This is a genomic window from Gimesia fumaroli, assembly GCF_007754425.1.
GTDB lineage: Bacteria > Planctomycetota > Planctomycetia > Planctomycetales > Planctomycetaceae > Gimesia > Gimesia fumaroli.
Genome location: NZ_CP037452.1, coordinates 4,127,635 through 4,185,305, shown reverse-complemented (window position 1 = coordinate 4,185,305; position 57,671 = coordinate 4,127,635). Strand labels below are relative to the sequence as shown.

Genomic DNA, 57,671 nt, shown 5'->3' with positions numbered 1-57,671 from the left:
TGTTTATCCCCAGTCCAGAGGTATCTGTTTCAGCCGAGAGACCGCTAATGGTTCCCGCCAGATCGTTGATGATACCAGACTGATTCTGAGTGAAGGCGGTTCCAAATTCGATTGTCGTCGCTGATGTATATTCTGTGGCGTATTCCAAATCGAAAGCCGCAGTGTAGACTCCCTGACCAGTGGGACTGTTGGCGTTGACCCAGATTTCGACCCAGTATGAAGCCCACTCACTGACCCAGGCCTGATGTTCCGGTAGAGATGTTGCTTCTCCGTTGGGATCAGTATATGTGGGAGTGTTGACGACACGCATATTGATCTCTGCAGAGGCACTGACATCGTCAATTATTGTGACTTGAGCTTGATTGTCCTCTATTGCGACGTTTAAGCCGTTGGATTGAAGATTGAAAAGATTGACCAGAAATGATTCATCCCGTTCCAGTGGTATGGAGTCGATGATGTCTATCGTTATCGTTTTCGATAGCTCTTCAGGATCGAATGTGATTGTGCCTGAATTTGCCAGGTAGTCAACGAGGTCGAGAGCGGTCTGGTCTGAAGTTGAAAAGTCGACACTGACGGTAGTGTCAACTGGATGGTCGAGTGAAACGGTGATCGAAACTGTGCCAGCGTCTTCATTGACTGATGTGTCATCGATCGAAATCAGGGCCAAGTCATCATCAATGATGGTAATAGTGGCCTGATCATCTGTAAGAGCTACGTCAGAACCATTTGTCTGCAGATTAGTCAGATTAATGAGGAACGTTTCATCTGCTTCGACCAGATCTGTATCTACAAGGGGCACCGTGATCGTTTGAAATTGTTCACCTGGATTAAATGTCAGGGTACCGGATGCTGCCAGAAAGTCGTTGACATCAAGGGCGGTTTGATCGACTGTTGCATAATCGACTGTGACAATGGTTTCGACCGGCTGGTTGAGTGAGACGGTAATGTCAGCGGTGCCAGTTGATTCATTCACTACAATGTCATTGATTGTTAAACTGGCTTGATCATAATCGAAGATTGTGATTTCTGCCTGTGCGTCAGCAAACGTGACATCAAGGCCATCGGCTTGAAGGTTGCTCAAGTTTACCAGCAGGGTCTCAGTGAGTTCGACGGCGTTGGAATCAATTATCGGAATTGTTATGAAAGCCAGTTGCTCGCCATCATCAATGATGAGAGTCCCCGATTGGGAGAGATAGTCGGTTGGGGCCGTTGCGGAATCATCTGAGGTAAAGTAATCGATAGTGACGGTCGAATGAACTGGAAATTCAAACATTACAGTCAGGGTGGCGGTTCCTGCATCTTCATCTACAGAAATGTCGTTGATTGAAACTGTTGAATAATCGTCATCAATGATGGTAATCGTGGCCTGGTTATCTGTCAGAGTTACATTGGCGGCGCTGATTGTTTGAAGATTGCTCAAGCTGACTAGAAGTGTTTCAGTGAATTCGACGATAGGATTATCGAGAATCGTGAGGGAAATCGTTTTTGTCATCTCTCCTGGATTAAAAGTCAAACTACCGGATTGATAGAGATAATCGACTGAATTTACCGCTGTTTGATCGTGAGTTCGATAATCAACAGAGATTGTCGTATAGACTGGATTTTCCAGAGAAACAGTAACCTCTGCCGTTCCACTCGTTTCATCGATAGTCAGGTCACTAATGATTAAGTTGGCGTGATCATTATCCAGAATTGTGATGACTCCCTGAGAATCAGCAAAATTGAGGCCAGCGGTACCAGACTGGATATTCGACAGATTCACGAAAAAAGTTTCTACACCTTCCACCTCGTTCGATTCGACGATGGGGATCGTGATGGTTTTTGATTGCTGGCCTGGATCAAAAGTGAGAGTGCCTGAACGGGATGTATAATCGTCGGGCTCAAGGGCGGAATTGTCGGCCGTGGTGTAGTCTACGCTGACGCTGATTTCGACAGGTTGATCTAACGTAACGGTTAGGGTTGCTGTCATAGCATCTTCATTGACAGTCATGTCGTTGATGGAAAAACTGCCTTGGTCATCATCCAGAATGGTGACTTCCCCCTGGTTATCTGCAAAAGTGATATTGGCGCCGTTCGCAAAAATGTTGGACAGGTTGACGAAAAACGACTCATTACCTTCGATCAGACTGTCGTCAATGATAGGAATCATGATGGTTTGAGTTTCCACACCAGGCGCAAAGGCCAGCGTGTCAGTTTTCGCGGTGTAGTCATCCGGATCAAGGGCGGTATTATCGACGGTCGTATAATCGACGGTAACGGTGGTGGCGACCGGTTGACTTAACGAGACAGTGAGGACAGCCATGCCACTGGGGTCATTTTCATCAATGGTGATATCGTCAATCGAGATGGTCGCAGTCTCGTCGTCGATAATGGTGACTTCCCCCTGGCTGTCATCGAAGGTGATGTTGGCACCGTTCGCCAGGATGTTACTCAGGTCGACAAAGAATGATTCATCGCCTTCGACGATATCCAGGTCGTCAATGATAGGAAGCATGATGGTTTGAGTTTCCACACCAGGCGCAAAGGCCAGCGTGTCGGTTTTCGCGGTGTAGTCATCCGGATCAAGGGCGGTATTATCGACGGTCGTATAATCGACGGTGACGGTGGTGGCGACCGGTTGACTTAACGAGACGGTGAGGACAGCCATGCCACTGGGGGCATTTTCATCAATGGTGATATCGTCAATCGAGATGGTCGCAGTCTCATCGTCGATAATGGTGACTTCCCCCTGGCTGTCATCGAAGGTGATGTTGGCACCGTTCGCCAGGATGTTACTCAGGTCGACAAAGAATGATTCATCGCCTTCGACGATATCCAGGTCGTCAATGATAGGAAGCATGATGGTTTGAGTTTCCACACCAGGCGCAAAGGCCAGCGTGTCGGTTTTCGCGGTGTAGTCATCCGGATCAAGGGCGGTATTATCGACGGTCGTATAATCGACGGTAACGGTGGTGGCGACCGGTTGACTTAACGAGACAGTGAGGACAGCCATGCCACTGGGGTCATTTTCATCAATGGTGATATCGTCAATCGAGATGGTCGCAGTCTCATCGTCGATAATGGTGACTTCCCCCTGGCTGTCATCGAAGGTGATGTTGGCACCGTTCGCCAGGATGTTACTCAGGTCGACAAAGAATGATTCATCGCCTTCGACGATATCCAGGTCGTCAATGATAGGAACCATGATGGTTTGAGTTTCCACACCAGGCGCAAAGGCCAGCGTGTCGGTTTTCGCGGTGTAGTCATCCGGATCAAGGGCGGTATTATCGACGGTCGTATAATCGACGGTAACGGTGGTGGCGACCGGTTGACTTAACGAGACAGTGAGGACAGCCATGCCACTGGGGTCATTTTCATCAATGGTGATATCGTCAATCGAGATGGTCGCAGTCTCATCGTCGATAATGGTGACTTCTCCCTGGCTGTCATCGAAGGTGATGTTGGCACCGTTCGCCAGGATGTTACTCAGGTCGACAAAGAATGATTCATCGCCTTCGACGATATCCAGGTCGTCAATGATAGGAAGCATGATGGTTTGAGTTTCCACACCAGGCGCAAAGGTCAGCGTGTCGGTTTTCGCGGTGTAGTCATCCGGATCAAGGGCGGTATTATCGACGGTCGTATAATCGACGGTGACGGTGGTGGCGACCGGTTGACTTAACGAGACAGTGAGGACAGCCATGCCACTGGGGGCATTTTCATCAATGGTGATATCGTCAATCGAGATGGTTGCAGTCTCGTCATCGATAATGGTGACTGTTGCCTGGTCATCGCCAATCGTGACAGCGGCTCCATTGGGGACAAGATTGATCAGATTGATCAAGAATGTTTCATCACCTTCTACGATGTCGATATCATTGGTGAGAGGTATCGTTATCGTTTTTAACTGATCGTTTGGGTTGAAGGTTAAGGTGCCTGATTGTGAAGTGAAATCATCCGGATCGAGTGCAGAACCCGGTGTTGTGAAGTAGTCTACGCTAATCGTTGTGTCGATCGGATTATCTAAAGTGACGTCGACGGAAACGGTTCCTTCCATTTCATTCACGGTCATGTCTTGGATTGTGAGGCTGGCTTCATCATTATCTTCGATCAGAATGAACCCCTGGCCTTTAGCGATTGTGACATTTGTTCCATCTTGAATGTTACTCAGGCTGACGAGCAATGATTCATCATCTTCGACAAGATTATCATCTATGATATCTATGGTAATTTCTTGCATCAGATCACCCGATTCAAAGAGCAAGGTACCTGAGTTCATTGTATAGTCATCGGGACTTCCTGCAGTCAGGCTGATCGTGGTGAAATCTATACTGATGTCTGTCTGGACTACCAGATTGAGGGAAACCGTCAGAATCACGGTTCCTGCACTTTCATCTCTTACGATGTCGTCAATCGAAAAACTGGCTGATTCATCATCTACGATAGTGACTTCGGCCTGACCATCATCTTCAAACGTAATGTTGGCACCATTGGTCTGGGTTATAGACAAATTCACGAGAAACGTTTCGTCCCCCTCAACAATCATATTGTCAACGATGGGGACCATGATGGTTTTTGTGTCTTCACCAGACGCAAAAGTCAGGGTGTCGAATGACATTCCATAATCTAGTACATCGAATGCCGTACCATCTGCAGTGATATAGTCTACGGTCACGGTAGTTTCGACTACTTGGCTTAAAGAGACGGTGAGTAGTGCCATACCACTGGGGTCATTTTCGTCGACTGAGATATCATCAATTGAGATGGTGGCTGTATCATCGTCATGGATTGTCACCGTTGCCGAATTGTTTCCCATCGAGACATCTGCGCCATTCGCATTAAAACCAGTCAGGTTGACGAGAAATGTTTCATATGCTTCTACGAGCATGTCATCAACCAGGGGGATTTCAATGGTTCCGGACATTTCTCCCGCGAGGATGGTTATGGTTCCGCCGCCCACAGGGGGAGTGTAATCGCCTGGATCACTGGCAGACTGATCGACGGTTTCGTAGTTGATGGATATGTCGTTATCCACTGCCTGTGTTAAAGTTACCGTTAGTTCGGCTATCCCACTGATTTCGTTTTCGTTGACAGTCAGGTCGCCAATATCGATGGTTGATGCATCATTGTCGATGATTGTGACTTCACCTTGGTTATCTGCGAAAGTGACATTCGCACCATTTGCTTCGATACTAATCAGGTCTACCAGAAACGTTTCGGGACCTTCTACCAGGGTATCATTGGAAATCGGAACCATGATAGTTGCTGTGTCAACGCCGGCAGCAAAAGAGAGGGTACCAGATTCTACTGTGTAATCCGATCCTGCGAGTGCTGTCTGATCATTGGTGGTGTAGAGGACGCTGACAGCCGTCTCAACTGGTTGGTCTAAAGTGACTGTGATTGTTGCCATTCCACTGGCATCACCTTCATCAACAGAAATATCATTGATTGAGATTGTGGTTGCTTCATTGTCTTCAATTGTGACTTCTGCTTCTGCATCAGCAAAAGTGATATTCGCGCCATTGGCCTGAATGTTGGAAAGATTTACGAGGAATATTTCATCGCCTTCAACCACATCCAGGTCGTTAATGAGCGTGACAGAAATGGTCTTTGATGTCTCGCCGATTGCAAAAGCGAGGCTGCCGGAATTTAGTGTGTAATCAGAACCCTCAAGTGCTGACTGATCGATGGGGGCATAGTCATTGGTGGTGAAGTCTAGAGTGAATGCTGACGTGGCAGCCTTATCCAATGTGACAGTAAGAGTCGCCGTTCCATCGTTTTCATTTACGAGGACATCATCAATGGAGATCATGGCTTGTTCGTCATCTTCGATTGTGACGACTGCCTGATCTACTCCAAGCGTTACATCAGCGCCGTTATCTTCCATGATCGTCAAGTTAACTAAAAACGTTTCATCGCTCTCAAGTAGATTATCATTGATAATCGGGATCATGATCTGTTGTGATTGTCCTGCTGGACCTGGTGCGAAAGTCAGTGTGTCTGTTGTAGGCGTATAGTCATCGGGGCTGCCAGTGGTTTGATTCTGCGTGGTGTATTCGATCACTATGCTTCTGTCTACAGGTTTATCCAGTGCGACTGTCAGGATTGCCATAGCGCCATCTGTTTCGACTACAGTAACATCGCTGATCGAGAAAACGCCCTGGTCATCATTCAAAATGGTAACTGTATCCTGAGTCTCACCTAGCGTTAGATCAGCACCGTTTGTTACGAGGTTTTCCAGATTCATAAAGAATGTTTCATCGTCTTCAACGAGGTCTTCAATATTGATTGGAACATCAATCGTTTTTGACAGTTCACCTGCACCAAACATCAATGTGCCTGAGAGCCCAGAATAGTCATCTGGGTCGGTCGCCGAACTATTGCTGAGGAAGTAGTCTACGCTGATTTCTCTATCAACCGGATTATTCAAGGAGACGGTTACTGTGATTGTTCCCGCATCTTCATTCGTGGGAACTGAGTTGATTGAGATGATAGACGCATCGTTATCCAGGATTGTTATCTCAGCCTGGGTATCTGTGAACGTGATATTCGCTCCATTCGCATCAATATTGGTCAAGTCCACAAGAAATGATTCGGAGTCTTCGACGAGGTCATCATTAATGATGGGAATCATAATGGTCGCGGTATCTTCACCTGCGTTGAAGGTCACGCTATCGGGTATTGCGGTGAAGTCGAACGTGTTTAAGGCCGTCTGATCTTGCGTGGTGAAACTAACTGTGACATCTGTTTCTACAACTTGATCCAGTTTCAAGGTGACCGATGCCATTCCCACATCTTCCAGAATCTCGACATCTTCTAATATTGAGATCGTGGCTGCATCATCATCCTCAATCATGACCTCACCCTGCGTTTTAGTGATTACAACCATCGCTCCATTCGCCTCAAGACTGTCCAGGTCCACGACAAATGATTCATCACCTTCGATAAGATTATCGTCGACGAGGGGAATCATAATTGTTTTTGACTGTTGACCTGCAGTGAAAGTCAAGGTATCAGACATTAAGCTATAGTCGGTTCCATTGAGTGCAGAGCCGTTGTTAGTGGTATAGACTACGCTGACGTCTGTGTCGACGGGCCTGTCTAATGAGACCGTCAGAATGGCCATTCCGCCCGCTTCGTCTTCGGTCACGGTAATGTCGTCGATCGTCATGTTTGCCTGCTGATCATCCTGAATGGTAACTGTTGCCTGGGTATTGGCAAAAGAAACTGAGCGACCATTGGCCTGAATGTTAGCCAGATTGACCAGAAATGATTCATCGAGCTCAACCAGTTCGCTGTCAATAATGGTAATAGGGATCTCAATCGAAGTCATTCCCGCGGAAATCACCAGGGTATCAGGAATGTAATCATAGTCAGTACTACTAAGGGCTGTGTTGTCTACAGTGTTCACATCAAAACTGATATCCGTGTCAATGGATTGATCCAGCGTGACGGTCAATATTGCCGGGCCCATGTCTTCCTGGACGGTAATATCACCGATCGAGATCAGTGCATGATCATCATTTTGAATTGTAACTGCTGCCTGATCGTCTCCGATGATGACATCAGCATCATTTGCCTGAAGATTCATCAGGTTAATGAGAAATGTTTCATCCAGCTCAACGATATTGTCAACACCGAGTGTCACAGGGATTGTGAGAGATTGCACGTTCTTCTCAAAAGTCAGAGTCCCTGAAGCCGGGCTGTAATCACTGTCTGAACTGAGAGCGGTCTGGTCAGCAGTGGTGTAGTCGATGCTGATGGCCCGGTCGACCGGCTTGTCCAGGAAGACTGTAACCATGCCAGCTCCGAGGTCTTCATCAATGAAAACGTCGTCGATCGTGAGACTGGCCTGGTCGTCGTCCAGGATTCTGACCTTGGCCAGAGTATCAGAAACAATCAGGCTGGAACTAGTTGTCTGAATATTGGAAAGCAGTACGAGAAATGTTTCCGTACTTTCCACCTGATCTGAATCAACAAGAGGAATTTCGATAACGATTGACTGATCACCTGGATCAAAAGTCCGAGTACCGAAGAGACTTGAATAGTCTGTCGTATTATTGGCGGTTTCATCAAATACCGAAAAGTCAAAGCTAACGGCGGTATCGAGGGGGTGGTCTAACGAAACGAGTACGGATGCCATCAAATCTGATTCATTGACTGTGATGTCATCAATAGTGAGGGCCGTCTGGTCATCGTTGAGAATTGTAATCGTTGCCGTATCATCGCCCAGCATGGTGTTGGCACTGTTGCCGCTCAACAGAATGTCAAAAGTTTCATCTTCCTCTGTGGTTAGGTCACTATTGACTTGAATTGTGAATGTCTGTGTTTGTGTTAACGCAGTTGCTTCTGCAGAAAAACTGATTCCATCTGATTTGGCGACATAATCTGAATCTGCGGTTGTAGCTGTACCATCAAGTGTGTTGAAACTTACATTAGCTTCACTGTTCAGATCACCTGCGACTGCTCCCGTTCGTGTGACAGTAACCATGACTTCTGAAGCTCCGTCATCACCTTCAGCGATAGAAACATCATCAATACTCAATATTGAAGTCAGCATTGTACGGTCTTCGAGCTGTTCGGCTGAATTTGTATAATGGCTTCGAATCGACTGATACTGATTCAAAGTGTGGAAAGTTCGGGAGCGAAGAGTTCGAGGGCGCGATGGTCGGCACTGAGAGGCAATCGACCTTAACCAGTTCGTCAACAACATGAGGGCAGATTCTTTCTGATGTATCTAAAACTTTAGAAAACTAAAGATGGTAGATCGTTGTTAAAGTGAGCGGGTTGCTTGGCTTGGGGGTGATACAGGCCTTTTAGGATATTCGGCATATACGGAATAATTATAAATATATACAACGGTACCAATGGACTTCAGCTCAATCCAGCAAAAAAGTTCATAATTGTTTATGTATTCACAGAATTGCACATTCCTAACAAAAGGGTATGAAAGGGGATGCCGATCTTGAATTAAGCCAAATATTGATGCGCTATTGGGTGAGTGAGAGCTAGAGAACGTGTAGGAATTCAGTCGATGAATCAGTCGATAGATACTTAAACTAAAGACGTTACAGCGGATTTCCGTCTTGATGCTGGATCAGGTTTCGTAGTGTTTGCGCAGGGAGATCCGACGTGATCTTGCGAATTGAGCCATCTGCTGCAACAGATAAAAATGAGCCATTGGGAGACTGTCCCAAAACACTGGACGGGTTGCCAGAATTAAACGGCAGATCAACTGGTTGGGTCCAGGGAACTGCTTTATCTGGACCTGCTATCACGCAGAGAATAGTATTTGAAGAGCCATCACGAATATCTCGTAAGCGTACACCGCGTCCACCTGAGAAGGGGGTCCCTTCACCTGAAAAGGTCATGATCGATGTGTAGCCAGGCTGGTTGACTCCCGTGCATTGAAATACATCAGGCATTTTTTCCAGAAGAGCGCTATTCTGTGGACTGTCCCAGGGGGCCTGCAAATTGAATTGTTTATAAAGTTCTGCCTGGCCAAGAAAGGGAAGCAGGTGGACACGCCAACTCAAGAGGGGTTTCCCATCGACGAGATGAGCATCCGCAGGAGGGAAACGCGTGAAGGAATCATGATAGTCATGAAAGGCGCGGCCGATTTTCTTCATGTTGTCAAGTTCAGAAACCTTGACTTTCTGAGATCCGGAGCCACCTTCAGAGTTAATGATATCGTCCGCTTTATCAGTAATTGATTTGACGAGATTTCTTCCTGGTCTTCCGGCGAAAAAGAAATACCCGCCTCCACCAAGTGCCAGTAATACTATGATTCCGCCGATGATCAGGAGGTTCTGGTTTGAACCAGCACTCGACTTTTTCTTATGATTTTGTTTCGGCTTACTTTTCTTTGAAGCACTTCGAGGGCGACGTCGCGGAGCCGGGGCATATTCGGCTTCTTCCTCTTCCCAGTTGTCAGAGAAGTCGTCCACATCAGCTTCAGGGATACGAACGGGTGCGGTACACTGACGGCACTTGAATTTCTTGCCGGCTTTCTCATCGCTGACTTTGTAGCTCTTACCACACTTTTTGCATTGGAAGCTGATGGTCATTTTAATTCCAGAAGGGTCGTTTATTGAATGAAGATCTTTTTTTGAGATCTGTGACGATTCGCCATCTGCTAGTCAACAAAGGACTTTCACATATCACAGCTGAGTATTGATGATATTACCATCGTTGTGCTGAATCAAATTATTCAGCGTCTTTACGGAAATCTTTGTGGGAATAAAATGAATGGATTTGTCTATTCCACGGCTTTGCCAGAACCCGCTTCGACAACAGGAATCATGTCGGAAGATTCGTCTAATGTAGTCTGGGATCTTTGTTAGAATCTACGGTAGAAAGACAGTAATCATGGATTATTTTTCTTTTTCAGCTCACTTCCCTTCAAAAACACGGAAGCGAGACAGGCCTGGGTTGACAGGGGAATCAGGTGGAAGAAAGATCTCTGGCAAGTTCTTCGCAGTGGTGTAGCGTGTGGACCGTCCCTGGTCTCACTGAGAATGAATTGTTCAGATAAGGGCTCTCGTTCTTCATTAAATAAAGAAAAAAATGATAGGGGACCTGACAGGAAATCAATTGATGAAGGAATAGACTGCTTTCTGGAGAAAATTGGTCCAAACTGTTATTTTGTTCGTGCATTTGTATACAAAGGGGATTACTATACAGCAGGCTATATGTAGAGTGTGTTACAATGCACAGGCACTGGTGCAAAGAATAAGAATCCTTTTGTGAAAGATTTGTTTCTTTGATGATCCAGCATAATAAAAATCGCCGTAGTGGTTTTACGCTAATAGAGCTATTGGTCGTGATTAGTATCATTGCGATTTTAGTCGCTCTGATACTGCCGGCTGTGCAGCAGGCTCGTGAGGCGGCTCGTAAAACTCAGTGCCGTAATCATCTCAAGCAGCTGGCATTAGCGTTACACAACTATCATGACTCACATCAGGTCTTTCCGCCTGGTGGGGTCGCCATTGACCCTGCAAATCATGTTGTGATTTGCGCATCGGGGATCGGTTTTGGTGCCATTGATGTCTGGTCAGAAGCATCCGGAGGCGCAGGCAAGCAGGGAACCAGTTGGATGCTGCATATCCTGCCGTATATAGATCAGGCCAATCGCTACAATCAGTGGAATTTTACGAAGAGCGTCTCTGATAATGTCGCTGTGGCGGAACGTAATATTCCGATTTTCTATTGTCCTTCCCGACGGAACGGAATCAGGAGTTCGGATACCGCCATCATGTTTCAAAACTGGAGTGCCGGCGGCAATGACTACGGTGGCTGTGTTGGCGGATGCAACGGCTGGCATGACTGTGGCGCTCATGAGAGCTGGATTGTTCCTGATGGCAACCGTCCGGCCGGACCATGTAAAGGCATCTTTCAGGTCAACTCAAATACTCGGATGGCTCATATTACCGATGGAACCAGCAATACATTTATGTTGGGAGAGCTACAGCGTCTGAATGAGGGAACGGACAATACAACGAGCCGCGATGGTTGGGCGGTAGGCGCTGTTTCTGTCATGTTTTCCAGCTGCAGTAACGGGACCGAATGTGATGGACCGAATGGGGCTCACTTTGAAGATATGGGGAGCGAGCACGTTGGTGGTGCCTTCGTTGCGCTGGCTGATGGGTCCGTTCATTTCATTAGCAATTCCATTAACCAGACAATCCTAAGATATCTTGGCAGTATTGCCGGCGATGGCCCCTCTGGCTTTACTCAATAAACAACGTATTTCAATCGTTTGGGGTATCGAACAATTAAGGTGTGCAGAGATTAACCGGAGGAAAAAAGATGAAATCAAGCGTTTCTATTTCATTGATATTCTTCTTAGTATCGTCGATTCCTTGCGTTGGTGCAGCGCCTTCAAAAAAAGAAAAGCAGCCTAAGAAAACGCAGCGTGAGCTTGTCTTTGAAAGAATGGACACAGATCACGATGGCCTGATGGACATTTCCGAGTATCTGGCAGGCAGTATCGGAAAAGTTGCTGATGCCAAGGACAAAGAATTTACGAAATGGGATCTCGACAAAGATCGCAGACTTACTTTTGAGGAATTTCGCAAGCGTGGTTTTGTTCCTTCCAAGAATCATAAGCCAAATCACAAACTTGAATTCAAGCGGCGTGATCGGAATCGGGACCAGAAACTGAGTCTACAGGAGTTTATGCTCAAGGTTCCTCCTGACGCGCTAAAATGGCGACGTATGGCGTTCTTTCGCGCTGATCTGAATGAAGATCTCTCATTAACCTTTGAGGAATATGTTGATCGCGGGACAGGTCGGTTACTCAGTCCGCAATATCTGTTCTTTCAACGGGATTTCAATGATGATGAGGCACTTTCTGAGGAGGAGTTTCTAGCTGGAATCAAAAAGAAAGAACAAATTCAGAGAGCGCAGTCGTTGTTTGCTTTGCATGATTATAACAGTGATGGAACGCTCACTTTTAAAGAATATCGTGTGACGCCTTATGCACGGCCTGACTTGCAGGCCCATTTCGTGGGGCGTGATCAGGATGAAAATAATATGCTCGATGTGCGTGAGCTAACATTGTTTTATCCTCCCCGTGCTTCGAACTGGATGTCAAAAAGTTTTCGTCAATTTGATACAAACAATGATCAGTTTTTAGATTGGGAAGAATACCAGGCGCGTGACATTGAACTAAAACGTAGACGCAAACTGGCAAACTCCTGGTCAATGGAAGAGTGGTTAACAGCAAGTATTTTACTTGTTGACGGATTGCTTGTGCTCGTCTTTGTGTTCTGGTTGGGGAAACGCCAGCCAAAAACTTCTACTAAAGAGTCAAAAACATTCGTTGCTCACAGTTAATCAGGAGTAACGAAGGCCTGATTTAATCTTAACGAAAAACGATTTGAATTTGTGTTTGAAGATTGTTTTCGTGGTCTAGTGTTAATTATGAAGAGAAAACGCTGGTTGAGATTCAGGTTATCTCAGGGATATACGAAATCTGCTAAGGGACTTTCTCAGCTTATTTCGATCTTTGGAAAACTTCACTTCGGAAATCATTGATAGTACATGGATTTAGAACATGAATTTACAGCAATATCCTTGTTTCACTGTTCGGTTGGTCGTCGTTACGGGCATTATTTTAAGTTTTTCTAGGCATAGCACTGCGCAAGTAGAGTTTCCTCTCATTGCACTCAAACCTGGACAGCCAGTTTCTGAAGCTCTGTTCCTCAGTGTTGATACAAATGAAGATGGCAGAATATCTCTTAAAGAATATCAGGGAAATTCTGACCAAAATGAAAATCTGCGACGAAGTGGGCAATTTAATCAGCATGATTCAAACAATGACAAGTATCTTTCCCGAAATGAATTTAAGTATGCTCCTCTTGCTCATCCCGGCAGACGACTTCGTTTTGAATGGAAAGATCAAAATCGTGACCAGAAGCTCGTGTTGAGTGAAATACTCCGCGGAGAATCTGGTCGTCGCGCTGCGTTAGCGAAACACGTTTTGAAACGATACGATTCAAATCAAGATGAGATGCTTTCCTTCAAAGAATGGGAACAATCGCCTGATTGCAATCGAGAACTTGGAAGTCAGTTATTGAAGACCAATGATTTAGACGGAGATGATCGCGTCAGTTATCAAGATGTTCTGGAAAACGCAAACCAGAAATATATGAAAGAGTTGGCTGAGCACATCAAGAAATTCGATCTTAATCAGGACCAGTTTCTCAGTCGTGATGAATTTCCCGTAAAGACGAATTTGTTTGATGGTTCGACAACGCTTTGGGGGGGGGACTATCGCGTTATCTTTAAGCGACTTGATACTGATGCGAATAATGTCCTTGATCAGAAGGAATTCAAGAAATATGAATTTCCTGAATATGTGAAGAAAAATGAGTATACGCGCGCCCGTTATCATCAGTTTCAAACGAATGTAGAAAAAATATTCGATCGATTTGACCAAGACCAGAATCATCAACTGAGTCTGGATGAGTTCCGTCCTCCTGTCGATTTATTTTTTACGAGACTCGATCAAGATCAAAGCAATGGTCTCAATCTAGATGAGTATCGAGTCTGGGTTTCAAAAAAAATCTCACATCAGAAAGTAAAGTATGATTTTGATCTCTATGATCAAGATCACGATCGGTCTATTTCCCTCGATGAATTCAAAGTCACACCGTTATTTTATCCCAGTGACGACATTTTCTTTGGATTTCTTGATATTGACAGTAGTAAAAGTCTTTCTCTTTCTGAGTTTTTAAGACAAAAGCCTGCTTCCGCGTCGGCTGATTTAAAATGGAACTTTCATCGTTACGATGCTGATAACGATGATGAACTCAGTCTGCTTGAATATCGTGATCGTGGTACAGGCGTTGAATTGGATTCCATTACGTTGTTTAAGCAGAAGGATATCGATCAAAATGGAAAACTGACTCAAAAAGAGTTTATTCTGAGAATTAAATCAAAGCGGGAAGTCGATTGGGCTCTCAAAACATTTTCGATTGCTGATGAAGATAAAGACGAATTATTGACTCCTGCGGAATTCAAGTTAAGTCCGATTGGACGGCCCGATGTGTTTTCAAAGTTAGAATATTATGATTTAGATAAGAATGGGAATCTTTCTTTTAAGGAGTGGGTCGCTACAAAGGCCTATCCGAATTCTGATTTGTATGAGTCCATGTTTGAACTGTACGATACGAATCAGAATCAATTAATTGAAATTGGCGAGTTCAAATATACTCCCTTGGGAGGGCCATCCAGCAAACTTCGCTTTGAATGGAAAGACCTGAATCGGGATGGTAAGTTAACAAAAGAAGAAGCCTTGCGGGGAGAATATTTTCGCCTGGCCGCTTTGATGCGTCACATACATACCAGATTTGATTCAAATAAAGACTCTTTTCTTTCTTATTCGGAGTGGGAACAAACGCCCGCCCACCTTCTACGATTCAGGGATCTGTTATTAGGTATCAGAGATTATGATGGTGATGACCAGATCAGTCTGAAAGATTGTCTGGGGACTCGCACTGGAGACAATGCGGATAAGATTAAAAAATATTTTGCAGCATTCGATGCTAATCAAGATCAATTCTTACAACGCTCCGAATTTCCCATTATTACGGATTTATTTAATGGTACGGGGCTTTTATTCAGAGAGGACTATCAAGTTGTATTCAAAAAACTGGACATTGATAAGAATGGTTTGGTCGATCGGAATGAGTTTAAGAAACGACAATTGACAAAAGGTCAACAGAAACAAGCTTGGGCCATTAATCGGAAAAAAGCGTTTGTCAAATATGCCGATCAAACGTTTGATCGCCTAGATTCTAATAAAGATCAGCAACTCAGTTTAGATGAATTTACCCCATCTTGGGAATTACTCTTTTCGCGCGTTGATGTCGATCAGGATCAACGTTTGGAGATTTCTGAGCTTGCATTAGTTCTTTCCGGACTTGATCCCAAAGATCTGGAATACGAATTCCAGTTACATGATGAAAATAAAAATCAGGCACTTTCGCAAACAGAGTTTTCGAGCTTGAGTTATTTCTATCCTGATGGAAACAAATTGTTTGCTCTGTATGACAGAGATCAAAATTCAAAACTGAGTCTGTCTGAGTTTCAAGCACAGAAACCCACTGCTTATGCGGCTGCTCTGAAACGCACATTTCATTATTATGACGCCAATAATGATGACTATCTGAATCAGGATGAATTTAAGAATCAGGGGGCTGGTTTAGAACGGGATTCTATTACTGTTTTTAATGAAAAAGATACGAATGGAGATAAAAAACTCTCTGCTGATGAATTTTTATCTGGAAAACGGGATCGGGAAATCGAAGGAGCAACTACGAATTTCAAACAGGCTGACACAGATCAGGACCAATATTTGACTGCTGTCGAATTCAAATTGACTCCAGCTGGGCGGCCGGATGCCCTCTCAAAACTGGAATATCTGGATACCAACGGCGATGGCTCATTATCACTGGTTGAATTTAATTCAAAACATAAATATCGGCAATTAATGTTTATGGGTTTTATTTTTGATCGCTTCGACCAGAATCAAGATGGGCAGCTCAGTTTGGAAGAATTCAAAAAAACTCCCGTTGCACAACCCATTGGTCTTTTGGGGATACCAGATAAAAATGGAGACCGCAAATTAAATCTATCTGATTTTACAAGTAATAAATCAGGAAAACGACTTGAGTTGGCTAAATTCTATTTTTCCAAATTTGATATCAATCAAGATGGCTGGCTTCGCCATGATGAGTTTCCTGTTCCTGTTGATCCGACGATTCCGAAATACTCGATTCTTTATGATTCTGAGATGGCATTTCTCCGTTTAGATACTGATGGAGATCAGTTGCTAAGTTTAGAGGAATTTCGAGACCGTCAGACGCCTAATGATCCCTGGTCGAAAACAGAATATGAAGACTGGCTCAAAACAGCAGATGACCTTTTTGCTAAACGAGATCTAAATCACGACAACAAGTTGTCAGTCACAGAGTTTTCATCAGAGACACCACTGGCAAATTGGATCATTGCAGATGGAGAAATCTTACATTCCATACCGGAAATCATGTTTCATGAATGGTCATTCTTCTCCATGGACCGTAATAAAGATCAGCAATTAAGTGCAGATGAATATTTGAGAAATAAACCCAAAAAGGTTCTTGAAAAAGTAAAAGAACAATTTCAGCAAGTCGATTTTGATAAAAATAAGTCTCTGACTTTTGAGGAATATAAATATCATCCCAGTACGCTTTATATCCCCTGGGAAGATTTCTGGTGGCGCGATAAAGACCATGATCATTTTCTAAACGCTGAAGAATTCAGCGTTCGGTACTATCGTACTTTTCCGATATTAGGGCAGCGCACGCTGGAAGCTTTTGATGATAATAAGGATGGAAAACTCAGTTATACAGAATTTCGAAAAACACCCGATGCAAATCCCATTGGGCTTTCTATTTCACGAGTAAGAGATAATAACAATGATGGAAAAGTGGAATTAGGAGAATTTGCAGGCATGTTGCAAGGAGGTGCCAAACTTCTCGCAGAAGAGCACTTTACAATATATGATCGTGATAAAAATGGAGAATTAAGTTGGGATGAATTTCCTTATCGACTCAATAACACATCGTTTCCAACTCCAGCGATATTTGCATACTATGACAAAAATCAGGATCAGCTTCTTACTTTTGTAGAGATGTATCCTGATGAAAAGAAAAAGAATGGTTCTCCAGGAACTTATGCATTAACCAATCAAAAGAGGTTCCAAACCCTGGATCGGAATCGTGATGGTTTTGTCAATTGGGAAGAGTACAAAACGAGTGATCCTGGTACACGAATGAAAAATCCAAAACAACGTCCTCGTAATGTCGCGGTTACGTTTACAGGAGGTACACCAGCAGCCTGGATTCGTCCAGAAGATCGTCCTGTACCTCCCAGTGCCATCTCGATCTTTAAAAATAAAGACAAAGATAATGATTCTCAATTAAGCTTTTCCGAATATCTTGGAAGGCATTACTCTCCAAAATCGGAAGCTGCTGCTAAAATCATTTTTGCGCACTTCAATCGAAATTCCGACGATTATTTGTCGTTCGATGAATTTAAAGCTTGCCCAATGGCAAATCCAAATGCTGAGATCCTTTTTTCAAGTCGCGACCAAAACCAGGATAAACAAGTAGATCTCAAAGAATTTATTGCTTATCGAACGGGAGCAGGCCCTCAAAAATATTTGGGAGAAATTTTTAAACGCTTTGACTCGGATGAAGATGGCACACTGAGTCTCAATGAATTCAAGGCAACTCCAGACGCTAAGCCGACAAGCGATATCGTGTTACCGACAAGAGACATTAATGGCGATGGAAAACTTGCAATATCAGAATTTAGTGATGTGCCCACCGATAAACCATCGCAAACTCTCCAAACTCAGTTTGAATGGCTCGATTTGAATCATGATGGGTTCTTGACTCTGGCAGAATTGAAACTGAACGATCCAATTATTCCGTCTCCCGATCCAGAAGTCGCAAATGTTAATTCCAATAAACCTTGGTCGGTCTCAAGAAACATGCTGATCGGTATTGGAGTTATTTTAGTGCTTGGTCTTCTAATTCTTGTATATAAAGCCGGGAAGATGAGTGCAGCCCGTTAAGTAGAGTTGGTTTTTACCTGGGGGGCAGGCGACTGCAAAATAGTTGTTGAGGTATTGTAAATGCAAAATCAAAAAAAACTGATCGAAGAGCCCGAATCACATCTTGAAAAAAGTGAAACTCAAACAAGCGTAAAACGAAAACGTATTGTAATAATAGCAGTCGCTCTCTTTTTTTTAGGTGATTTACTCTGTTTTGCCTGGGTGATGCGGCCAGAATCGACAAAGGTTGCTTCACCGGCAATTGCTCCTTTTTCAGAAGCACAAGCTGCTGCGTTTCAGACTGATTGGGGAACTCATTTAAATATTCCTGAAGAAATGCAGAATTCACTTGAGATGCGTTTTGCATTGATTCCTCCCGGCACATTTACAATGGGGGCGGGGCCTAATGAGAAAGCGGTCAAGTCGCGTGAACAACCTCAACATGAAGTCTCTCTTTCGAAGCCGTATTATCTTTGTGTGCATGAAGTATCTTTAAAGAACTTCAGGGAATTCGTGAAGGATACAAATTACCAGATTGATCCTCGTCGTGATGCAGCGGGAGTGTCCCAAGCAAATCTGAGTGCCGGAAATTGGGTGGAAGATCCACTTCATCCCTGGGAAAAAGTGGGGTTTGAACAGAATGAAGCTCATCCTGTTGTGAATGTCACTTGGTTTGATGCGATGGCTTTTTGTCGCTGGTTAAGCGAAAAAGAAAATCGTACCTATCGTCTTCCGTATGAGGCGGAATGGGAGTTTGCCTGCCGTGCAGGAACAGAAACAGTGTTTAATACAGGTAATAGTCTGTGGTTCTATGGGCCCATGGAAAATCACTCTGACCAGACAGTAAATCCGGGACTCATTGTACACATGCAGGATGCCTCTCCCTGGAAGGATGGCTATGCAAACACATCCCCTGTCGGGACCTTTCCTCAAAACCATTTCGGGCTTTTTGATACACATGGTAATGTTCGCGAATGGTGCATGGACTGGTGTGATGAGGAGTATTATTCCCATTCTCCCAAAGTCGACCCGAAGGGGCCACAAACGGGGGCGTCCCGAGTATTACGAGGTGGGTGCTGGGGAAGTAACGAGTATTATTGTCGCTCCGGAAGACGAATGGAGCGAGCTCCCGGATCAAGAAATGTTCGCAATGGATTTCGCATTTTATGTGAAATTGATCCAGAATCTGATTTCGGTGAATACGAATATTCTCCAACTCTTCACCGTGATCCTCGGTGGTGGTATGAATCCAGGATTGGTGAAGAAGTAGAATAACCCACTTTAAACAGCAAGAGGGCGGCTACTCTTAGTGTCTTGATTATCTCTGACGTTGTTTCACGATCAAGTCGGCCAGCATTCCTGCGATCAGAATCATGAGCCCGGCAACAATGAGAATCACGTCGGAGTCTGTAATCCCCAGATCGGGAGAATAAAAGATATGATAAGACGCTCGTAAAACTCCGATTGCCCCCAGTGAAAATGCCAATGGTGCCAAAACTCTAAGGGGTCTAAAATAGGTAATAATTCTGAGAACTGTGAGAAAATATTGTAGTGTATCGTGAATGGGGTGGAATTTTGATTTTCCAATACGTTTTCTGTAAGTAACAGGGATATATTTGACGGAGTGCCCATTACACATGAATGCGAGAGTCATTGAAGTCACGCAAGAAAAACCATCTGGAATGGCCCAGAGGTAATTTCGCATTAAGTCCCGTTTGAAAATCTTCAGGCCAGTGTTCAGATCGGGGATTCGTTTCCCACTTACAATTTCTGCCAGCTTACGAATGCTCCATTTGATCGGAACTCGCAGGAATTTAATTGTTCCTTGCTCGCTGGTTCGCGCGCCATTTACTTGGTCATAGTCCGGGAAATATGACAGTAGTTCGGGAAGTGAGCTGGGATCATAACTCCCATCTGCATCCAGCATGGCAATCAATTCCCCATGCGATTCTCGGATTCCCGTTTTGCGACTGGCACCGGATCCACCATTTTCGACACGTTTGACTAAACGAACTCCACTCAGTGAAGCTTTTGCTGCAGTGTTATCACTAGAGCAATCGTCAATAACAAGAATTTCCCAGTTCCCGCTCCATTCAGTCATGGCGTTTCTGATTTCTGTGATCAATGATTCAATCGCATTTTCTTCATTATATGCGGGGAGCAAGATTGTCAGATCCAGGGGGGAATTGTGAGTTTGAGAATTGCAATCGATTATTTCAGGCATTGTATTTTGCTTTTGAAAAATCTGAATGATTGTATTATTAGATATAGACATCATACTGTATGATATTGAAATGTATATGCTAATTGTATTCTGGATGTTCATTGTGTGGTAAGTCAATATAGAGAAGAGTACTTATGAACTCTGGCGCGAAATGGTTACTGGGAGGTCTGTTGCTCCTCTCATTATCTTTGAATTTATGGAACAATGATTTTCCCGTTGGCTACCACGGAGACGAGCCCAAGAAAGTTCGATTCACTCTCAATTATGAGCAGGATTTTCACATCCCAATCTTAATGCTTCAGTTGGCTCGTCTGGGAAATCTTGTATTTGGCTTTGAAGACGAACGTGTTGTCTTGATAGGTCGGTGGGTGTCTGCTTTTTCCGGAGTGCTCATCGTTTTCTTTTCGTTTTTGTTTGCCAAAAGAACAATGAATGAACGCTGGGCATTTCTTGTGACAGCGGGGGTGGCAGTTTCTCCCATTCTTGTAGTCCATGCCCATTACATGAAAGAAGATATGTTGTTCACTGCCTGCGCCATGGCAGCGTTATGGTTCATTCTCAAATTCATCGAAAATCCAAACTGGAAAACAGCGATCCCCCTCGGAATTACAACGGGACTGGCCTGGTCAGCACATTATAAGTCTGCCTTGTTAGTTGTGATTGCTGTTTTGATTCCACTTCTGATTTCTGTTCCCAAAAAACTAAGTTACTATAGTTTTTTAATAGCCGCTGGGTTTTTGGGGATTTATGTTTTCTTAAATGTGAATTATCCAATTCTGGAGGCACCTGAAATATTCTTTGAGGGGGTCAGGCATGAAGGAAACCATGCAGCCACAGGCCACTCGATTTCCGTTTCTCCGTTTGATCAATGGTTTTCGTTTCACCTTTTCAATAGTGTCATTCCAGGATTAACGCTTTCGGTAACCTTGTTGGCTGTTACGGGAATGATCGTACTACTTTTCTGCTGGAAAGAGACACAGGATGTAGATCGTCTGTTTCTGCTATTTGTTGTTTTTTATTATTTGATTCCTGAGATTTCTCCTTCCAAACCTCCGCCAGGTTATTCCCGCTATATTCTGCAGATTGTTCCTGCCTTGATTTATTTTTCAGTTCGAGGAATTCATCTCTTATCAAGCCATTTCTCAAGCAACTATGTCAGGAAAGGACTTCTGTTATTATTGAGCATCAGCTTGAGCCTCTCTTTTTGGGACACGTTACAGCTGGACTATTATATGAATTGGAAGCGCGATACACGACAGCAGGCTGCCGAATGGCTGTCCCAGGCAGGCGGAAAATCTTTTTACGAACAGTATGCTGCTGCAAAAAACGACGTCAGGTCGATCGGTGATTTCACTCCGGAAGAACTCCGGAATCAAGGGTATGATTTTGTTGTCGCCAGTGACTTTCGTTATGAACGATATTACCGTGGTGCTCAAACTTCTGGGCAGGATGAGTACATTTACAATCGGCATCGGCAATATGAAGAATGGTTCAGGTATCCTTTTGTTGAGATCAGACCAACGTATCGCAGTTTCGCTTTCAGCAACCCAACTGTGCGTATAATAGACTTGCGTCCTGTTCAGAAACTGACTGAAAGTAATTGAGAAGTGGCTTCATTAAATAACACAAAGCATACTGAGAAACATTCATTCGCGAAAAATCTACCTTATTTTTTTGTTGTCGGATTGCTCGCGATCCAGGCATCTCTCCTAGGGTATATGGCGGTGAAGCAGAGCCCCAATGCCAATGAACCCGGCCACTTGGTCGCTGGCATCAGTAACTGGCAGCTAGGTCGCTTTGAGCTGTATCGTGTTAACCCCCCTTTGGTTCGTATGATAGGGGCATTACCAGTTGTAATGGCTGGTGCAAAAACAGACTGGGAAGCATTTCATGATGGTCCCGGAGCGCGGCCTGTATTTACGATTGGTCCCGATTTTATCAAAGCAAACGGCGAACGCTCGTTTTGGCTCATGACTCTGGCTCGCTGGGCATGTATCCCGCTGAGCTTGATTGGTGGTCTGGTCTGTTTTTTCTGGGCACGTGCTCTGTATGGAGAACTTTCAGGATTACTTGCTCTTACATTGTGGTGTTTCAGTCCCAATCTTCTGGCGCATGGCGCGTTTATTACCCCTGATGCAGGGGCCACGGCAATATCTGTAGCCGCCGGGTGGCTTTTTTGGAGATGGCTGAATCACCCGACCTGGGGGCGCGCGATTGCTGCTGGATGTCTACTGGGGCTTGCTGAACTGGCGAAATTTACTCTGATATTGTTTTTTGGCCTCTGGCCGTGCCTTTGGTTATTTTGGCTGTGTATTTCTCGTTCTAAGGAAACACAGGCTTCAGTCTGGCGTCAGGGAGCCCAGATAACCGTTCTACTGTTGCTTGCATTGCATATTCTTAATCTGGGCTATGGATATGACGGATCTTTCAAGCCACTCGGTAAATACGAATTCATCAGTGCAACCTTAAAAGGCTCCGAAGCAGATACAGACACAAGCGAGACAGGAAATCGATTTACTGGGACCTGGCTTGAGAATATTCCAGTACCTTTACCGGTTCAGTATGTCATTGGTATCGATATTCAAAAGCAGGACTTTGAACGAGAACGTCAGACTTTCTTTCGAGGAAAATTTTATCCTCATGGGTTTTGGTATTACTACCTCTATGCGTTGGCGATCAAGGTTCCGCTCGGTACTTGGGTTTTGGCGCTTATGGCCAGTGGTTTCACTTTATTTCAGATTAAGCGAGGGGAGTGGGACAACTGGAGAGATGAATTTATTCTTTTAGCACCACTAATGCTGATATTCGTCTTCGTGAGTTCAGAAACCGATTACAATGCCCATTTACGATATATACTACCAGTTTTTCCCTTTGGTATCATCTGGATCAGTAAATCCGCTCAGTTGATCACTTCCTTTAAATCGTATCGATCACTGGTGATTGCGATACCACTTCTCTGGTCGGTTGCTTCCAGTTTATGGGTTTTTCCACACAGTCTTGCTTATTTTAATGAAGTGACCGGGGGGCCCGCGCAAGGCTATCGTCATCTGATAAATAGTAATCTTGACTGGGGGCAGGATTTGCATGAATTAAAACAATGGTTAGATCAACATCCCAGTTCGGAACCATTCTATCTTGCCTATTACGGGCTATTTGCCCCACAGGTCGCTGGAATCAAATTTCAACTCCCCCCCGAATGGCCAGAGGGAGACGATGATCTCAAGGATTCAGCGAATAGATCACTCGTCCCCGGACGTTACGCCATTAGCGTGAATCATATATACGGTTTGGATACACTTCCGCCGTTCAATGAAGCGGGAGAAAAGCAATATGTTAATCAATCAGGATATCGGTATTTCCTGAAATTAACTCCCGTTGCTCGTGCGGGTTATTCAATCCATATTTATGAGATTTCTCAGGCTGACATTGATCGTTTAAAAGAGACAAGACACAGCGAGTGATTCAAGGAATGCAAGTCAGGCACAAATCTGTTTCAGTGTGTTTGTTTAGGTTGATCTGTCTTACATGTGGCAGATTCGAATTGTGAGTTATTGTGAAACAAGAAGGTGATGCTGATGTTTCTCCTCAATAAGTATCGTAGTCAAATGGTGTTATTTTTGTCGTTACTATTAGCGACTGGATGTGGCGAACCTCCCAGGACTGTCACAGACGAAACGGCCGCCTATTGGGTTCTCAGTAAACAAGGAAGTGTGACTGTTTTTTTAGATGGTCGTTCTAAACATGTAAAAAAAATAGACCAATTGCCAGCTGAGCATTTTTCGATCCGGTCAATCCAGCTCGTTAAAAAAGACAATCTTCAACCAGCGGAACTAAAGGAAATCTCAGGACTGAAACAGCTCCGTAACCTCAATCTTTCTCGTACGAATGTTGATCATCGTGCGATTTTAAACCTTACAAATTTGCCTCAACTCAGAGCACTCGATCTTTCTGAGACCAATGTGTCTGATGCTGGTTTAGAAGCAATAGGTGAATTTGCGAAATTGAAAACCCTTGATCTTTCGAAAACAAAAATCGATGGGTCTGGTCTGGGAGGTTTAGATGGTTGTGGGAAACTGACAGAACTGAATTTAAGCGGTACAGATCTTCGCCCCGATCACTTGAATATGCTGAAAGGTTTTACCAACCTGATCAAGCTGAATGTGTTGAATACCTATGTGAACGATCAAGATATTGGTGACTTAAAACAAGCCTTGAAATACTGTGAAATAATAACAAAGGCAGATCCAGAGACTGCGAAAAAAAAGTAGTTCATTTTGAACCCTGTGAAATACAACTTCCAGGTGAACTGATAGTGCACCTACTTGGCTTACAGAAAATGGTTCCCTGAAATGACTAGATCCGTTTCTGACAATACACATGTTTCAGATCACAACTCTTCGAACCTTGATTTCAGGTTTCTTTTGATTTGTGTCTCAGTACAAATCTTGGTCAACCTATTAATTCTTCCATTCATCTGGGATGAAAATCAGGGCCATGCCAGGAGAAAACAAAGATATATCTCACCAGAAGTGATTGCACAATATGCAAGAGGGCAAGTTCTCTTAGAAGTACCGGAAGGACAGTCTTCACTCCATTATCGGTTAATGAAACCGAGAATGAGTTCAGTTGACACGAAATATCCGCTGGTCATTTTTTTACACGGGGCAGGGAGCCGAGGGGATGATAACAGGATACCATTAGGTTCCCTTCCTACTCAGTTATCACGTAAAGCCTGGAGAGAGAAATACCCATGTTATGTGCTTGTCCCTCAGTGTCCAAGAGAACGCTGGTGGGGTCAGTTTGAGATGGTTGAATTACTGTACGCAGCATTAGATAAAACGTTGAATGAGAATGAGAGCATTGATCGTAGTCGGATTTATCTGATCGGGCTTTCAATGGGCGGGAACGGCTGCTGGAGTTTTGCCGCTTATAAGCCTGAGATCTTTGCAGGAGTCGCCCCTTTTTGCGGCCAGGGGGACCCTGCTACGGCCTCTCTGCTTAAAGAAATCCCCTTTTGGGTTGTACATGGTGATGCAGACAGAGTGATTGACGTTTCGTATTCGAGAGAGATGGTTGAAGCACTTCAAAAAGAGAATGGAAATATTATTTATCATGAATTACCGGGAGTAGGACACAACTGTTGGGGGGAGGCGTTTCGGGAGCCAAGTGAAATGATGGATTGGATGTTCCAGCAACAAAAGAAGATTGCAAAATAGGTGCTATTCGTTGGGATCTGGTTTGGATCGATATGGTGAATCCTGCAGACCCTGGATATCGGGAAAGGTCTGTCAAAACTTACTTGGATTTGCAATCTGAATGATTGCTTATTACAAATGTATCAGGTCAGTAAGTTGTGGAATCGCATCGACTGGCTGGTTTCCGTTTGCTCATACCCTTAGTTTTAGAATATCATCCATGAATCATCCCAAGCTATCGCGTCGTTCGTTTCTCAAAACTTCTGTTACCATGGCGGGGACGTTTCCGCTTGTATCTGAGTTGGCTCATGCAAATTCGCATGATGTGAGTGAACCACTGATGGCCTATGTGGGCACGTTCAGTTCCCCACTCCAGGATGTCTTAGATACCCAGGTCGATCTGCCGCCCGGTAACGGTCGGGGCATTCATCTGTTCCAGGTTGATCGAGAGACCGGGGGATTGACTCCGGCAGGCATTCACGCAATGGGGACAAGCCCGAGTTGTCTGGCCGTCAATACTGCAGGCACACATCTGTATTCCACTAATGAAACAGATCGTGTTGGAAAAGAAAAACATGGATCGGTCAGCTCTTTCAAGATCAGCAAAAAAGATGGAAGCTTGATACCGCTCAACACTGTGAACTCTGGAGGGGCAGGCCCCACTTATGTAAGCATTCATCCTTCTGGTCGATATCTGCTGATTGCGAATTATTTTGGCGGTTCTGTGGCAGTGCTTCCCATTCTGCAAGATGGTCGCTTAGGGGAGCCAACAGATATAAAGAACGATACTGGAAAAATTGGTCCTACAACTGCCACAAACGCGCCGGAAGGCAGCTTCGCCTTCAGCGGGCATGATCGTACACACGCCCATATGATTCAATCTGATCCTACAGGGCGTTTTGTGTTTCACGTCGATTTGGGGTTGGATAAAATCTATAGCTGGAAGTTCGATGAAAAAACGGGAAAACTGACCGCGAATAATCCCCCTTCCATTTCGCTTCCTCCCGGTGATGGTCCCCGGCATTTCCATTTTCATCCTAATGGGCGCTGGTTCTATTCCATCCAGGAAGAAGGTTCAACACTGGTGCTCTTCGATTACGACGAGCAAGCCGGATCCCTGACCTCGCGACAGACGATATCAACCCTCCCGGATGGCTTCAAAGGCAGTAACTTTTGCTCTGAGATTCTGGTTTCGGATGATGGCAAGTTCGTCTATGCAGGGAACCGCCTGCATGACAGCATTGGTATCTTTTCTGTCGGTTCAAACGGTGAGTTGACCTGGATTGCCGATGAATGGACTCGAGGTAATTACCCCCGCAGTTTCAGTTTCGATCCCACGGGCGATTTCTTGTACTGCTGTAATCAGCGGGCAGATAGTATCGCCGTTTTTAAAGTGGATAGGAACACTGGGAAATTGCAATTCACAGATCACTACGCTGCAGTCGGCAACCCTTCACATATGGTTTTTCTAGACCTTGCGAAAATCAAGTAGTCGTATTTTCGTTTAGTCGTCAGGGGGGCAATATAAATTACAAAAACCCGTCAGGAAAGGTTTTACACTCTTTCCTGACGGGTTTGAATTTAGTACCGGAGGGGGGACTTGAACCCCCACGAGGTTTACCCTCACTGGATTTTGAATCCAGCGCGTCTGCCGATTCCGCCACTCCGGCTCGTGAATAAAACTATATAGTCTAACGCTTTATCGAATTCAATGGAAACAGGAAAAAAACTCAGTTTCAGAGCCCTGACTCCAATATTTCGATTGAAATTTCAAATAAAACAGCTCAGGCAGCTTCAATTGCGGCGGTCGAAAGTGGGAATTTGAGCGTAAACGCTGTTCCTTTTCCGACTGCACTTTCAACTCTGATTCGGCCTTTATGGGCTTCCATGACCTCTTTCGCCAGTGACAAGCCTAGCCCCGTTCCACCTTGGCCGTTTTCATCTGCTTCTTTGGTGGTGTAAAACTGATCGAAGATGTGCTGTAGCTGCTCAGAGGGAATGCCAGCACCACTGTCGCGGACGATGACTTCTGCCATGTTAGATTCCGGATTGATGCGTACGGCAAGGTCAATCCTGCCGCCAGAGGGCATTGCCTGTCGGGCATTGACAATCAAATTGACAAGTACCTGTTGAATCTGGTTCGGATTTAAGACGACTTCCGGGTTTGATTCGAAATGCGTATGTAGATTCACGCGATTCATGGAGAGGTCTTTCTCCACTAATGCGATTACACTTTTGACCAGCAACTGGAGATCTACAGGTTCCTGGCGGCCTTCGTTTCCGCGGGCATAGGAGAGCATGCCTGTTGTGATTTTTGCAGCACGTTGTCCCGCAGATAAAATCTTGGTAAAAGCTTTTTCCCGGCGTTCTTCTTCCTTGTGCCGTAAACCAAGTTTCGCATAGTTGATGACGGTGGTCAGAATATTATTGAATTCGTGGGTGATCGAAGATGCTAATGCACCGACAGAGCTCATTTTCTGAGCATGAATCAACTGTTTTTGGTAATCCTCAATCTGAGATTCCAGTTCTTGAACTCGTTTCTCTAGCGATTCAATTGTTTGGTTTGACATGAACAGGCCCGCATCCTTGAAAGGCGACAAATTCGTTTATGTGAGTGCTGAGATTCTTTCAGCTTACTCATAGAAAGTGATGTTTGAAGAATCGTCATTCTATAAATTAGATATCGGCCCGTTCATTTCAGGAATCCAGATGCAACAGAAGTGGGAATGAATGCATTGGTAGAAGTAATCGATACGATACAGTTATGTAAAATGAGATGCATTGCGAGAATAGGGCGAGTGGGTGAAGTTATTGTTGGTGCCTTGGGTTTCACGGTGTAGTTTTGGAGAGTTCTGCTCTATGAAATTTGTGTCATCTGCATCCAATTTCATTCATATTCCTGTACGCTTAAATGAATGTAACTCATTATATATTAGTGGATTTAAGGGAGCGGGGCATGCGTTGTTATAAACAATATCAGTTATTCTTATTGATGAGATTGGGAATTGGATTACCGAGCCTGCCGACACAAGAGGCAGATAAGAAAATAGCATCCCTTGCTCACCAGACGATTATGTCCAGATGGAACTCTTTGCGTGAAACCCCCAGGTTGTGACGCCAACGGGAATTGACGTCGACGAATGTAGCCGTGTCTGAGCCATTGAAAGTAACACGCATTTTCACCCAGAAGGATATCGACTAGTAATTACCTCAAAAGCTTCTCTGATGCCAGAAAAGCTGAGTGAAAAACGGACTCGTCAGGAAATGCGAGATCTGATCACTTACCTGCAAAACCAGAAATAGTAGCATTTATGCCGCAGCACGTTCCTCGGCCAGTCCTTGATCCTGCTGGTCCTGCTTTTGGATTTGCAATTGTGAGGTTTTGATTCGATAAGCGATTTCTTTTGCGATCGCTTTATTGAAGGAAAGTTGAAATTGTTGATAAGAAAATTGAGCTGCACAGCACCAGCCAATCACAGACTGGCAGCGTTGGGGGCGCAGTTGCAGTTCCTGAATCGCTGAAGTCAGTGATTCAACAGTTTTATTTTCAAAATAAATCCCACTTCCCAAGCCATTCTGTTCGAAACAAACAACAGAGTTTGCAGCTTCACAGTTCGAATAGATCACGACAGGTGTACCACAACTCTGTGCTTCAATGGCTGAGAGATCAAAATCGACATCACGGGGGCAAATCACAGCGGAACAGAGACGGTACTGTTCACGTAATTTCTGATCATCGACCAGGCCGATAATTTCGATAAGGGGATCACTTTGTAGCTTGGCGGGAAGTTGATCCTCAGAGATCCCGGCGATTGACAGGCTTTGCTTGAGTTCTTTACAGGCATCCGCAGCCAGTTGTTCTTCCACAGACCATTCTCCATCTGCAACAAGGAGCAGGAAAGGGCTTCGTTTCTCAAAACCAGAACAAAAGAAATCTGTGTCTACAGGAGGTTTGACGAAGGACGTAAATCGGTCTCGATTCAGATTCTGCAGCGTTTTGGTGGGAACGACAAATTCGATATCCGTTAATGAGTTCACCAACTGCTGGTTGATTGGTGCCTGGCTGCTGGATTGAGGTTCCAGATAGCACATGTGTAACTGATGACTTTGGCATTGAATGGAAGCGGCAGCTTCCAGGCTTGTGCTGATGATTAAATTGGCCTGATCAACGTCTACGATCCGATCGGGAGAAAAACCGGTGCCGAAGCGGGCAATGGTTGATGAGTGAGGCCAGGCCTGATTCAGTGCTTCCCAAATCGAATACTCAAGCCGGGTATGAGATACGCCGGTATGCACTAATGTGACACTCATTTTGTTTCCTCCTTGAAACGATGATGAGCCTGAAATTATTCCTGTTGAAACCTGCCAGCAGCGCTTTGGCCGGTGGATTCGCATTGTACTTTAAGAATTGAAAACTGTGGGTCTGTTCATTGAATATAAGACATATCAATGCAAACAACAGGTAGAATGGACTCATAAGTGAGAATCGACGCCAAGCATCAAAATTCTCGAAGTAAAGGTAAAATGAAAGAGAGAATATTCTGGAATATCTCTCCTGCAAGGCTGATATTGGCACAACTTAAAAAATTGGTCAATGCGAATCTGTTCAGAATAGGGGTTACCTGATTAACTCGGCACAAATAGAGCGAAATCTTTGCGTTTTAGAGCATCCTAGTCTTTGTGCATTATACCAATACCCCAGAAACGGGAGACGGGCTAGCGTGAATGGCATCGAAATCGGGGATGGTTGCTCCCTGTTCTGCCTGATGGATCAGGGAAGCCATTTCCCAGGCAGTAACATAGTAATATTTCCATTCGGGATGCTGTTCGGCTTCCTCTCGCAGCGCGGTATGGAAGGCTTCCGTTTCGGGCCCCAGCAAGGTGTCAATATTCCCAGGCTTTGCACCGTGGGTGTGTAGTTTGATAAAGGTCCAATCAGGACGGCCTGTGACATGGACGTCAGCTGCCAACCAGTGCTGGAAGCGGTTCAACGTGGCGGGACGACCGTCGTGCAAATCTGAATTTTCAATTCGAGGTAGAAATCCCCACTTGCGATTGCTCCAGTCCAAGCGTAACGGCCCCTGAATCATTAGCAGACTGTCCTGTTCAGGAGAGTGTGTCACACGAGCCAGTGTACCCTGATCGTGCGATTTACATTGTCCCGGAAGGTCTTTGGCATAGTAAATACTGTTGATGATCTGTGTCTGAGTGTCACTGGGAGCAGAGGGCATTGTCAGATCGGCATAGCAACCAGTTTCGAGCAGGATTTCAATTTCATTTTCGACTCCACACCACCGTCTATCAGGACGGGAGTTACAGAGAGCCCAGTTGCCGTGAATAAAACCATAAACGATTTCTCCAGTCTGAGGATCTTTCCTAAGTAAGCCATGCCGATCAAACAGGGTCTGTCGAAACTCATTCATTTTCTTCCGTAGACCTTCTGCGGTGTCACTGTCATGGTGCAGGTGAACATCTACGTCGCCGAACCCTTGTTTGCAGAGGGCTGCCAGTCGATCCAGATACTCGGGAGCGTACTGATCCTGTGGATAAAAGAATGTATGTTGTGGAACCTGACCTCGTGAATCACTGAATTTGGAAAAGCGAACCGGGTATTCTTCACACCAGCGATCAACGCGGGCCAACGCATCCGATTTGGCAGGACTTCCCCATTCTGGCTCAAAATGGTCGCAGACTGCGATAAAAATATGTCGCGGTTGTTCTGGACTGAAGGTGACCAGTTTGTCAATCTTCTTCTGAGTAAAATAAGCAGGTAGCCAATACTGCATGTTGCGCGCACGAATCGCCATCCAGATTCCCCCAGTAAGTCCAATCAGCAGGAGGACACAAATTGTGATACACGTAATTATGAGAGAGGTCATTGTAAATCAGCTTTTTGATGTTTGAGAAAATTCCGTCTCGGGTGTTTCTGAGTTTCGGGGAGCAAGATCCGGGATTGTCAGTTCCTGCTCATCTATTGGTAGTGTGCCTGTTTGACTTCGTTCGGTACGATCCCAGGTTCCCGTCTGTTTGACAAAGAGCCAGCGAAAGAAGCCTATTGCCAGTGCCAGATTCATTTGAACAAACATTCCAGGGACCCGACAGAGTTTGAAAATGCGGTTGACCTTAACAAATTTGATACTAACGAAAGCGGACAGATAGAATAGCCCTTGTGCGAGCAGAGTTATCTGATAAATCGGATTTTGTAGCAGACACAAATTTGTAACCAACGCCAGTACCATAAAAGCCGGGCACAGCCAGCGCAGCAGCTTATGAGACCAGAATGCGAATGCGATTGATCCGAATCTGGGGTTCAGAAGTCCCTTAAGGTATTTCAAACTCTGGAAGGCGCCCGTGCCGATTCTGATCCGCCGCTTGAATTCAGCTTGGACGGAAGTCGCCGTTTCTTCTCTGGCTAAGGCAGTGTCATCATAAATGAGACGCTGACCTGTAAAATGTACCTGCATGCCGATCAGAAAGTCATCAATGATTGTGTCTGGTGGGATTGGAACATAGAGTGACTTGCGAAGCGCATATAAGGCACCATTGACTCCAAGGACCGCTCCGATTTTTGTTTCACAATGCTTGAGGAAATTTTCATATTTCCAGTACAATCCATCTACATTTTTTCCGGTAGCTGGATCTTCCAGAATCAGCTGGCCGCAGACACAGCCGACTGATTCGTCCTGAAAATGTCTGACAAGTTGTTTAATGCACTGGGGCTCCATGTTTGTATTAGCATCGGAAAAAACAATGATTTCTCCTGTAGCCTTGGGGACACAGTCATTCAGGACCGATGCTTTGCCACGACGTTGTTCAAATTGAATCAGGCGAATTTGCTCATTGTCATAAGTTCTGACAAGTTCCCCTGTCAGGTCTTCGTTTCCATCACAGCCAATTAAGACTTCAAGCTGATCAATGGGGTAATCGAGTTTTGCGAGATTATTCAAACGTTCCAGAATCACTGCTTCTTCTTTGTAAGCAGCGATTATGATCGAGACTCGAGGCAGGGGTCTGCTGTTGGATTCGATAGTCTTATCTGGCTGTGTTTGACGGCCTCGCGTCAGAAGCCAGAGAAGCAGTGGATATCCGACATAGGCGTAGGAAATCAGGAGAAGCGAGCTCCAGAGTAAAACTTGCATCAGGAGGGAACTCATAATGTAGCTCCTTTCTGATACTTTTTGTACGGCAGTTCTGCTTGATTGATTTCATTTTGTTGAACAGAGATCTTCTCTGAATGAACTTTGATCACACACGCGGGGATGCCGCCAACAGTCGTGTGTGAGTCCACATTTTTGACGACTACGGCATTGGCGCCCACTTTAGAATGCGAACCAATCTGGACGGGTCCGATGATTTTTGCTCCAGCACCGATAAAAATATCAGATTCAAGAATCGGGGATACGTTTCGTTCTGCACCAATAGTAACCTGGTGTTCCAGTTTGATATCATCGCCGGCCTTCACAGAGCCATTGATCACAATTCCCTGGCTGTGAATGATGACGAATCGGCGTCCAAAATCTGCACCGCGCCCGATGATGCACTGGCAGAAGATGGCGTTACATTTATTGAAGATCATTGCCAGGGGGGATAGTTTCCAGTGGCTCGCCCATTGCATCAGACGATACCAGAACATGGCCATTGTACCATCGGTCAGGCAGGTCTTCAGCAAGCTGCGCGCAGAAATACTTCCGTAGCACCATTCTGATTTTGCTTTTAAATCTTCCCAGAACTTCATTTTGATCTCACTTCATTTGTGAATGAATCGTTTGTGTCAACAAGTTTCATCAAACATGATTCATAACCAGTTGATTCAGCAAGTCGGCTAATTGCCCTGCCTGGTGTTCACGATTGAATTGATTAATATTTTCCGAGTTTATAATTCCCGTCGAAGAGTTACCGAGCAGACGACCTTTGAGCCAGTTGACCATCCCAGCGGTATCATGCGCTTGAAAGTTTCCTGTGGGCCAGAAATCTTTCAGGATATTTGCTGTTTCTCCTGTAGGAGTGATCGATAAAATTTCACGATTGATTGCCAGGTATTCGAATAGTTTTGCAGGTGCGACCCTGTCAGCCCCTTCGACATCACTCAACAGTAAACAGAGGGCATCAGCGGCAGCCATTTTTTTTAATGCTTCATGGTGCGAACAATAATCTTCAGTAATCAATGTGCTTTTTGTTTGATTTATCCGTTCAAGCAATGCCAGTTGTTCGGGAGTCTTTCTTCCGATGAATTGTAATTCCAGCCTGGAAAGGAGATTGGGACTCTCCTGGTGAAGAGATTCGATAGCTTTTACCAATGGTTCTACTGTGGTCAAATTCCATAGCGTACCCGTATAAACAATCCGAAATCGCTTTTGGCAGTTGTGTTTTTGTGATTGTTGTCCGGCTTCATCGAGGAATTCAAAATCGTCTCGGTCAAAACCATTGTAAATGCACCGTCCTGTTACATCTGTTCCAAACTGATGTGCGCGATCCAGAAGGCGCTGCGTACTTGCTTGTGTTGTTGCGACGATGGCATCTGAATGTCGCATGACAGATCTCTGTAGTCGGGTCTGGATCAGATTTGAAATGGCATCCTGTTGGTGGTTTTCCAGGTATTTACTGCTGAGATCCCATTCATCACGAAAGTCGGCGATCAGCGGCAAGTGAAACTTTTGTTTTAATTTGCTTGCCAGGATCAAATTTGAATAGGGGGGGGCAGTCGCCAGAATGGCATCGTGTTGCAGATTATTTAATAGTTTTTTGCCTGCCTTTAACGCATTAGGATACCATAATATTTGTGCATCCGGTTGCAGTATCAGCCCGGCACCTGCTTTAACCAATTTCCGACAGGACGATTTTATCGGTGCGAGCAAGCTGCTGCTGGACTGCCCCGTGTGATTCTGGTTCCCCATATTCTTTTTCAGAGTGTAGTTGGGTTCCCAGGTGCGTGCTTTTTCCAGATGTGTTTCTTCCGGTATGTCGACTAAAAGACTATTGTCAAATACAGGGACAGAGGGGTTGGCAGCCATGAGGACACTGACGTCCCAGCCAAAACGTCTCAGGTATTTCACGAATTTGACGGGGCGTTGTACGCCGGCACCGCCGACTGGTGGAAAATGATAGCTGACCAGAAGTAGACGCTTTCTGCCTGCTTGCTGATATGCATTCTCACCAGCAACTGATGATTCAACAGGATTTGAAATGATTGTGGACATGGAAGTACATCCCTCGAATATGAAAATCAGGTGACAACCTGTTGATTGATAATGGACTGGTAACTTTTATGTTCCAGCCAATGACTGATAATATGTGATTGAATATGAACGTCCTGACGCTCAGAAAGCATCTTCACCGCTTCGATGGCGTAGGGGTGATTATCGTGCATTAAGCAGAAGTTTCCTTCCTGAGGATGAAACTGCTGGCACCAGTCTACAATTGCTTGATTATCTTGAATGAGATAGTCGCGTGGGTCTGTATCCCACAGGACCACAGTACGTCGCTGCAGCCAGAGCCCCAGAGTTTTTTGCACAGTCAGTTTGCCTTTCGGGGGCCTTACTAGATCCGGAGTTTGTCCGATGATCTGATTCAGGAGTTGGTCAGTTTGTTTGATCTCTTTCAGAAAGCGTCGCGTAGAAGTTTTAGAGGGTTCACTATGGGAAAATGTATGATTTCCGATTTCGTGACCTTCCCTAAGGATGCGTTCAATTAATTCCGGGTGCTGTTGTGCTTTTTCACCAATTACGAAAAACGTTCCCCGTTGATGAAATTGATTCAACATATCTAATAATCGGGGCGTGTATTCAGGATGGGGGCCATCATCAAATGTTAAAGAAACATTGATTGTTGGTCGTTGTATGTTTTGAAAGTCGGTGGATGGTTGACAATGCGTACCATGAGCAAGAAACAGTCGTTGTGGGATGACTGCCGGGATCGCTTTCTTGATCAATTGGCGAATGGTGTTCATGGTTTTGTGTTTCAACTCTGTTGTCGAATTCTTCTTTTTTTACGTCGATATGAAGATCTTGTTTTTTGTTTGTCCGTTAATCCTGAGGAAAAACGGGTACTGCAGTCAGAAAGAATCTGACTGATTTGCACTGCCGATTCCTGCCAGGAAATAGGCTCAAAACTCCGCTGTTCGTTCTGATTTGGTGCTCCCAACATACTGCCGATTGCTTCTGCTAAATCTTCGGGATCATTGGGTGAGACCAGTTGATCACAGATGGGGTCTGCGATCTCGGGAATCCCTCCAACTTGGCTAGCCACAAATTGTTTACCGCATGAAATGGCTTCCAGAAGAACGTTTGGTATCCCTTCAGATAGGCTGGGTAGCGCGATCACATCTGCAGCACGATACCAGTCTGCCAGCCGCGATTGTTGTTGCGATCCGTTTAACTGGAATTGTCCTTCTAATCCATATTCGTTGGCTTTTTGTAATAATGTGGCTTCTAATGAACCATCACCTAAAACATAGCATGTAAAAGGGATACCCTGTTTACTTATTTTCAGACAGGCATCCAGCAGCACCGTATGACCTTTGACTGGTTCAAGTCGACCTACGCTGACGATGATTTTTCGGTCGAGAGGGAGCCCGAGTCTCTGTCGGGCTGATTGCTGATCTCCGGGCGTAAACAGGCATCGGTTCACACCACGATAAACCGTATGGATTTTCTGCGGATGGATTTTCATGTTTTTGACTGCAGACATGATGTCGTCGCTGACGGTAATGACTCCGTCGGCTTGTTGTAGAACGTTTATGATCGCCCGCCTGCGGTGGCGATTTTTGGTGAGCAGTAAAATATCACTGCCCCCTGTCATCACAACGACGGGGAGCCCATGGTCCCGCGCTGCTTTTACGGCGACTTCTCCGTCGGGATGGAGCCAGTAGGAGAGGATAATGTCCGGTTGGAATCGTGTGATTGCCTGCTGGAGCGCCTTCTTGATGGACCAGTATAAAAATTGTCCGTAATGCTGGTGAAGTATTTTAGGAGTGTAATAAAAACGTGGATATTCCACGCTCAGACGAGTAGTGTTTTCGATGGGACTCCAGTTTCGATTTAATGAAGTGTTACTCTTAGTTAGATGTGAGGACTCGTCGAGCCATGAAACGGGAGAGACGACATGCGTCGGGTGTAATTCCGACAAGGCCTGGATCATGGAACAATTGAACGTACCTTTCCCGGGGTATAGCGAATTTGGAAACACATTTGAAAGAAATAAAATTTTCATTGCAGGCCTGTCGTTCGTTGAGAATGAACCACGTATGCTCCATTTATTTATCTGCTGCCCAATTTTCCATATCGTACGATTTGACGTAGGGCGGTATACACACCAGATGCTTTGAGACATTTTCTAACAAGATCGTCGATGAATCGTGACGTTTTTAAATAGTGCAAGCGAAGTTTGTTTCTGATTGTGGATGGCAGTAGCAGCATGGCACAGCTCTGTGTGAGTTGAGAACTGTAACGTTGTTTGTATTCTGCATCACCTTCACCAAAATCATATATTTGAGGAGTATCGTGCTGAATCAGGTCTTCCAGTATCAGCAGCAAGAGTGTCTCTCCTGGGGAAACGCTTGCAAAATTGAGGTTGAATCCGAATTCCAGGTCGCAATAAACTCCTCGATGTTGACTGCCCACTTTGAATGCAATTGGCTGGTCGTCTTTCATTAATAGATAAGACCGCAACCAACCTTGCAGTGCCAGGAACGTTAACTCTTCCAGTTCCTTTTCATCATTTTTAATCCGTAGTCCCAGCCGTTGTGTTTGCCAGCTATTCAGGGAAATTTGATGTGCGGCTTCCAGGAAACCGACAACCTGATCTGGTTGTGTGATGCGTACCATGCGCATCTCACTATTCTGACGTAAGAGTTTCCGGTGTTTTCTTCTTGATTTCGATCGAAACTGATTCCAGTAATCTTCAGGGTTGTCTGGAAAATGAATCAGGCTCCGACTTTGGAATCCTGTGTGTGAGTAGGTCAAGAAGCGGTTTGAAGCATCTTGGATGGAATGATTCAGGGACGTATTAACAAGTAAGTCTTCAATTAACAGGAATGCTGCATTTTTTTTCTGACAAAAGGTAAGCGCAGATTCCAGCAGGTGTGAAAGGATTGATTCATCTTGTCCGATTTCCTGCTGTATCAGGAATCGGTTTCCGCATAAAAAATATCCAGGAAGCGTTCTGGCGGGGCCAATGCCTTTCAGGGTTTTGGTATTAATGTATTTGGGTGATAAGATACCGATGGCAACGAGGGCTCCCTCTTTTCGGCATTGCATCAGGTAACCCGAATGCTGCGGATACATTTCATGGTAAATCGGAACCAGGCGAGAAACATGGTCCGGGTGTTGATGTAAATCTGCGTTGGTATCAGCTTCGAAAAGTTTTAGCCAACTTTGATATGTTTCTGAAACAGGCTGTAGCGCTAGACTGTGCAATGCAGAGAATACAATCTGCATGTCATTCTGCCCGGTAGCCGTTTCAGGGGATTCGGCGATCCAGGAATCCAGGTTTTCGTGTTGTTGGATAGTTGATTTCGTATTCATGGCTATTTTATTTACGCGTGGTCGTTAAGACATTGAGATAAAGGGCTTCGTAGTCTTTGATCATTGTTCGAATGTTAAAGTGCTGTTCGACTCGTTGACGGGCTCGTTGCCCCATTTGCTGCCAATCTGCTTTTTGCTGACACATTACTAAAATGGCATCTGCTAATTGAGCTGGATCAGCGGCAGGAACCAGCGTCCCTGTATCTGGTTGTTCCACGATTTCCGGATTGCCGCCTACGGCAGTGGCGACGATGGGGAGACCGACCGACATGGCCTCCAACAATGTCAACGAAATTCCTTCTGTTAGCGAGGATGAAACGTAGAATCCTGCCTGGCTTAGAAGGTTGGGGATGTCGTTTCGTTCTCCCAGGAACTGCACATGAGGCTCTAAATGCAGTTCGGCTGATTTTTTCTCGAGTTTTGTTCGCTCGGGCCCATCTCCTACTATCATTAACCGAAATTCTGGAAGCGTGTCGATAACCAGTTTGACTGCTTCTAACATCGTAATCAGATCTTTTTCGGGGGAGAGTCTGGAAACGGTAATGGCGGTAAAATCATCAGCAGGACCTGTAAATACAAAACGGTCAACATCAATGCCGTTCCAGATACGAGTGACTTTTCCGTCAGTTAACCAGCCAATTTGCTTACAGCGTTTTCCTGTATCGTCAGAAACAGGAACCACACGATCAGCGATGCGGCTAGCCAGGGCAAATTGCAAGCGTTCATTGAATGTTTCGCCGAAGCGCCTCCCATGCCGGGTATGGATGATCGCCGGAATCTTCGCCCGGCGCCCCGCCAGGCTACCATAGAAATGTGGATACGCGTTATGTGTGTGAAGAACGTCGTAATTTCTTCCCTTAAGAAAGTGTGATAACTGACTGATGCGCGCCAGTTTTCCGCGCGCCGTTAAAGGATAATCAAATACCGGACAACCTAACTGTTGAATTTCTTCTGCTGGCTGCCCTGTCTCTCCCAAGGCGATAAATTCGAGTTCGAACTGATCCGGATTATGATAGCGCGCAAAATCAACCAGGAGTCTTTCCAGCCCTCCCGTGCATAAAGTCAGGCTGAGATGACAGACGCGCAGACGACGACTATCTGTCATCTCTGGAATTGGCTTAGTTTGAATTTCGCTTGCTTCAATAGTGCTCATGTTGGGGTCCTGTCAGGAGTTCATTGATTTGATCCTGTTGGTTACCAGTTGTTATTCCGGTTTCTGACTGACACTTTTAATCAAGTTCATTGATTGTTTAATTTTCCGTAAGGCGTTTAATGCAGTGAATTTCCAGCGGGGACGCTTGATTTGTGCCCAGGTTAAGTAACTGTGGTGTGTGCTCATTTTCTGTTTGTGATGGGTGTTCCCTGCGAGAAAATCGTACGCATCGAATCCGCGTATGAAGCATTCTTCGATACAGAGATAATCGGCGATCACGCCAGGACTGAGTTTGCCTTTGTATTCGGCAGAACCACCCTGGTAGCAGAGGACCCGGTTTCGATCCATTAAAACCTGGACGCAGCCGATGACCTGGCCTTCGATTTTGACGCGAAACAGACCCATCTTCTTGGTAGGGATTAATTTCTGAATGAGATCTTTATGGAACTCGGTAAAACGTGCGCTGGCATACGAACCTGGCTGACCTTGCTTTTGCCATCGCGCCTGATGAAGTGAAACCAGATCAGTGAAGATGGAGTCTGCCTCCTCGATTGTTTCCGCCCATTCTGTTGTCAGATTGCCATAGGACTTCATGTTTTTTCGTAAGTTCTTACGAGTAGAATAGCCAAATCCCGAAATCACTTCGCGTTCTTCGTCTCTGATTTGTTTCAGATCAAAATAGTGGCTTTCAATTTTACGAATCGTTGTTTCCTGAAGTGGAAGACCCCAGGATTCCAGTTCTGCACTGGTAAATCCATCAAACAGGAATGAATCCCACTCTTTGTTCTTTGAAATTGTACTGAGCAAATCGGATAGAAATGCCTGTTGATCTTCGGCTTGAACCAGCAGGGCATTGTATTCGACACAGACACTGTCGGCAGCTGGTTCGCCGGCTGTTCCCAGATGCAGCGTGTTCAACGCCAGAGGGCCGTCAAACTGGTCTACACCTTCAGTTAAGAGGCAGATGCCGCAAGGTACATCCTGTTTGAATGCAACTACGAAAGAGCAGGGGACCAAATCTCCGTAGTGTTCCAGCCAGGTTGACGTCCAGGTATGAGAACACATTAAGGGCACATGATCAAATTGTTCTTCTATGGTTTTCCACAGCTTCAGGCAGTACTCTTTCTGACTGCCGTCATAAAGCTTGATCGAAAGCGAAGAAGACGTACTTTGCTCATCGTTTATGTCAGATTTCATGTCGGTTGTTTGATTCACGCAGTCAGTCGTAGTCATTAGATAGCTCATAGATTTAAATGATGAAGAAATTTAAGTGTTTAGAGAATTTGATACAGACCGGTTGAGAAATATGTTTCCTTTTTCAAAAACAAACCAGGTCCCGATCAGGAACACACCCCCACCGGTGGCCACGCTTACTAGCGTGAGCCAGGAATTTCGGATTTCGAAAAAGTGGGGTATGTAATAGGAGTAGCCCAGCAAAACGAGCAACGGGGCCAGAGTAGGCCTGATTGCCGTTCGGAGAAGTTGTCCTGCTGTGATATTTAGTTTTTTCATAGCGTAAGGCAGGATAATTCCCAGTTCTGCAATCAGAATCGGAATGGCAGTTCCCAGAGCCACTCCCACCAGACCTAAAGATTGAATCAGGATCACTGACAGAATCAGATTGGTTACCGCTTCCCCCATATAAATCAGAGATGGAATTTTGACATTGCCCATGCCATATAGAACCGATCGAAATGTTGAGACAGGTAGAGCGACAATACGAGCTCCCAGCAGGATCATTAGAATCAATTGGCTTTGGGGATATCCGGGACCAATCCAGGTAGTAATCAGGTTATTTCCAAAGAAGCAGACACCTATGAAAAAACCAGTGACTAATAAAAAAGAGAGTGAGACCCCATTCAATACCAGTTTCTGCAAGGCGTGATGATCATCGTTTGCATGTAACTCGCCTGCGCGCGGCATAAAGACTTTACCGATTTGCGCAATGGGCATATTGATAAATTGGGTTAGTCGCAGGGCAATATAGTAGGGGACAATGACAGCCGGGCTGAAGAAAATACCGATGAGAATGGAGTCGGTTGCTTCGATCAGCGTCCAGGCAATAGCATCAATAAATGCGAAACCGCTGAAGGAACCACATTCTTTGAGGATGGCCCAATTCAGATACTTGGGCCCGATACGGAATGTTTTGACCTGCCGAAAAGCAAAAAAGAGGTTCCCCAGATTCTCAAACAACGTGATCGCAAAGAAAATGATTGCAATTGTGAGCAGTCCCCATTCAGCTTTCAGGAAAAGGATCGTCAGAATTAACCTCATGATACCGCCGGTCAGATTCACGCCGCGTTCGATATCGAAGCGTTGAATTCCCATCAACACACCACCGAATACACTGCCTGCCAGGCCTACAAAAACATTCAGGCCTAGAATGAGAATCACCAGCCGGATTTCAAACAGAGAGATGGCTCCCCAGTCGCTCAAGTGTGGAGCCAGCCATGCCAGGATGCCTGCTGTCAGAATCGCCAGGAATCCCATTCCAAGATAGATCGCAAAGATGACGTTAGAAACATGATTCAGACGAGTCCAGTCCTGTTTCGCATGATAATGGGCCACATAGCGACTGATTGTCTGGCCAAAACCAAGGTAAAGTAATCCGGAATAGCCGGCGATGGCGTTGATGAATATCCAGCTTCCATATTGCGCATCACCCAGGATGTGCAAGACGTAAGGCATTAGAAATACGCCGATTAACAGGCTCACTCCATGGTTGAGCCAGTTCGCGATTAGATTCGTTTTGACCGATCGGCGTTGGTTCATTATTTAGACTTTCAGTCTTTCATCACTCTGGGGGATTAATGGGCAAATATCCGGACAAACACAAACAGGGCTGCCAGTAATCCCAGACTGACGCCTATCAAACGTAGTAGATGCTGCTTGTTCCAATAAATCAGCGGAGTTGGTTTTGCCAGACTTGCTCCTGCCAGATTCAAATAAGCGGCGGAAGCCCCAACAATCATATAAGTTGGTACAACATAGCAGCGGGATAAGGACATCATGCCGCCACACCAGGCAGCTAGAATGGCACCTGCATAAGGCAGGTAACGTTCGAGCTCCGAATTACGGAAAATAGGTCTGCCTTTATTAGAGCTCTGGTAACGTGCCAAACGATAAATCCCCAGGCCGGCAAAGAAAAAACAGCCAATAAACAGGGTACCACCGAAGATCCCCAGTTCAGTGAAGGCATGCACGAATGAGTTATGAGCAGCCAGTCCTGCCAGATCAGAATACTCGCCCTGACCAATTCCGAAAAATAAGTCGGGTGATTTCAAAGCAGTCAGGCCTTCTCTCCAGAGAAGAATGCGGTCGTGTCCTGTACCGGAATTAAGGTCAATCTTTCCTTGACGTCCTGCGAGGACCGTCAAGCCCGCCATGCCGACGATAGCACAGGCGATGGCCGCTTTTTTCCCATATTTTGGGAGCACGAAGACCATGCCGGCGATCCCCAATGTCAGTAATCCTCCTCGAGATCGAGTGTAGATCAAACCAATCCCCAGAATGATCATGCTCAAAATCCAGAAGAATCGGAGTGAGCTGGCTGAAGGATCATTGAAAAAGAACAGGCAGAGAATGCCTGTTGTGACAATCAGGACTGACAAATCATTGGGGTCCTGGAAGATACCTGTGCCCCGCATTCGGAACACACGGATCGTTTCGCCTGCATCGGAAACGCCATCACGGTCACTGACATGCTTGATGAATTCAAAATCAAATAAGCCAGAGTAATCGATTACGCAGAGCAGGATCATGATGGAAGACGAGATAGCGACTGCTTTCAATAGCCCTTTTAAGCGTTGGGGAGAATCGATGATTGAAACCAGCAGCATGTAATAGATGAGTGTTTTTAAAAAGGCGATTGTGGATGTACGGATTCCGTAAAAATACATATGCGAAGCATGTGAGAGTGCGACTGCGACTAAAACGCCGATGACACATAAAGTGATCGGCTGGCGCTTTAACATGGGCATTTGCAGATTACGTTTTATTTGATCGAGAGAAAGAAAAAATGAAGACACGATCAACACTTCGTAGATTGGCAAATTTGCGAGTGCGGGGACCAGTTCTGCTGGTCTCAGAAACAGAGTGATATTCACCAGTAGAAACAGGTAGTAGGCGTTATCTGGGGCCGAGGTTCCTCCGATGATAGAGGTTGGGGCTGAAGAACGACGTCTGGGCGAACGGATCGTGGCCGGTTTGCGCAGAGTCTGACTATATCCCATCATTTGTTGATGATCGGCTTCACCGGGAGCGTCTTGAGTCAGATTTGCATCATTCGCCATTTTAATTTTCAGTGAAAACAGTCTTTCTACGCCAAACGCAGGGTAGTCCGGTTCCCGAAACTGAATTCCCCGAATTTGTTTCAAAAAGTGCACTCTGTTTTAAGGATAGATCAGGAACTGGATGCATGAGGGAGGATTTGAAGGTTTCCCATTCATTCCAGGCTGTAATAATTGCTATAACCGGCACGATGTATTGAAGGCGGGGTGTAAGAAATGAATCCAGAGTGAACGCAGCACGTTTGATCAATTGAATCCTTTTCTAGATCCCGTTATCTTCTCTGTCCTCGTGTATACGGTTTGCTTGAGGAAATTCTGGTTCAACGATTGAGAAGTGTGATGGCTACCCTGATTGAAATATCAAATGTGACAAAGAGTTATGGTGCTCAAGAACTTCTGAAAGAGGCCTCAATTGCGCTCGCTGATGAGCAGAAAATCGGCTTCATCGGGCGAAATGGGGCCGGGAAATCGACTTTATTACGGATTCTATTGGAAGATGAAACTGTCGACAGCGGGCAAATCATACGTCATCCGAATCTAAGAGTGGGATATTTACGCCAGCATGATCCGTTCAAACCGGGCGAAAGTGCCTTGGATTTCCTGATGCGGGACAGCGGTCAGCCTGACTGGAGATGTGGTGCGGTAGCAGGGCAGTTCGAGCTGAAAGGCCGCTTTCTGAACGGGCCGGTCAAAGAACTATCTGGTGGTTGGCAGACGCGTGTCAAACTGGCGGCTCTCTTGCTGCATGAACCAAACTTTCTGATGCTGGACGAACCGACGAACTTCCTGGATTTGCGCACTCAATTGCTGCTGGAAGACTTTTTAAAAGACTACCGCGGTGCTTGCCTGGTTGTGTCGCACGATCGTTCATTTCTGAAGGCAATTTGTACGCAAACGCTTGAACTCAAGCGTGGTAAGCTGACTCTGTTTAACGGTAACGTGGATCAATATCTTGAGAATCAAGAGATTCTTAAAGAACGTGATGAACGCACCAATGCAACCGTGCTTGCGAAACGCAGGCAATTGGAAACGTTCATTGCCAAGAATAAGGCGGGCGCCAATACTGCTTCACAGGCTCGCAGTAAAGAAAAACAGCTGGCACGTTTGACTCTAACGGAGATAGAAGGCGCGGAGTCTACGGTCAATATTATTATTCCCCAAACAGAAAATCGCCAGGGGATTGCTTTAGCCTGTGAGGACCTGGCAATTGGGTATCCGGACTTACGTGTCGCCGAGAACATCACGCTTGAAATTGAACATGGAGCGCGGGCTGCGATTGTCGGTGATAATGGGCAGGGGAAAACGACGTTTCTGCGAACCATCACAGATTCATTGCCTCCGTTAGATGGGAATCTGAAGTGGGGTTATCACTGCAATGTTGCCTGCTATGCACAGCACGTATATACATCTCTTCCAGATAGTCAGACGATTCGTGATTATCTGGAACTGGAGTCGGCTCCCGGGACCACAACTCAGCAGATCCTTGCGGTCGCAGGTAGTTTTCTGTTCAAAGAACAGGCGCTGGATAAACCCATTAAGGTATTAAGCGGGGGAGAGCGGGCTCGTTTGTGTCTGGCGGGGATTCTATTGGGCAAACATTCGATTTTGATTCTGGATGAACCTGGTAACCACCTGGATGTGGAAACCGTGGAAGCTCTGGGAAATGCATTGGTTGATTTTCAGGGAACGGTAATATTTACCAGCCACGATCGCCACTTTATGAGTAAAGTGGCCACCGATGTGATTGAGGTCGCCAATGGTAGTGTGAAAAGCTATGAAGGCGATTATGATGCCTATCTTTATCGTGTGAAAAAAGAAGTCGCCGATGGACATCGTGAGCAAAACCAGGCATCGGTCGCACAGCAGGAACAGAAAACTTCTGGTCCGCGTGAGAAGGGGCTGGGGGGCAAAATCAAAAATGCTCGTAAAGAACTTTCTGCGATTGAACGCAAAATTGCGCAGCTGGATGAGAAACGAAACGAAATCAACGACAAGTTTCTCAAAGCGACCAACCCGGAAACAGCAGAAGAACTTCACACGGAAATGCAGCCGTTGGTCGATGAAATCGGCGAACTGGAAATTCGCTGGATGGAGCTCTATGAGTTTCTGGAGCAGTAAACTGGAATCGACTTAGGTATTTTCCGGTGCTTTTCCATTAATCCAGGGGCCAGCCAGTTTCTGGTACTTGGGAGGGGTCAGGATGCTGCCTCTATCTCCGGCTGTCCAACCGGGCACGTGTCGCGGTTTACTGCGCTCTTTGGACATTTTTTCCCAGTTTGCCGCCCAACTCTGGTCACCGTCGTGGACTTGCTTTGAGTCGCGATTGACCTGGAAGACTTTGCCGTTTCGATAGCTGAGCACTCCCAGATTGACCACCATGATCGCAGCCGCCCCCAGTTCGGGAGAGTTATTGACTTTAGATGGATCACCAGACTTGACGGCTTCCAGGAAATTCTGGAAATGCAGTAAATTCTGATCAGGGACACGTTCCGATTCTACTTCTTCCCGTTTGAGTTTGCTATCCAAAGTGACTTGTGGACGTTCCGGAATAAACTCGTATGCTTGCCGTTTCCCAAAGACGTTTTTATCAAATAGAACCGTGCCGTGATGTCCACGAATCAGATGCCGAATGGGGACTTCCTGAGAAATCATGGTGCTGGAAACGAGTCCTTGTACGCCTTCGTGGAAGTCGGCAATGATTGATGCCACATCTGTCACTTCGCGGTCATCATATTCAAGAAAGATGCCGCCTCCACCGACAACACGGCCTGGATACGTTAAACCGGTGGCTTTGAGCATGGCTGTCACGCGATGGACAAACAGATCCGAAAACATTCCATAACCAAAGGGCCAGTAGCAACGCCATTGACCGAAGGTCGCCCGGTCAAAAGGAAGGTCAGGAGCGAGTCCTTCTTCAACACCCAGCCAGCGCTTCCAGTCGACAGTTTTGGGAGTCATTTCTTTGGTGATCACATTATGGCGGGACATTCCCCCCAGTGAGTTACGAAAGGATTCTGCCTGAAACTGGACGATTTTCCCGAGTTTTCCCTCGTTGACCAGCGCGCGTACTTCATTCCAGATCGGCATACTCGTTGATTGGACGCCGACCTGTACAACTAGACCTGATTTTTTCCAGGCATCGACGACGTCCATTGCTTCCGAGATATGATGGGTCATCGGTTTTTCACAATAGACATGTTTGCCTGCAGCAAGCGAGTCCAGAACCTGTTTGGCGTGCCAGTGATCGGGAGTGGCGATGCAGACTACATCAATGTCTTTATCGTTCAGGAGATCACGATAGTCTTGATAGGTCTTTGGTGCCTGCCCCGTTTCTTGTTTGATAAAATCGACCGCGCGATCCCGGTGCACGGAATAGACATCGTTGATTGCGGTGATGTCGAGATTTACGCCGTGTTCTTTGCGGAGTTTCATCAGAGTCTTCACGTGGGATCCGAATCCGCGTCGGCCTGGACCAATTACACCGATACGGATGCGTTCATTTGACTGATAGGCTGATGCAGGAGCGATTGCTGCCAATTGGCTGGTTGCTACTGTCGCAGCCGCTGATTGCTTGAGAAAAGTGCGTCGGCTCTCTTTTTTCGAACTCATGTCTGCTCCTGTGTGAAATCTGAATTCAATGTTTCAAAATTCTTTGATTTGAATGTTTTTATACTCCACATGGCTGCCATGTCCCAACAGGCCGATATGGCCGCGTTTGTTTTTTAAACCGGGATGTTTGTCAAGGACTTTTGTATCTTTAATGTCTGATAAATCAGTGTTTAAAATTGTGACACCATTTACGATCACTGTGATTTTTGAACCGCGATAGATGATTTCTTCATGATTCCACTCGCCTACCGGTTTGAGTGCTCCTTTTTTCGCAGGAATCACATCATAAACAGAACCGTGATATTGTGTCGGCTTGAGTTTCTTGGGGTAGCCAACGTTATCCAGAACCTGGATTTCAATTCCTTCATATGCCGGACGCTGATCAACCAGGGGACAACGAATGGCGATTCCATTATTTGCGGCTTTCGTCAATTTGAAATCGAACTGGAGACTAAAGTCACCGAATTCCTTTTTTGTGAACAGAAACCCGCCACCATCCGCCGGACAGATGAGCTTGCCATCTTTAACATGATATCCTTTTCGATTGGCGCGTTTGAGAGTCCAACCGGTGAGGTCCTGACCATTGAATAAGGGTGTGTAACCTGCCTGTGGTTGCTCTGCACAAAGCGTGTTAGCATTAATGATCAGGCTGATAACAACGGCGATGACAAAAAACGATCTCATGTGAATTTCCTTGTTCCATGTTCCATTATTCCTGCAGGATCGCGTTTATGCCGAACCTGAATGTATGGTGTTGATGATGATATTTTTACTTCTTCCCGGTAGCCTGGTTGATCAGTACGCGCTGCCGCATTTTTCCGGAAACTGGTTTTCCGGCGAGAACGTCTGCTTCTGTGAAGGTCGCCATCAGGATTTTTTTGTCACCGGTTCGTGAGTAATCGTAAATGATATAAATGGTGCCGTCGTCACTCTGTACGCCATCGGGGTAGGAGACGCCGGGACGCTCATCCAGAAGCAGGCCACCTTGCCAGGTCTTTCCATCATCGGTCGAAATATATGCAGTCAGATCCCGGCGTGTTTTTTTGTTTTTGGGATTATGCCGTACCAGTAGTAGATTTCCTGAGTTCAATCTGCGAATAAAGAACCGGGCATTGATGTGAGGGATGGCAGACTCTTTACCGACTGACCAGGTTTTCCCGCCATCGGTGGAAATGGATTCTCCGATGCCATAACTGGTCCTGACGAGGGTCCACAGGCTCTTATCTTTTCGTTCCACGACCATGTGCTCGTCAAAGGTGCGGTGAGGGACGTCGGTCTGTCCCAGTAGTTGAAACGACTTGCCATTGTCTTTTGAGATGAAAATATTTCCGCCTCGTTCTTCCGGTAAGTCGAAACGGTGCTCAATCGAATCTTTGGCTTTCTGTTTCCAGATTGCCACTGGAAGTAGCCAGTCTCCATTTGAAAGTACCGTTGGTTTATTCATCATAATACCATTACACAACCGCCTGGGTTCAGTCCACTTGGGGTTTTCTTTGTCTGATTCATCAGTGGTAATCGCCCAGACACCACTGCGGCCATCCCACCAGCGATAAGACTGGGCCCAGAAGACCCACATTCGTCCGCTGGGGTCGTGCCAGATCGCCGGATCATATGCTCTCACCGGACCAGGAGGATCGATGACGAGCTTGGGACCAGACCAAGTCTTTCCATCATCGCCGCTGGTGACCAGTGTCACGTAGTTCAATTCCCCTTCACCCGTACCACCCGCATACCAGAGTGCCCAGAGACGCCCATTGGCTGAACGTTCCAGTCCGGGAATGCCTTGGAACATACGAGTATCGTCGGCATATTCTTTACCAGGGGCCGTGTTCACGGGAGGAGCGACGAGAGCAGGGTCGTTGTCTTCAGCAAAACAGGAATTCGCAGACCCGGAGAATAGGGTGATTGTGATCAGTGAGAAGAAAATCAGAGCAAGTGAGCGCACGGTGTAACCTCTTTAGCAATGCAATAGACACTATGGTAAAAATCAAGCAGGTATCATCAAAGAACTCTTAACTAATGCTAACAAAATTCCAGATCAGAGGCGAGTATTTCCAATAAACAAACGGAAATATGAAAATGTTTTACGGATGCCTGCGAATACCACTTAGACAAGTAGAAACTACGGCTGGACAGACTCTCGTTTCTGACCTACAGTATTCATGTGTAGATTGATCAGGGACGTTTTCGAAGAATCATTCTCAAATCATCTCATTTCAGGTCCTGTCTGAGACGATACAGTCAACCACGAGGCAATTCATGACGTTACCAGAATTTATTATATTGTTGATCGTTGCCGGGCTTTGCGGAAGCATCGGACGGGCGCTGGCTGGAAATGCGCGGGGTGGCTGTCTGGTTTCAATTGCCTTGGGCTTTATCGGAGCTCTCCTGGGAGGCAAGATTGCTCAGATGCTGGGATTACCCGAGATTTTTGCTGTTTCCTTCGGCGGTAGAGATTATCCGATTGTCTGGTCCATTATTGGTGCGTCTGTTTTTGTCGCGGTCCTGGGATTACTGTCAGGCCGCTCTCGCTCCTGACTTCCAGCGATTTCTGTTTTAAGAAACGCCAGATTGGATCTGGGACAGACCTGACCGGCATTGCAGATTTCCGCTCTGTTTAACATACTATGGCACTGTTCGAATCATTCCCGACTTTCATGGTCGGGTTTTTTTATATGAGTGTGATCGGAAGTCCTGTCGTATGTCGCTGATGAGTTTGAATCAAATTTCGTTTACCTGGAGTGGTCCGCCGTTATTGGATGATCTCAGCCTAGAAATCAATGCGGGTGAGCGGATTGGTTTATTGGGGAGAAATGGCGCTGGGAAATCTACACTGATGAAAATCATCGCCGGCGAGCTTGAGCCCGATGATGGTGAAATCAGACGTGATAAAGATCTACGGATCGCCCGGCTGGTCCAGGAAGTTCCCTCCGGTGGTACACAACGTATTCATGATATTGTTGCGGAGGCAGCAAAGCCTTTTTTTGAGCATGATTGGGAAATCGATCATGCCGTCGAACGCATCCTCTCACGTATGAATTTAGACAGGGAGACTACGTTTGAATCCTTGTCGTCAGGCATGAAACGCCGTGTGTTACTGGCACAGTCGATTGTACAGTCTCCTGATATTTTACTACTGGACGAACCGACGAATCATCTGGATATTCCTGCGATCAAATGGTTAGAGCAGTTTCTGCAGTCCTATGAAGGCACTTTATTGTTTGTGACTCACGACCGAATGTTTTTACAGACGCTTGCGACGCGTATCATCGAAATCGATCGCGGTCAACTTTATGACTGGACCTGCGATTATGAAACATTTCTCAAACGCAAAGAAGCCTTATTAGAAGCCGAAGAAAAACAGAATGCGCTGTTTGATAAAAAATTAGCAGAGGAGGAGGTTTGGATCAGGCAGGGGATCAAAGCCAGACGGACTCGCAATGAAGGTCGGGTTCGTGCTCTGAAGGCGATGCGGGAAGAACGGAGCCAGCGTCGATCCAAAGTGGGCAATGTACGGATGGATGTCGCCAGTGGAGAACGGTCGGGGCAATTGGTGATTGAAGCCAAAAATGTTTCGTTTTCCTATGGTGCAGAACCTGTGATTAAAGATTTTTCGACGCTGATTACCCGTGGCGATAAAATTGGGATCGTTGGTCGAAATGGTGCCGGGAAAACTACGTTACTCAAACTACTGTTGGGCGAACTCAAACCGGACACGGGTTCGATTCGATTAGGAACGAATCTGGAAATTCTGTACTTCGATCAACTCAGAGAGCAGATTGACGAAGAAAAAACCGTTATCGAAAACGTGGGAGAAGGGCTGGATACATTGACCATCAATGGGAAGCCTAAGAACATTTATGGGTATCTGCAGGACTTTCTCTTTACGCCGGAACGAGCCCGCCGCCCTGCCCGCTATCTATCGGGGGGGGAACGGAATCGGTTGTTGCTGGCGAAACTCTTCAAACGACCGACTAATCTGATGGTGCTTGACGAGCCGACCAACGATCTGGATGCAGAAACACTGGAACTACTGGAAGAATTGATCTGCAACCATCCGGGGACGTTGTTGCTGGTGAGCCACGATCGCGCCTTTCTGAATAATGTCGTGACGGCGACTCTGGTATTTGAAGAGGGGGGGCACGTCAAAGAATATGCTGGCGGGTATGATGACTATTTATTGCAGTCAGCGAATAATCAGAATTCAGAGAAAAATCTTGTTGATACAACTGCCAGGACAGAGCAGGCATCCGAACCAAAAAAAACAGTAGTCAAATTAACTTATAAAGAAGAGCGTGAGTTAGCACAGATTCCCCAGCGAATTGAAGAACTGGAGCAGGAGCAGGCAGAATTAAATTCGGCCATGGCGTCCCCGGAATTCTTTAAACAGTCAAATGAAGTGATTACGGAATCAACCACGCGTATCGAAGCGATTCAGCAGGAACTGGAATTATTGCTGGAACGCTGGGAAGAGTTAGAAGCACGCGTCTCGTAAGAAGGAATCGTCATGCGATTATTTGAAGGGACACCCTTTGATCGTCATCCACGTTGCGAAAAATGTGATCAACTGGAAGAAGAATGCATCTGTCCGCCGGAACCTCCGTTTCGGATACCGCCAGAACAACAGACCGCCCGTCTCTCCATTGAAAAACGCAAAAAGGGAAAACGGGTCACCGTGATCCGTGGTTTGCCACTTGAAGGAAACGACCTGCCTGAACTCTTGAAACAACTCAAATCCCAATGCGGCGCCGGTGGCTCCCTGCAGGGCGAGGAACTGGAAATTCAGGGAGAGCAGTTAGACCGAGTGCGCGAAGCATTAAAGAAGATGGGTTTTCAGGTCAAAGGTTAATTCCGACTATCACATTTATCTAAATCTCTGGTGCGCTGTCGTAGGGGATTTCGACCGGGTAAAAGTCCCGTTTTCGGCGCTGATGATTGAGCTTGGCGAAATCATGTGTATGGATCGCGCGGGCTTCCACATTAAAGATGGATCCGGCAAACGGCTCAAAGCTGGCTCGGAAATGGGCCGACGATTTGACTGAGATGTAGTTCATAGATTCGCAATCAATGCCCATTGTTTTCGAGAAGGCTGGTCCAAAGGGTTGTTCGCGCGCAGTGACCACAACCACGGAAACGCCGTCCTGTTGAATCCAGGCTGAAGGACCCATGTTTCCTGTCAGGCCAGCGTACATCGGACCATCGTATTTGAATTTTCCTTCTGAGAGCGCTTTGACTTCTGCTTTCATTTTGACTGGTGGACCTTGAATCGGATCAGACTTGCCACCGACTTCCGTTTCAATGATTCCACCAACACCCGCTTTTTGTGCCAAGGTCACCACTTCCGTGTCGACGATATACAAGATGAGTGCCTTGTCTAAGTTCTGATCGAGAAATGTCTGTAGGATTTCTGTTGAATCACCGGCAGTACCACCCCCGGTATTGTCAGCATGATCGGCGAGAATGATGGGATACTTGCCGATCTCCTGTCCCTGTTTTATCGCATCTTTGACAGAAAACGGAAGCTTATACCAGCGTCGTCGCCGTTCCCAGATCCAGGTGCCGAATTCTTCAGCTGTTTTGTCTGCCAACTCTTGGTCATTGTCGGCGACAACAATCAGGGAAGGACCTACATCAGGCACGTCGGCCCAGGGAAAACCGGTAGAGACGGTCACACCCAGTATGCCGGGACGAGTTTCAATTTCATGTGCGTAATCCATGACCTCTTTCATCGGCTGATGCGCGGTCACCTGACAGGCGGTGCTCCAGAAGAGAGGAATTTGATACAAGGACATCACCGGCTTGACCTCACCATTGATAACACGCACGATCAGGTCGGCTGCTTCTTGTCCTCGTTCATTCATGTCGATATGTGGATAAGTGTCATAGCCTAAAATCGCAGTCGCCTGTTCGACGCGCAGTGGCGAATGATTGCCATGCATGTCCGGCGTGACCAGTATGGGACGGTCGTCACCTAAATACTCGCGAACTTTGGAAATGAAATGCCCGTCTCCATCTTCAATACCATCAATGACCATGGCACCGTGAAGATCCAGTAACACACCATCAACAGGTCCACCTTCGTCTTCAGCCTGTTTAAGGCGTTGCAGGAATTCCTCCAGCAAGTCGTCATAGGTTTTTCGCTCGATCAATCCGCTTGGAAATGCAAACGTCCAGAGTAGAGGAATTAATTCAAAGCCATGTTTTTTAGCACCATCGATAAACCCGCCAATACAGACGTTGGCTTCCGGAAATGTTTCCATGATTTCCTGCCCACGATATAAGCCCCGGTCATTGATAAAGTCGTCAAGGGCTGTGGGAAGAGAAGAATAGGTACTTGTTTCGTGTAGCACGCCGCCCGTCGCAATTCTCATGGTTGAAACTCCAGGTAGGTAAGGTTGCCTCTGAGCACAGGATTTCGCAGATCAGCATCGTAAGAATTAAGATAGGCAATCATTGTCAGAAAAGAAAGTCTTATTAAGAAATGGGATTCGGACTTCTCAATGGGCTCCTCATTCGCTATGTAGAAAGACCTTCGATTTGAACTTGAGACTTGTTGTCAGCCAACTCTAATTGGAACTGTTGATGAAAATTGCGATTGCGGGATGTGGAATCGCGGGCGCAGCCGTAGGGTATCTGCTCGCCAGTCAAGGGCATGCCGTGACAATTTATGAGCAGTCGGCACAATGTGGACCTGTGGGAGCGGGGATTCTCATTCAACCCATTGGACAAGCGGTCTTAAAGTCACTTGGCATATATGAAGAAATTCACCAGAAATCAGCCCGCCTGAACTGGATTGAAGCCCGTAAACACACCGGAAAACGACTGATTCAACTGGAATATCAACGATTAGGCAGCGATCTGTATGGACTGGGAGTCCATCGTGGTTTGTTATTTAGTAGCTTATTCTCTTTAGCACGGCAAGCTGGAGCCCTGATTCAGGAAAATGCATGCATTACCGGATATCAGGTATCGCAGTCTGGAGTTTCGCTGGAACTGGAGTCAAAAGATTCTGCAGAGGTCTTTGATTTTATTCTTGCAACCGATGGCGCGCGTTCTCGGTTACGAAAAGTTTCGGGGATCAAACATCACGGAGCGGAATACAAATATGGAGCTCTCTGGACGACTGGTGCCTGCACCGCTGTCCAAGACCGGTTGTTTCAGGTCGTTGAAGGGACTCAAAAACTCGCGGGACTTTTACCGATTGGTAATGGTGAGTGTAGTTTTTTTTGGGGCTTGACCGCAGCTCAGTTTAAGAAATTTCAACAACAGGGGCTTGATGTCTGGAAAAAAGAAGTCTTACAACTCTGCCCAGAGTCTGAGGAAATCGTGACCGACATCGATTCGTTTGAGAATTTGACATTTACAACTTATCGCACCATGTCCATGCAGACCTGGTGGTCAGATCGCATTCTCTTTTTGGGAGATGCCGCTCATCCGACGAGTCCGCATTTGGGGCAGGGAGCCAATCTGGCACTGGAAGATGTGTGGGTGTTCTCTGAATGCTTAAAGCAGGCCGTCGACTTTCAGTCTGCCTGTAATCATTATGAGAAATTGCGGAAGAAAAAAATCCGTTTTTATCAACAAATCACTGGCTGGTTAACACCTTTTTTTCAGTCTGAGGGAGTTGTGAAAGGTTGGGGCCGCGATCTATTCTTACCAGTGATGAGCCAGACTCCCATACTGCGTGAGCAAATGCTGAAGACGCTTTGTGGATTTAAAACTGGCTGGTTCAGCAGCAATTTTCAATAAAGCTGATTATTTCCTTGGGGTTTGAGACGCTCGTTTCAAGAACAGATGGATTACGAAACCTAATGCGAGCCCGGTACCGACCATGATCCAGAAGGGGTAGGGAGTCTGATACTTTTCGTATCCATGGCTAAAGTTCGAGCCAAAAATGGTGCTCAATGTGGCGATGGGAAAAAAGTAGGCGATCAGTAGATTTAAGCGATGTGACGAGAGCTCAATTCGGGCGGACACTTTTGCCTGTTCTTCAGCCTGTTTTGCGATCACGTAGTCCAGAGCATTCTTTGCATCCTGAATTAAGAGCTCGGCTGTCCTTTCCAGGCGGTATGCGTTATCTCGATAGTCAATGAGAAGTTTATCTTTCGGGATCGCTTCGCGTGCCACTTGCAATGCTTGTGTCATATGGCATAACGCTCGATAAACGGGGCCAAGATGATTCAGCACTTCCAGATAATCGAGTGAGCTGGTTGCCTGGTCTACTTTTTCGTCATAGTCTTCCAGGAGTTGTTGATATTCATCCAAATGTCGATTCAGTGCATCCGGTCCTCCTTTAAATTCTGAAGAATGCCAGTTCGCATCAGCTTCGCGCCAGAAAAGACGGCCCTTGCGATACATGTCTTCCGGTTGTGGAGGTGCGTGCAGAATAATGAGTAGATGTCCCTCCGAAACCATCGTGCGTTGCCGACCGACCTGTTTACCTAGTCGATCGATGAATTCTGTCGGAACATTCCAAGCGGCAGGCAGTAGTGAAGATTCATGCATCTTTCGATCCAATTTCTTTTTCCATTAAATGGGAATTGCAATTCATGGGTTTTTATTTGTAGTATGCCACTTAAACAAACGAAAGTGAATTGGAAGTAATCCTGTTTCACTGATTCTTCAAGACATGCTGGTCTTGAATGAGGCTGATATCTTAAAGGGAGAGCTGTGAACGTATTATCTATGAGATGGATATGTCGAAAATATCTGATATTGCTTTGTCCCGTAATCATTATTTCTGGCTGTAATTCGCCGCCTCCTCCTCCAAAGATGAAGCCGCCGTCTGTAACCGTAGCGGAACCTGTTCAGAAAACGATTGTTTTCAATCAGGATTTTACCGGTACCCTTGCTTCGGTCGCCTCTGTAGATATTCGGGCGCGGGTCGATGGGATTCTGGAGAAAGTGAATTTTGAACCATCGGCAACCGTCAAAAAAGGTCAGTTACTATTTGAGATTCAGCGGGATCAGTATCAGGCCATCCTGGATAAAGCCAACGCACAGCTGGCAGCCAGTAATGCGCAGTTGAAAGATGCTCAGGTGACTCTGGAACGCAATCAGATCTTGTTGAAAAAACAAGCAGTGACTCCACAGGATGTTGATGATGCTGAAGCGGCTCGCGATAAAGCACAAGCGGCAGTGATGGCCGCGAAAGCAGACATTGAGCAGGCAACCATCAATCTGAATTACACGCGAATTAATGCACCGATCACTGGAGAAATCGGTCGCAATCTGGTTGATGCCGGGAATCTGGTTGGTTCTGGCGAGAATACACTTCTAACAACAATTGTGACGATGGACCCGATTTATGTTTACTTTGATGCCAGTGAGCGTTTGCTTTTGGAAGCACTCAAAAAGCGAAAGAGGGCTGACGAGAAGATTACTCTCAAAGTTTACGTGGGGCTTTCCAATGAAGAAGGGTACCCTCACGAGGGTGAACTCGATTATGCGGACAACAAAGTAGATCCGGGTACGGGGACGATTCAACTTCGCGCTATATTTAAAAACCCGAAGGGACTGCTCTATCCGGGGGTGTATGTACGAGTCAGGGTACCCGGATCACCGATACCAGGAGCACTGCTGGTACATGATGTCGCGATTGGCACCGATCTGGCAGGCAAATATCTTTTAATCGTTGGCAAAGATAATATTGTGGAAAAAAGAAAGATTGAAATTGGCCAGGTGCAAGATAACCTGCGTGTTGTGCTGAAAGGGCTCAAGCCGAGTGAAAAATACATCTATGAAGGTCTACAGCGCGCCCGTCCTGGACGTCCAGTTGAGATTAAAAATCAACCACCTCAAGGTGCGGATCAATCACAAAATCAGGCTGATCCTGCAAAAACCGCTGGTGCTTCAAAAACTGAGAAAGCAAAGCCAAAACCGGCATCCGATTCCCAGTAGTGGATGATTCCTTTGGTGTGACGACTGATCCTGATTTGTTTTTCTGATAATTTTTAACGGAACGGACGACGATGTTTTCCCGGTTTTTTATCTATCATCCGATCTTTGCCAGTGTCGTTTCCATTGTGATTGCGATTGTTGGTGCGATTGCACTACCTCTGTTACCGGTTGAATTATTTCCGGACATTACGCCTCCGACTGTAGCTGTCACTGCGACTTATCGTGGTGCCGATGCACAGGTCGTTGCAGATACCGTCGCTACACCGATTGAAGAGCAGGTTAACGGTGTCGAGAACATGCTCTATATGTCTTCGAGTAGTACCAGCGATGGCAATATGACGTTGACGGTGACCTTTGATGTGGGAACCGATCTGGATATGGCAAACGTGCTGGTCCAGAACCGTGTGGCGATCGCTAATCCCACGCTTCCGGAAGATGTAAAACGCGAAGGGGTGACTACAAAGAAGAAGTCCACCAATATGACTTTGGTGATTGCCTTAAATTCCCCGGATGAAACCTTTGATGGTCTGTATCTCAGTAACTATGCATCGATTTATATCAACGATGAGCTGAAGCGAATAAACGGGGTCAGTGATGTCAGTGTGGTCAATGCTCTGGATTTCGGGATGCGAATCTGGATGGATCCCAATCAGCTCGATACTCGCAACATTACCACAACTGATGTCGTGAAC

General features: G+C 45.9%; 37 protein-coding genes and 1 tRNA gene (2 of these 38 only partly in view). 16 read left to right on the top strand and 22 right to left on the bottom strand.

The window, feature by feature from the left end; translation table 11 throughout:
• Nucleotides 1-8,539, bottom strand: partial view of a Calx-beta domain-containing protein gene (locus Enr17x_RS15855; protein WP_198000602.1) — the 5' portion only. Its footprint begins 971 nt before the window's first position; only the first 8,539 of its 9,510 coding nucleotides appear in the window; it begins with the start codon at nt 8,537-8,539; the stop codon falls past the left edge of the window.
• A gap of 508 nt (nt 8,540-9,047) precedes the next feature.
• A complete protein-coding gene (locus Enr17x_RS15850) occupies nt 9,048-10,046 on the bottom strand; it encodes a DUF1559 family PulG-like putative transporter (protein ID WP_145310366.1) in 999 nt (332 codons plus the stop codon).
• A gap of 698 nt (nt 10,047-10,744) precedes the next feature.
• Between Enr17x_RS15850 and Enr17x_RS15845 the strand changes: the two genes are divergently transcribed.
• The 4 genes from Enr17x_RS15845 (at nt 10,745) to Enr17x_RS15830 (ending at nt 19,360) form a co-directional block, all read left to right on the top strand.
• Complete coding sequence (locus Enr17x_RS15845; RefSeq protein WP_145310364.1) at nt 10,745-11,719, top strand: DUF1559 family PulG-like putative transporter; 975 nt, start codon at nt 10,745-10,747, stop codon at nt 11,717-11,719.
• 218 nt (nt 11,720-11,937) lie between these two features.
• Entirely contained in the window at nt 11,938-12,816 is an 879-nt protein-coding gene (locus tag Enr17x_RS15840) for a CREC-EF hand family protein (RefSeq protein WP_198000601.1), read from the top strand.
• A 220-nt stretch (nt 12,817-13,036) separates the two neighbouring features.
• On the top strand, nt 13,037-18,106 hold the full coding sequence (locus tag Enr17x_RS15835; RefSeq protein ID WP_145310361.1) for an EF-hand domain-containing protein: 5,070 nt from the start codon (nt 13,037-13,039) through the stop codon (nt 18,104-18,106).
• 60 nt (nt 18,107-18,166) lie between these two features.
• Nucleotides 18,167-19,360 carry a formylglycine-generating enzyme family protein gene (locus tag Enr17x_RS15830; RefSeq protein ID WP_145310359.1) on the top strand — a complete coding sequence of 398 codons (1,194 nt, stop codon included), beginning with the start codon at nt 18,167-18,169 and terminating at the stop codon, nt 19,358-19,360.
• A gap of 43 nt (nt 19,361-19,403) precedes the next feature.
• Here the strand turns inward: Enr17x_RS15830 and Enr17x_RS15825 are convergent, their stop codons facing one another.
• Nucleotides 19,404-20,309 (bottom strand): glycosyltransferase family 2 protein, encoded by a 906-nt coding sequence (locus Enr17x_RS15825; RefSeq protein ID WP_198000600.1) that lies wholly within the window; start codon nt 20,307-20,309, stop codon nt 19,404-19,406.
• A 134-nt stretch (nt 20,310-20,443) separates the two neighbouring features.
• On the opposite strand from Enr17x_RS15825, the gene Enr17x_RS15820 reads away from it, so the two are divergent.
• The 5 genes from Enr17x_RS15820 (at nt 20,444) to Enr17x_RS15800 (ending at nt 26,996) form a co-directional block, all read left to right on the top strand.
• Nucleotides 20,444-21,913: an ArnT family glycosyltransferase gene (locus Enr17x_RS15820; RefSeq protein WP_145310356.1), complete on the top strand. Its 1,470-nt coding sequence runs from the start codon at nt 20,444-20,446 to the stop codon at nt 21,911-21,913.
• 3 nt (nt 21,914-21,916) lie between these two features.
• Complete coding sequence (locus tag Enr17x_RS15815; RefSeq protein WP_145310354.1) at nt 21,917-23,770, top strand: ArnT family glycosyltransferase; 1,854 nt, start codon at nt 21,917-21,919, stop codon at nt 23,768-23,770.
• A 114-nt stretch (nt 23,771-23,884) separates the two neighbouring features.
• A complete protein-coding gene (locus Enr17x_RS15810; protein ID WP_198000599.1) occupies nt 23,885-24,577 on the top strand; it encodes a leucine-rich repeat domain-containing protein in 693 nt (230 codons plus the stop codon).
• Nucleotides 24,578-24,658: 81 nt separating this feature from the next.
• Nucleotides 24,659-25,525: a carboxylesterase family protein gene (locus tag Enr17x_RS15805; protein WP_145310350.1), complete on the top strand. Its 867-nt coding sequence runs from the start codon at nt 24,659-24,661 to the stop codon at nt 25,523-25,525.
• A 199-nt stretch (nt 25,526-25,724) separates the two neighbouring features.
• Nucleotides 25,725-26,996, top strand: a complete 1,272-nt coding sequence (locus Enr17x_RS15800; protein WP_145310348.1) for a lactonase family protein — start codon at nt 25,725-25,727, stop codon at nt 26,994-26,996.
• Nucleotides 26,997-27,089: 93 nt separating this feature from the next.
• On the opposite strand, the gene Enr17x_RS15795 is transcribed toward Enr17x_RS15800, so the two are convergent.
• From Enr17x_RS15795 to Enr17x_RS15730, 14 genes are all read right to left on the bottom strand, one after another.
• Nucleotides 27,090-27,174, bottom strand: a tRNA-Leu gene (locus Enr17x_RS15795).
• A 114-nt stretch (nt 27,175-27,288) separates the two neighbouring features.
• Entirely contained in the window at nt 27,289-28,074 is a 786-nt protein-coding gene (locus Enr17x_RS15790) for a sensor histidine kinase (RefSeq protein WP_145310346.1), read from the bottom strand.
• 739 nt (nt 28,075-28,813) lie between these two features.
• Complete coding sequence (locus Enr17x_RS15785) at nt 28,814-29,815, bottom strand: glycosyltransferase (RefSeq protein WP_198000598.1); 1,002 nt, start codon at nt 29,813-29,815, stop codon at nt 28,814-28,816.
• 374 nt (nt 29,816-30,189) lie between these two features.
• Entirely contained in the window at nt 30,190-31,311 is a 1,122-nt protein-coding gene (locus Enr17x_RS15780) for a hypothetical protein (RefSeq protein WP_232100741.1), read from the bottom strand.
• A 78-nt stretch (nt 31,312-31,389) separates the two neighbouring features.
• On the bottom strand, nt 31,390-32,658 hold the full coding sequence (locus Enr17x_RS15775) for a glycosyltransferase family 2 protein (RefSeq protein ID WP_145310340.1): 1,269 nt from the start codon (nt 32,656-32,658) through the stop codon (nt 31,390-31,392).
• Nucleotides 32,655-33,239: a serine O-acetyltransferase gene (locus Enr17x_RS15770; RefSeq protein WP_145310338.1), complete on the bottom strand. Its 585-nt coding sequence runs from the start codon at nt 33,237-33,239 to the stop codon at nt 32,655-32,657. Before Enr17x_RS15770 ends, Enr17x_RS15775 begins: the two co-directional genes overlap by 4 nt.
• 49 nt (nt 33,240-33,288) lie before the next feature.
• On the bottom strand, nt 33,289-34,701 hold the full coding sequence (locus tag Enr17x_RS15765) for a glycosyltransferase family protein (RefSeq protein WP_145310337.1): 1,413 nt from the start codon (nt 34,699-34,701) through the stop codon (nt 33,289-33,291).
• Between the two features lie 26 nt (nt 34,702-34,727).
• Entirely contained in the window at nt 34,728-35,450 is a 723-nt protein-coding gene (locus tag Enr17x_RS15760; RefSeq protein WP_145310335.1) for a polysaccharide deacetylase family protein, read from the bottom strand.
• Nucleotides 35,451-35,461: 11 nt separating this feature from the next.
• Entirely contained in the window at nt 35,462-36,640 is a 1,179-nt protein-coding gene (locus tag Enr17x_RS15755) for a glycosyltransferase (protein ID WP_198000597.1), read from the bottom strand.
• Between the two features lie 119 nt (nt 36,641-36,759).
• Nucleotides 36,760-38,025 (bottom strand): GNAT family N-acetyltransferase, encoded by a 1,266-nt coding sequence (locus Enr17x_RS15750; RefSeq protein ID WP_145310331.1) that lies wholly within the window; start codon nt 38,023-38,025, stop codon nt 36,760-36,762.
• A gap of 7 nt (nt 38,026-38,032) precedes the next feature.
• Nucleotides 38,033-39,178: a glycosyltransferase gene (locus Enr17x_RS15745; protein ID WP_145310329.1), complete on the bottom strand. Its 1,146-nt coding sequence runs from the start codon at nt 39,176-39,178 to the stop codon at nt 38,033-38,035.
• 51 nt (nt 39,179-39,229) lie between these two features.
• Nucleotides 39,230-40,411: a GNAT family N-acetyltransferase gene (locus tag Enr17x_RS15740; protein WP_198000596.1), complete on the bottom strand. Its 1,182-nt coding sequence runs from the start codon at nt 40,409-40,411 to the stop codon at nt 39,230-39,232.
• Nucleotides 40,412-40,444: 33 nt separating this feature from the next.
• Entirely contained in the window at nt 40,445-41,953 is a 1,509-nt protein-coding gene (locus tag Enr17x_RS15735) for an oligosaccharide flippase family protein (protein WP_145310325.1), read from the bottom strand.
• Between the two features lie 35 nt (nt 41,954-41,988).
• Nucleotides 41,989-43,473, bottom strand: coding sequence for an O-antigen ligase family protein (locus tag Enr17x_RS15730; protein ID WP_232100740.1), 1,485 nt, complete (start codon nt 43,471-43,473; stop codon nt 41,989-41,991).
• A gap of 336 nt (nt 43,474-43,809) precedes the next feature.
• Here Enr17x_RS15730 and Enr17x_RS15725 point away from each other — a divergent pair, with 336 nt between their 5' ends.
• The gene (locus Enr17x_RS15725; RefSeq protein WP_145310323.1) at nt 43,810-45,588 is read left to right on the top strand and encodes an ABC-F family ATP-binding cassette domain-containing protein; all 1,779 of its coding nucleotides are present in this window, start codon (nt 43,810-43,812) and stop codon (nt 45,586-45,588) included.
• A 12-nt stretch (nt 45,589-45,600) separates the two neighbouring features.
• Here the strand turns inward: Enr17x_RS15725 and Enr17x_RS15720 are convergent, their stop codons facing one another.
• The 3 genes from Enr17x_RS15720 to Enr17x_RS15710 all read right to left on the bottom strand — a co-directional run bounded on the left by Enr17x_RS15720 (nt 45,601) and on the right by Enr17x_RS15710 (nt 49,024).
• Nucleotides 45,601-47,079 (bottom strand): Gfo/Idh/MocA family oxidoreductase, encoded by a 1,479-nt coding sequence (locus Enr17x_RS15720; protein WP_145310321.1) that lies wholly within the window; start codon nt 47,077-47,079, stop codon nt 45,601-45,603.
• Nucleotides 47,080-47,112: 33 nt separating this feature from the next.
• Nucleotides 47,113-47,763, bottom strand: a complete 651-nt coding sequence (locus Enr17x_RS15715; RefSeq protein WP_145310319.1) for a 3-keto-disaccharide hydrolase — start codon at nt 47,761-47,763, stop codon at nt 47,113-47,115.
• A gap of 85 nt (nt 47,764-47,848) precedes the next feature.
• Nucleotides 47,849-49,024, bottom strand: coding sequence for a sialidase family protein (locus tag Enr17x_RS15710; RefSeq protein WP_198000595.1), 1,176 nt, complete (start codon nt 49,022-49,024; stop codon nt 47,849-47,851).
• Between the two features lie 314 nt (nt 49,025-49,338).
• Here Enr17x_RS15710 and Enr17x_RS15705 point away from each other — a divergent pair, with 314 nt between their 5' ends.
• The 3 genes from Enr17x_RS15705 (at nt 49,339) to Enr17x_RS15695 (ending at nt 51,928) form a co-directional block, all read left to right on the top strand.
• Nucleotides 49,339-49,617 carry a GlsB/YeaQ/YmgE family stress response membrane protein gene (locus tag Enr17x_RS15705; protein ID WP_145310317.1) on the top strand — a complete coding sequence of 93 codons (279 nt, stop codon included), beginning with the start codon at nt 49,339-49,341 and terminating at the stop codon, nt 49,615-49,617.
• Nucleotides 49,618-49,780: 163 nt separating this feature from the next.
• Nucleotides 49,781-51,574 (top strand): ATP-binding cassette domain-containing protein, encoded by a 1,794-nt coding sequence (locus tag Enr17x_RS15700; RefSeq protein ID WP_145310315.1) that lies wholly within the window; start codon nt 49,781-49,783, stop codon nt 51,572-51,574.
• 12 nt (nt 51,575-51,586) lie between these two features.
• Nucleotides 51,587-51,928: a translation initiation factor gene (locus Enr17x_RS15695; RefSeq protein WP_145310313.1), complete on the top strand. Its 342-nt coding sequence runs from the start codon at nt 51,587-51,589 to the stop codon at nt 51,926-51,928.
• A 19-nt stretch (nt 51,929-51,947) separates the two neighbouring features.
• On the opposite strand, the gene Enr17x_RS15690 is transcribed toward Enr17x_RS15695, so the two are convergent.
• Nucleotides 51,948-53,450 (bottom strand): M81 family metallopeptidase, encoded by a 1,503-nt coding sequence (locus tag Enr17x_RS15690; protein WP_145310311.1) that lies wholly within the window; start codon nt 53,448-53,450, stop codon nt 51,948-51,950.
• A 211-nt stretch (nt 53,451-53,661) separates the two neighbouring features.
• On the opposite strand from Enr17x_RS15690, the gene Enr17x_RS15685 reads away from it, so the two are divergent.
• Nucleotides 53,662-54,828, top strand: coding sequence for an FAD-dependent oxidoreductase (locus Enr17x_RS15685; RefSeq protein ID WP_145310309.1), 1,167 nt, complete (start codon nt 53,662-53,664; stop codon nt 54,826-54,828).
• A gap of 6 nt (nt 54,829-54,834) precedes the next feature.
• On the opposite strand, the gene Enr17x_RS15680 is transcribed toward Enr17x_RS15685, so the two are convergent.
• A complete protein-coding gene (locus Enr17x_RS15680; protein ID WP_145310307.1) occupies nt 54,835-55,584 on the bottom strand; it encodes a CorA family divalent cation transporter in 750 nt (249 codons plus the stop codon).
• A 180-nt stretch (nt 55,585-55,764) separates the two neighbouring features.
• Here Enr17x_RS15680 and Enr17x_RS15675 point away from each other — a divergent pair, with 180 nt between their 5' ends.
• Both Enr17x_RS15675 and Enr17x_RS15670 read left to right on the top strand, forming a co-directional pair.
• Complete coding sequence (locus tag Enr17x_RS15675) at nt 55,765-56,979, top strand: efflux RND transporter periplasmic adaptor subunit (RefSeq protein ID WP_145310305.1); 1,215 nt, start codon at nt 55,765-55,767, stop codon at nt 56,977-56,979.
• A gap of 71 nt (nt 56,980-57,050) precedes the next feature.
• Nucleotides 57,051-57,671, top strand: the 5' portion of a protein-coding gene (locus tag Enr17x_RS15670; protein WP_145310303.1) for an efflux RND transporter permease subunit. 2,538 nt of this gene lie beyond the right edge of the window; the window shows 621 of its 3,159 coding nt (coding positions 1-621); the start codon lies at nt 57,051-57,053; the stop codon falls past the right edge of the window.

Coding starts and splice junctions, on each gene's coding strand:
- Enr17x_RS15850 (WP_145310366.1), bottom strand. CDS start 10,046: ATGACCATCAGCTTCCAATGCAAAAAGTGTGGTAAGAGCTACAAAGTC.
- Enr17x_RS15845 (WP_145310364.1), top strand. CDS start 10,745: ATGATCCAGCATAATAAAAATCGCCGTAGTGGTTTTACGCTAATAGAG.
- Enr17x_RS15840 (WP_198000601.1), top strand. CDS start 11,938: ATGGACATTTCCGAGTATCTGGCAGGCAGTATCGGAAAAGTTGCTGAT.
- Enr17x_RS15835 (WP_145310361.1), top strand. CDS start 13,037: ATGAATTTACAGCAATATCCTTGTTTCACTGTTCGGTTGGTCGTCGTT.
- Enr17x_RS15830 (WP_145310359.1), top strand. CDS start 18,167: ATGCAAAATCAAAAAAAACTGATCGAAGAGCCCGAATCACATCTTGAA.
- Enr17x_RS15825 (WP_198000600.1), bottom strand. CDS start 20,309: ATGCCTGAAATAATCGATTGCAATTCTCAAACTCACAATTCCCCCCTG.
- Enr17x_RS15820 (WP_145310356.1), top strand. CDS start 20,444: ATGAACTCTGGCGCGAAATGGTTACTGGGAGGTCTGTTGCTCCTCTCA.
- Enr17x_RS15810 (WP_198000599.1), top strand. CDS start 23,885: ATGTTTCTCCTCAATAAGTATCGTAGTCAAATGGTGTTATTTTTGTCG.
- Enr17x_RS15805 (WP_145310350.1), top strand. CDS start 24,659: ATGACTAGATCCGTTTCTGACAATACACATGTTTCAGATCACAACTCT.
- Enr17x_RS15800 (WP_145310348.1), top strand. CDS start 25,725: ATGAATCATCCCAAGCTATCGCGTCGTTCGTTTCTCAAAACTTCTGTT.
- Enr17x_RS15790 (WP_145310346.1), bottom strand. CDS start 28,074: ATGTCAAACCAAACAATTGAATCGCTAGAGAAACGAGTTCAAGAACTG.
- Enr17x_RS15785 (WP_198000598.1), bottom strand. CDS start 29,815: ATGAGTGTCACATTAGTGCATACCGGCGTATCTCATACCCGGCTTGAG.
- Enr17x_RS15780 (WP_232100741.1), bottom strand. CDS start 31,311: ATGGCGATTCGTGCGCGCAACATGCAGTATTGGCTACCTGCTTATTTT.
- Enr17x_RS15775 (WP_145310340.1), bottom strand. CDS start 32,658: ATGAGTTCCCTCCTGATGCAAGTTTTACTCTGGAGCTCGCTTCTCCTG.
- Enr17x_RS15770 (WP_145310338.1), bottom strand. CDS start 33,239: ATGAAGTTCTGGGAAGATTTAAAAGCAAAATCAGAATGGTGCTACGGA.
- Enr17x_RS15765 (WP_145310337.1), bottom strand. CDS start 34,701: ATGTCCACAATCATTTCAAATCCTGTTGAATCATCAGTTGCTGGTGAG.
- Enr17x_RS15760 (WP_145310335.1), bottom strand. CDS start 35,450: ATGAACACCATTCGCCAATTGATCAAGAAAGCGATCCCGGCAGTCATC.
- Enr17x_RS15755 (WP_198000597.1), bottom strand. CDS start 36,640: ATGATCCAGGCCTTGTCGGAATTACACCCGACGCATGTCGTCTCTCCC.
- Enr17x_RS15750 (WP_145310331.1), bottom strand. CDS start 38,025: ATGAATACGAAATCAACTATCCAACAACACGAAAACCTGGATTCCTGG.
- Enr17x_RS15745 (WP_145310329.1), bottom strand. CDS start 39,178: ATGAGCACTATTGAAGCAAGCGAAATTCAAACTAAGCCAATTCCAGAG.
- Enr17x_RS15740 (WP_198000596.1), bottom strand. CDS start 40,411: ATGACTACGACTGACTGCGTGAATCAAACAACCGACATGAAATCTGAC.
- Enr17x_RS15735 (WP_145310325.1), bottom strand. CDS start 41,953: ATGAACCAACGCCGATCGGTCAAAACGAATCTAATCGCGAACTGGCTC.
- Enr17x_RS15730 (WP_232100740.1), bottom strand. CDS start 43,473: ATGGCGAATGATGCAAATCTGACTCAAGACGCTCCCGGTGAAGCCGAT.
- Enr17x_RS15725 (WP_145310323.1), top strand. CDS start 43,810: ATGGCTACCCTGATTGAAATATCAAATGTGACAAAGAGTTATGGTGCT.
- Enr17x_RS15720 (WP_145310321.1), bottom strand. CDS start 47,079: ATGAGTTCGAAAAAAGAGAGCCGACGCACTTTTCTCAAGCAATCAGCG.
- Enr17x_RS15715 (WP_145310319.1), bottom strand. CDS start 47,763: ATGAGATCGTTTTTTGTCATCGCCGTTGTTATCAGCCTGATCATTAAT.
- Enr17x_RS15705 (WP_145310317.1), top strand. CDS start 49,339: ATGACGTTACCAGAATTTATTATATTGTTGATCGTTGCCGGGCTTTGC.
- Enr17x_RS15700 (WP_145310315.1), top strand. CDS start 49,781: ATGTCGCTGATGAGTTTGAATCAAATTTCGTTTACCTGGAGTGGTCCG.
- Enr17x_RS15695 (WP_145310313.1), top strand. CDS start 51,587: ATGCGATTATTTGAAGGGACACCCTTTGATCGTCATCCACGTTGCGAA.
- Enr17x_RS15690 (WP_145310311.1), bottom strand. CDS start 53,450: ATGAGAATTGCGACGGGCGGCGTGCTACACGAAACAAGTACCTATTCT.
- Enr17x_RS15685 (WP_145310309.1), top strand. CDS start 53,662: ATGAAAATTGCGATTGCGGGATGTGGAATCGCGGGCGCAGCCGTAGGG.
- Enr17x_RS15680 (WP_145310307.1), bottom strand. CDS start 55,584: ATGCATGAATCTTCACTACTGCCTGCCGCTTGGAATGTTCCGACAGAA.
- Enr17x_RS15675 (WP_145310305.1), top strand. CDS start 55,765: ATGAGATGGATATGTCGAAAATATCTGATATTGCTTTGTCCCGTAATC.